General features: G+C 63.5%; 62 protein-coding genes and 1 pseudogene (1 of these 63 cut by a window edge). 31 read left to right on the forward strand and 32 right to left on the reverse strand.

Features of this window, described 5'->3' with window-relative positions; genetic code table 11:
• The 3 genes and pseudogenes from HZR81_RS14390 to HZR81_RS14400 form a co-directional block, all read right to left on the reverse strand.
• Positions 1-340, reverse strand: a pseudogene (locus tag HZR81_RS14390) (baeRF3 domain-containing protein); the annotation flags it as partial.
• A 75-nt stretch (positions 341-415) separates the two neighbouring features.
• Positions 416-730 (reverse strand): HPF/RaiA family ribosome-associated protein, encoded by a 315-nt coding sequence (locus HZR81_RS14395; protein ID WP_500128524.1) that lies wholly within the window; start codon positions 728-730, stop codon positions 416-418.
• Between the two features lie 136 nt (positions 731-866).
• On the reverse strand, positions 867-1766 hold the full coding sequence (locus tag HZR81_RS14400) for a LysR substrate-binding domain-containing protein (protein ID WP_102840863.1): 900 nt from the start codon (positions 1764-1766) through the stop codon (positions 867-869).
• A gap of 164 nt (positions 1767-1930) precedes the next feature.
• On the opposite strand from HZR81_RS14400, the gene HZR81_RS14405 reads away from it, so the two are divergent.
• Together HZR81_RS14405 and fghA are read left to right on the forward strand one after the other, a co-directional pair.
• The gene (locus tag HZR81_RS14405; protein WP_500128525.1) at positions 1931-3046 is read left to right on the forward strand and encodes an S-(hydroxymethyl)glutathione dehydrogenase/class III alcohol dehydrogenase; all 1116 of its coding nucleotides are present in this window, start codon (positions 1931-1933) and stop codon (positions 3044-3046) included.
• Between the two features lie 88 nt (positions 3047-3134).
• A complete protein-coding gene (gene fghA / locus HZR81_RS14410; RefSeq protein WP_500128526.1) occupies positions 3135-3980 on the forward strand; it encodes an S-formylglutathione hydrolase in 846 nt (281 codons plus the stop codon).
• A gap of 239 nt (positions 3981-4219) precedes the next feature.
• Here the strand turns inward: fghA and HZR81_RS14415 are convergent, their stop codons facing one another.
• Both HZR81_RS14415 and HZR81_RS14420 read right to left on the reverse strand, forming a co-directional pair.
• Entirely contained in the window at positions 4220-5269 is a 1050-nt protein-coding gene (locus HZR81_RS14415; RefSeq protein ID WP_500128527.1) for an alkene reductase, read from the reverse strand.
• A gap of 37 nt (positions 5270-5306) precedes the next feature.
• Entirely contained in the window at positions 5307-5609 is a 303-nt protein-coding gene (locus HZR81_RS14420) for an ArsR/SmtB family transcription factor (protein ID WP_063543830.1), read from the reverse strand.
• 181 nt (positions 5610-5790) lie between these two features.
• Between HZR81_RS14420 and ispF the strand changes: the two genes are divergently transcribed.
• The 8 genes from ispF (at position 5791) to HZR81_RS14460 (ending at position 12312) form a co-directional block, all read left to right on the forward strand.
• A complete protein-coding gene (ispF, locus tag HZR81_RS14425; protein ID WP_500128528.1) occupies positions 5791-6264 on the forward strand; it encodes a 2-C-methyl-D-erythritol 2,4-cyclodiphosphate synthase in 474 nt (157 codons plus the stop codon).
• Positions 6261-7301 (forward strand): tRNA pseudouridine(13) synthase TruD, encoded by a 1041-nt coding sequence (truD, locus tag HZR81_RS14430; RefSeq protein WP_102840867.1) that lies wholly within the window; start codon positions 6261-6263, stop codon positions 7299-7301. Before ispF ends, truD begins: the two co-directional genes overlap by 4 nt.
• Positions 7301-8050 (forward strand): 5'/3'-nucleotidase SurE, encoded by a 750-nt coding sequence (gene surE / locus HZR81_RS14435; RefSeq protein ID WP_500128529.1) that lies wholly within the window; start codon positions 7301-7303, stop codon positions 8048-8050. The genes truD and surE overlap by 1 nt, the downstream gene beginning before the upstream one ends.
• Positions 8051-8088: 38 nt before the next feature.
• The gene (locus HZR81_RS14440; RefSeq protein ID WP_063544007.1) at positions 8089-8724 is read left to right on the forward strand and encodes a protein-L-isoaspartate(D-aspartate) O-methyltransferase; all 636 of its coding nucleotides are present in this window, start codon (positions 8089-8091) and stop codon (positions 8722-8724) included.
• A gap of 19 nt (positions 8725-8743) precedes the next feature.
• Complete coding sequence (locus HZR81_RS14445; RefSeq protein WP_500128530.1) at positions 8744-9679, forward strand: polyprenyl-phosphate transporter; 936 nt, start codon at positions 8744-8746, stop codon at positions 9677-9679.
• A gap of 67 nt (positions 9680-9746) precedes the next feature.
• A complete protein-coding gene (locus HZR81_RS14450) occupies positions 9747-10553 on the forward strand; it encodes a peptidoglycan DD-metalloendopeptidase family protein (RefSeq protein WP_073865974.1) in 807 nt (268 codons plus the stop codon).
• A 98-nt stretch (positions 10554-10651) separates the two neighbouring features.
• A complete protein-coding gene (gene rpoS / locus HZR81_RS14455) occupies positions 10652-11647 on the forward strand; it encodes an RNA polymerase sigma factor RpoS (protein ID WP_063543840.1) in 996 nt (331 codons plus the stop codon).
• Between the two features lie 527 nt (positions 11648-12174).
• On the forward strand, positions 12175-12312 hold the full coding sequence (locus HZR81_RS14460; RefSeq protein WP_166082484.1) for a hypothetical protein: 138 nt from the start codon (positions 12175-12177) through the stop codon (positions 12310-12312).
• Positions 12313-12328: 16 nt separating this feature from the next.
• Here HZR81_RS14460 and HZR81_RS14465 read toward each other — a convergent pair whose 3' ends face one another.
• Complete coding sequence (locus HZR81_RS14465; protein WP_500128531.1) at positions 12329-13165, reverse strand: GNAT family N-acetyltransferase; 837 nt, start codon at positions 13163-13165, stop codon at positions 12329-12331.
• Between the two features lie 154 nt (positions 13166-13319).
• On the opposite strand from HZR81_RS14465, the gene HZR81_RS14470 reads away from it, so the two are divergent.
• Together HZR81_RS14470 and HZR81_RS14475 are read left to right on the forward strand one after the other, a co-directional pair.
• A complete protein-coding gene (locus tag HZR81_RS14470) occupies positions 13320-15257 on the forward strand; it encodes a sodium:solute symporter family protein (protein ID WP_500128532.1) in 1938 nt (645 codons plus the stop codon).
• A 266-nt stretch (positions 15258-15523) separates the two neighbouring features.
• Positions 15524-16039, forward strand: a complete 516-nt coding sequence (locus HZR81_RS14475; protein ID WP_026012584.1) for a hypothetical protein — start codon at positions 15524-15526, stop codon at positions 16037-16039.
• A gap of 66 nt (positions 16040-16105) precedes the next feature.
• On the opposite strand, the gene HZR81_RS14480 is transcribed toward HZR81_RS14475, so the two are convergent.
• The 3 genes from HZR81_RS14480 to HZR81_RS14490 all read right to left on the reverse strand — a co-directional run bounded on the left by HZR81_RS14480 (position 16106) and on the right by HZR81_RS14490 (position 18068).
• Positions 16106-16897: an SIR2 family protein gene (locus tag HZR81_RS14480; protein WP_125876518.1), complete on the reverse strand. Its 792-nt coding sequence runs from the start codon at positions 16895-16897 to the stop codon at positions 16106-16108.
• A 5-nt stretch (positions 16898-16902) separates the two neighbouring features.
• Entirely contained in the window at positions 16903-17451 is a 549-nt protein-coding gene (locus HZR81_RS14485) for a non-canonical purine NTP pyrophosphatase (protein WP_500128533.1), read from the reverse strand.
• A 176-nt stretch (positions 17452-17627) separates the two neighbouring features.
• Positions 17628-18068 (reverse strand): group II truncated hemoglobin, encoded by a 441-nt coding sequence (locus HZR81_RS14490; protein ID WP_125868520.1) that lies wholly within the window; start codon positions 18066-18068, stop codon positions 17628-17630.
• 133 nt (positions 18069-18201) lie between these two features.
• On the opposite strand from HZR81_RS14490, the gene HZR81_RS14495 reads away from it, so the two are divergent.
• On the forward strand, positions 18202-18633 hold the full coding sequence (locus tag HZR81_RS14495; RefSeq protein ID WP_063543852.1) for a universal stress protein: 432 nt from the start codon (positions 18202-18204) through the stop codon (positions 18631-18633).
• Positions 18634-18655: 22 nt separating this feature from the next.
• Here HZR81_RS14495 and HZR81_RS14500 read toward each other — a convergent pair whose 3' ends face one another.
• Positions 18656-19000, reverse strand: coding sequence for a YajD family HNH nuclease (locus HZR81_RS14500; protein WP_102840873.1), 345 nt, complete (start codon positions 18998-19000; stop codon positions 18656-18658).
• A 96-nt stretch (positions 19001-19096) separates the two neighbouring features.
• On the reverse strand, positions 19097-19795 hold the full coding sequence (locus tag HZR81_RS14505) for a YebC/PmpR family DNA-binding transcriptional regulator (protein ID WP_500128534.1): 699 nt from the start codon (positions 19793-19795) through the stop codon (positions 19097-19099).
• 201 nt (positions 19796-19996) lie between these two features.
• Here HZR81_RS14505 and HZR81_RS14510 point away from each other — a divergent pair, with 201 nt between their 5' ends.
• Complete coding sequence (locus HZR81_RS14510; protein WP_500128535.1) at positions 19997-20881, forward strand: EamA family transporter; 885 nt, start codon at positions 19997-19999, stop codon at positions 20879-20881.
• A 38-nt stretch (positions 20882-20919) separates the two neighbouring features.
• Here HZR81_RS14510 and HZR81_RS14515 read toward each other — a convergent pair whose 3' ends face one another.
• From HZR81_RS14515 to HZR81_RS14525, 3 genes are all read right to left on the reverse strand, one after another.
• Positions 20920-21057, reverse strand: coding sequence for a hypothetical protein (locus HZR81_RS14515; RefSeq protein ID WP_156924007.1), 138 nt, complete (start codon positions 21055-21057; stop codon positions 20920-20922).
• A 314-nt stretch (positions 21058-21371) separates the two neighbouring features.
• The gene (locus HZR81_RS14520) at positions 21372-22085 is read right to left on the reverse strand and encodes an MOSC domain-containing protein (protein ID WP_500128536.1); all 714 of its coding nucleotides are present in this window, start codon (positions 22083-22085) and stop codon (positions 21372-21374) included.
• Positions 22082-22279, reverse strand: coding sequence for a hypothetical protein (locus HZR81_RS14525; RefSeq protein ID WP_500128537.1), 198 nt, complete (start codon positions 22277-22279; stop codon positions 22082-22084). The genes HZR81_RS14520 and HZR81_RS14525 overlap by 4 nt, the downstream gene beginning before the upstream one ends.
• A gap of 107 nt (positions 22280-22386) precedes the next feature.
• On the opposite strand from HZR81_RS14525, the gene dgt reads away from it, so the two are divergent.
• Entirely contained in the window at positions 22387-23883 is a 1497-nt protein-coding gene (gene dgt, locus HZR81_RS14530; protein WP_500128538.1) for a dGTPase, read from the forward strand.
• Between the two features lie 303 nt (positions 23884-24186).
• Positions 24187-25395, forward strand: a complete 1209-nt coding sequence (locus tag HZR81_RS14535) for an ammonium transporter (protein ID WP_019407109.1) — start codon at positions 24187-24189, stop codon at positions 25393-25395.
• A gap of 26 nt (positions 25396-25421) precedes the next feature.
• Here HZR81_RS14535 and HZR81_RS14540 read toward each other — a convergent pair whose 3' ends face one another.
• Entirely contained in the window at positions 25422-26354 is a 933-nt protein-coding gene (locus HZR81_RS14540) for a 2-hydroxyacid dehydrogenase (RefSeq protein WP_500128539.1), read from the reverse strand.
• Between the two features lie 116 nt (positions 26355-26470).
• On the opposite strand from HZR81_RS14540, the gene HZR81_RS14545 reads away from it, so the two are divergent.
• The gene (locus tag HZR81_RS14545) at positions 26471-26707 is read left to right on the forward strand and encodes a DUF2789 domain-containing protein (protein ID WP_011912753.1); all 237 of its coding nucleotides are present in this window, start codon (positions 26471-26473) and stop codon (positions 26705-26707) included.
• Between the two features lie 46 nt (positions 26708-26753).
• On the opposite strand, the gene HZR81_RS14550 is transcribed toward HZR81_RS14545, so the two are convergent.
• The gene (locus HZR81_RS14550; RefSeq protein WP_500128540.1) at positions 26754-27149 is read right to left on the reverse strand and encodes a DUF3597 domain-containing protein; all 396 of its coding nucleotides are present in this window, start codon (positions 27147-27149) and stop codon (positions 26754-26756) included.
• 189 nt (positions 27150-27338) lie between these two features.
• Here HZR81_RS14550 and HZR81_RS14555 point away from each other — a divergent pair, with 189 nt between their 5' ends.
• The 3 genes from HZR81_RS14555 (at position 27339) to HZR81_RS14565 (ending at position 29299) form a co-directional block, all read left to right on the forward strand.
• Complete coding sequence (locus tag HZR81_RS14555; protein ID WP_110777589.1) at positions 27339-28142, forward strand: inositol monophosphatase family protein; 804 nt, start codon at positions 27339-27341, stop codon at positions 28140-28142.
• A 177-nt stretch (positions 28143-28319) separates the two neighbouring features.
• Entirely contained in the window at positions 28320-28580 is a 261-nt protein-coding gene (locus HZR81_RS14560; protein ID WP_500128541.1) for a hypothetical protein, read from the forward strand.
• A 305-nt stretch (positions 28581-28885) separates the two neighbouring features.
• Positions 28886-29299, forward strand: a complete 414-nt coding sequence (locus HZR81_RS14565; RefSeq protein ID WP_063543876.1) for an HPF/RaiA family ribosome-associated protein — start codon at positions 28886-28888, stop codon at positions 29297-29299.
• 42 nt (positions 29300-29341) lie between these two features.
• On the opposite strand, the gene HZR81_RS14570 is transcribed toward HZR81_RS14565, so the two are convergent.
• From HZR81_RS14570 to HZR81_RS14580, 3 genes are all read right to left on the reverse strand, one after another.
• Positions 29342-29806 (reverse strand): DUF3597 domain-containing protein, encoded by a 465-nt coding sequence (locus tag HZR81_RS14570; protein WP_500128542.1) that lies wholly within the window; start codon positions 29804-29806, stop codon positions 29342-29344.
• 94 nt (positions 29807-29900) lie between these two features.
• A complete protein-coding gene (locus tag HZR81_RS14575) occupies positions 29901-30269 on the reverse strand; it encodes a SpoIIAA family protein (protein ID WP_063543880.1) in 369 nt (122 codons plus the stop codon).
• Between the two features lie 119 nt (positions 30270-30388).
• A complete protein-coding gene (locus HZR81_RS14580) occupies positions 30389-30670 on the reverse strand; it encodes a peptidylprolyl isomerase (protein ID WP_003299288.1) in 282 nt (93 codons plus the stop codon).
• Between the two features lie 154 nt (positions 30671-30824).
• Here HZR81_RS14580 and HZR81_RS14585 point away from each other — a divergent pair, with 154 nt between their 5' ends.
• Together HZR81_RS14585 and HZR81_RS14590 are read left to right on the forward strand one after the other, a co-directional pair.
• Positions 30825-31052 carry a hypothetical protein gene (locus HZR81_RS14585; RefSeq protein WP_014819952.1) on the forward strand — a complete coding sequence of 76 codons (228 nt, stop codon included), beginning with the start codon at positions 30825-30827 and terminating at the stop codon, positions 31050-31052.
• Positions 31049-31336: a cell division protein ZapA gene (locus tag HZR81_RS14590; protein WP_500128543.1), complete on the forward strand. Its 288-nt coding sequence runs from the start codon at positions 31049-31051 to the stop codon at positions 31334-31336. Before HZR81_RS14585 ends, HZR81_RS14590 begins: the two co-directional genes overlap by 4 nt.
• Before the next feature lie 9 nt (positions 31337-31345).
• On the opposite strand, the gene glpD is transcribed toward HZR81_RS14590, so the two are convergent.
• From glpD to HZR81_RS14625, 7 genes are all read right to left on the reverse strand, one after another.
• Positions 31346-32881, reverse strand: a complete 1536-nt coding sequence (gene glpD / locus HZR81_RS14595) for a glycerol-3-phosphate dehydrogenase (protein ID WP_500128544.1) — start codon at positions 32879-32881, stop codon at positions 31346-31348.
• Positions 32882-33151: 270 nt separating this feature from the next.
• Entirely contained in the window at positions 33152-33910 is a 759-nt protein-coding gene (locus HZR81_RS14600) for a DeoR family transcriptional regulator (protein WP_133455875.1), read from the reverse strand.
• A 133-nt stretch (positions 33911-34043) separates the two neighbouring features.
• Complete coding sequence (gene glpK / locus HZR81_RS14605; protein ID WP_500128545.1) at positions 34044-35552, reverse strand: glycerol kinase GlpK; 1509 nt, start codon at positions 35550-35552, stop codon at positions 34044-34046.
• A 12-nt stretch (positions 35553-35564) separates the two neighbouring features.
• Positions 35565-36446: an MIP/aquaporin family protein gene (locus tag HZR81_RS14610; RefSeq protein WP_500128546.1), complete on the reverse strand. Its 882-nt coding sequence runs from the start codon at positions 36444-36446 to the stop codon at positions 35565-35567.
• A 226-nt stretch (positions 36447-36672) separates the two neighbouring features.
• Positions 36673-37437 (reverse strand): YoaK family protein, encoded by a 765-nt coding sequence (locus tag HZR81_RS14615; RefSeq protein ID WP_014819958.1) that lies wholly within the window; start codon positions 37435-37437, stop codon positions 36673-36675.
• Positions 37438-37512: 75 nt separating this feature from the next.
• Positions 37513-39870, reverse strand: a complete 2358-nt coding sequence (locus HZR81_RS14620) for a helicase-related protein (RefSeq protein ID WP_500128547.1) — start codon at positions 39868-39870, stop codon at positions 37513-37515.
• A 98-nt stretch (positions 39871-39968) separates the two neighbouring features.
• Positions 39969-40757 (reverse strand): ion transporter, encoded by a 789-nt coding sequence (locus HZR81_RS14625; RefSeq protein ID WP_500128548.1) that lies wholly within the window; start codon positions 40755-40757, stop codon positions 39969-39971.
• 87 nt (positions 40758-40844) lie between these two features.
• Here HZR81_RS14625 and HZR81_RS14630 point away from each other — a divergent pair, with 87 nt between their 5' ends.
• Positions 40845-41588: a DUF72 domain-containing protein gene (locus HZR81_RS14630; protein WP_500128549.1), complete on the forward strand. Its 744-nt coding sequence runs from the start codon at positions 40845-40847 to the stop codon at positions 41586-41588.
• On the opposite strand, the gene HZR81_RS14635 is transcribed toward HZR81_RS14630, so the two are convergent.
• The 4 genes from HZR81_RS14635 to HZR81_RS14650 form a co-directional block, all read right to left on the reverse strand.
• Complete coding sequence (locus tag HZR81_RS14635; RefSeq protein ID WP_253747968.1) at positions 41575-42168, reverse strand: hypothetical protein; 594 nt, start codon at positions 42166-42168, stop codon at positions 41575-41577. The two genes, HZR81_RS14630 and HZR81_RS14635, sit on opposite strands and share 14 nt — an antisense overlap.
• Before the next feature lie 152 nt (positions 42169-42320).
• Positions 42321-44321, reverse strand: a complete 2001-nt coding sequence (locus HZR81_RS14640; protein WP_500128550.1) for a peptidase U32 family protein — start codon at positions 44319-44321, stop codon at positions 42321-42323.
• A 147-nt stretch (positions 44322-44468) separates the two neighbouring features.
• Positions 44469-45503: a MerR family transcriptional regulator gene (locus tag HZR81_RS14645; protein WP_500128551.1), complete on the reverse strand. Its 1035-nt coding sequence runs from the start codon at positions 45501-45503 to the stop codon at positions 44469-44471.
• A 167-nt stretch (positions 45504-45670) separates the two neighbouring features.
• Positions 45671-46072, reverse strand: a complete 402-nt coding sequence (locus tag HZR81_RS14650) for a hypothetical protein (RefSeq protein ID WP_095461156.1) — start codon at positions 46070-46072, stop codon at positions 45671-45673.
• A 150-nt stretch (positions 46073-46222) separates the two neighbouring features.
• Between HZR81_RS14650 and HZR81_RS14655 the strand changes: the two genes are divergently transcribed.
• Both HZR81_RS14655 and HZR81_RS14660 read left to right on the forward strand, forming a co-directional pair.
• Positions 46223-47059, forward strand: a complete 837-nt coding sequence (locus HZR81_RS14655) for a CAP domain-containing protein (RefSeq protein ID WP_500128552.1) — start codon at positions 46223-46225, stop codon at positions 47057-47059.
• Positions 47060-47182: 123 nt separating this feature from the next.
• A complete protein-coding gene (locus HZR81_RS14660; RefSeq protein ID WP_500128565.1) occupies positions 47183-49081 on the forward strand; it encodes a metallophosphoesterase family protein in 1899 nt (632 codons plus the stop codon).
• 31 nt (positions 49082-49112) lie between these two features.
• Here the strand turns inward: HZR81_RS14660 and HZR81_RS14665 are convergent, their stop codons facing one another.
• On the reverse strand, positions 49113-49760 hold the full coding sequence (locus HZR81_RS14665) for a cation efflux transmembrane domain-containing protein (RefSeq protein WP_500128553.1): 648 nt from the start codon (positions 49758-49760) through the stop codon (positions 49113-49115).
• A gap of 63 nt (positions 49761-49823) precedes the next feature.
• Between HZR81_RS14665 and HZR81_RS14670 the strand changes: the two genes are divergently transcribed.
• The 5 genes from HZR81_RS14670 (at position 49824) to HZR81_RS14690 (ending at position 51481) form a co-directional block, all read left to right on the forward strand.
• Positions 49824-50219, forward strand: a complete 396-nt coding sequence (locus tag HZR81_RS14670; protein ID WP_102840899.1) for a MerR family transcriptional regulator — start codon at positions 49824-49826, stop codon at positions 50217-50219.
• A gap of 88 nt (positions 50220-50307) precedes the next feature.
• Positions 50308-50457 carry a hypothetical protein gene (locus HZR81_RS14675; RefSeq protein WP_172974163.1) on the forward strand — a complete coding sequence of 50 codons (150 nt, stop codon included), beginning with the start codon at positions 50308-50310 and terminating at the stop codon, positions 50455-50457.
• A gap of 108 nt (positions 50458-50565) precedes the next feature.
• Positions 50566-50688, forward strand: coding sequence for a cytochrome c biogenesis protein ResB (locus tag HZR81_RS14680; protein WP_218276905.1), 123 nt, complete (start codon positions 50566-50568; stop codon positions 50686-50688).
• Positions 50689-50897: 209 nt separating this feature from the next.
• Positions 50898-51140 carry a hypothetical protein gene (locus HZR81_RS14685; protein ID WP_500128554.1) on the forward strand — a complete coding sequence of 81 codons (243 nt, stop codon included), beginning with the start codon at positions 50898-50900 and terminating at the stop codon, positions 51138-51140.
• A gap of 92 nt (positions 51141-51232) precedes the next feature.
• The gene (locus HZR81_RS14690; protein WP_063543918.1) at positions 51233-51481 is read left to right on the forward strand and encodes an FmdB family zinc ribbon protein; all 249 of its coding nucleotides are present in this window, start codon (positions 51233-51235) and stop codon (positions 51479-51481) included.
• A 59-nt stretch (positions 51482-51540) separates the two neighbouring features.
• Here HZR81_RS14690 and HZR81_RS14695 read toward each other — a convergent pair whose 3' ends face one another.
• Positions 51541-51963, reverse strand: coding sequence for a DUF2141 domain-containing protein (locus tag HZR81_RS14695; protein WP_500128555.1), 423 nt, complete (start codon positions 51961-51963; stop codon positions 51541-51543).
• Positions 51964-52333: 370 nt separating this feature from the next.
• On the opposite strand from HZR81_RS14695, the gene katG reads away from it, so the two are divergent.
• Positions 52334-53362 carry the 5' portion of a catalase/peroxidase HPI gene (katG, locus tag HZR81_RS14700; RefSeq protein WP_500128556.1) on the forward strand. 1206 nt of this gene lie beyond the right edge of the window, so 1029 of the gene's 2235 nt are visible here — the first part of the coding sequence; the start codon lies at positions 52334-52336; the stop codon falls past the right edge of the window.

Raw genomic sequence — 53362 nt, forward strand, 5'->3', positions numbered from 1 at the left:
TGCGGTCGTTGGCGACAGCCATCTCTGGCACGCTGCGCTGCAGCCGATAGACCTGGAAATAGTCCTTTGCGCCGAACGCCGCTAGGCCATCGAGGCTGTGGTTCCAGAAATCGTTGTCATCGATCAGCGCGTAGAAGGGCTTGAGCAGGCTTTGCACCTGGTCGGCATGGCCCTGCTGCCTGAGCGAATCCTCCAGTTGCTTGACCAGCTGCTTGAAGCGGATCGGGTCCTGCTGGCGCTCCGGAAAACTGCGATGTGTTTGCTGGTACAGCGAAAGGCAGGGGCCGTCCCGGTGTTTCAGCAGTTGGGTCAGGGTGTCACGATCGAGCAGTCGATTCATGCGTGGCCTCCAGTGGTGTGGTTCGGTCCCTCGCAGAAGTGACGATGGCGCGTTCAATGGCCATCGGTGGCCAGGTCAGTGGCGGTTGAAATTGTCCAGGGCGTGGCTGAGGGCGTGATTGAGCTTTTCCGCTGCCCCGTTGATAGCCAATTCCAATGTCTCGGCCTTGTGGGTCGCGGAGAGGGGTTCATGGCCCTTGACCCGCGCCTCCATCTGGCAGCGCTTGTCGTGCGGCCCACTCTTGTTGCTGTTCTCGTCGTTCAGATGCACTTCGATTCGGGTCAGATGGTCATCGAAGCGTTCCAGTTCGGTCTCGACCGTCGCCTTGACCCGTTCTTCGAGGTCGGCGGTAACGCTGATGCTGTGGTTACTGTTCACCAGAACCTGCATGGTCTCCTCCTGATTTGCAGCGCTGCGCGCGTTAGGCGCTGGCGGCGCCAAGCGTCGCAGCTACACAACGTACGACGTGGCGGGCAGGGGCGGGTTCCACCTCGATGCCGACCTCGGACGCGCGGTCCAACGGCGCTCAGCTCGCGCTGTCGGCGTATTCGGAACGCCGGGCGAGACCGTCCCTGAGTGCTTCGATCAACAGGCGCACCTTCGGCAACAGGTAACGTCGCTGCGGGTAGACTGCCCAGACCGCCGTGTCTGGCGGCTGGTTGTGTTCCAGCAGCGAGACCAGCTCACCGCGGCGCAGCGGCTCCTGCACGTAGTAGTCCGGCAGCTGGCAAAGACCGAAGCCGCGCAGGGCGGCGTCGAGCACCGCTTCGCCACTGTTGCAGCGCCAGTTGCCGCTGGGCTTGAAATGCTGCTCGCGCCCATCGACCTGAAATACCCAGGTGTCGCTCGTGCCGATCAAGCAGTTGTGCCGGGCCAACTCGGAGAGCGTGTGCGGGCGGCCATAGCGCTCCAGGTAGCCCGGCGCGGCGCACAGGTACATGGCGCGTGGCGCGATGCGCGTCGCGACCAGGCGTGACTCGCCGAGTCTGCCCAAGCGAATGGCCAGGTCGTAGCCTTCCTGGACCAGATCCAGGGTGCGGTTGGATAGCTCGATATCGACACGCAGCTGTGGATGACGCGCCATGAACTCGTTCACCAGCGGCACGATGAAGCGCTCGCCGTAGGCCACTGCGGCGGTCATGCGCAGCAGGCCGGTCGGCGCGCTGTGCAGGTCGCTGATGGCGAGGAAGGCATCGTCACGCTCCTCGATCAATCGCTGGCAGCGTGCAAAAAATGTATGGCCGGCCTCGGTCAGCGACACGCGGCGAGTGGTGCGGTAGAGCAGGCGAGCCTGCAGGCGCTCTTCCAGACGAGCAATCTGGCGGCTGACGTGCGAGGTAGAAACACGCAGTCGTTCAGCGGCGCGCATGAAACTGCCGCACTCGACCACGGCGACGAACTCATCGAGGCCTTCCCAGCGATTCATGTTGGCTCCGCAAAATGGGTACAGCAGTGAAACAGATACGAATCCTAGCCTGATGTTTGCCGATTGTCCCTGTACCGCAACAATGTTTCCTTGTAGGCCGATCAATCCCCACGGAGTCGTGAATTACACTCTTTGTTTTCCTGCATCAGTCGAGAGTGATGTTCATGACCATCAAATCGCGCGCCGCCGTTGCCTTCGGCCCCAACCAGCCCCTGCAGATCGTCGAAGTGGATGTCGCCCCGCCCAAGGCTGGCGAGGTCCTGATCCGTATCGTCGCCACCGGTGTTTGCCATACCGACGCCTACACCCTCTCCGGAGAGGATTCGGAAGGCGTATTCCCCTGCATCCTCGGTCATGAGGGTGGCGGCATCGTCGAGGCGGTGGGCGAGGGCGTCACCTCGGTGGCGGTCGGCGATCACGTGATTCCGCTCTATACCGCCGAATGCCGCGAGTGCAAGTTCTGTAAGTCGGGCAAGACCAACCTGTGCAGCTCCGTGCGCGCCACCCAGGGCAAGGGCCTGATGCCCGATGGCACTACGCGCTTCAGCTACAACGGCGAGCCGATCTACCACTACATGGGCTGCTCGACCTTCGCCGAGTACACCGTGCTGCCGGAAGTCTCGGTGGCCAAGATTCCCAAGGAAGCTCCGCTGGAAAAGGTCTGCCTGCTCGGTTGCGGCGTGACCACTGGTATTGGTGCCGTGCTGAACACCGCCAAGGTGGAAGAGGGCGCCACCGTGGCGATCTTCGGCCTGGGCGGCATCGGTCTGGCGGCGATCATCGGTGCGAAGATGGCCAAGGCCAGTCGGATCATCGCCATCGACATCAATCCGGGCAAGTTCGCCATTGCCGAAGAGCTGGGCGCCACTGACTTCGTCAATCCGAAGGACCACGATAAGCCGATTCAGGAGGTAATCGTCGAGATGACCGATGGCGGCGTCGACTATTCCTTCGAGTGCGTCGGCAACGTGCAGCTGATGCGTGCAGCGCTGGAGTGCTGCCACAAGGGCTGGGGCGAGTCGACCATCATCGGTGTCGCCGGCGCCGGCCAGGAAATCAGCACGCGTCCGTTCCAGCTGGTCACCGGACGCGTATGGCGCGGTTCGGCGTTCGGCGGCGTGAAGGGTCGTACCGAGCTGCCGAGCTATGTGGAAAAGGCGCAGAGCGGCGAGATTCCGCTGGACACCTTCATCACCCACAACCTGCCGCTGGAGCAGATCAACGAAGCGTTCGACCTGATGCACGAAGGCAAGAGCATCCGTACCGTCATCCACTTCTGACCCCACGGTGGGCAATGCCGTCGTTCGGCGGTTTGTCCACCTCGACCGGTGGAGGCCTGCGCGGTTTCCACCTTGCGCGAGGCCGCTCATGACCCTTGAAATCGTTTCCAGCAACAAGAGCTTCGGTGGCTGGCACAAGCGCTACCGCCACCGCTCCAACGCCCTGAACTGCGACATGGTATTTGCCGTGTATCTGCCGCCACAGGCAGAACAGGGCGAGAAGCTGCCGGTGCTGTACTGGCTGTCCGGCCTGACCTGCACCGATGAGAACTTCATGCAGAAGGCCGGGGCGCTACGGCTTGCTGCCGAGCTCGGCCTGATCATTGTCGCGCCGGACACCAGCCCGCGCGGCCCAGGCGTGCCGGATGACGCCGATGGCGCCTGGGATTTCGGCCTGGGCGCGGGCTTCTATCTCAATGCGACGCAAGAGCCCTGGGCCCAGCACTACCGGATGTACGACTACGTCGTCGAGGAACTGCCGGCACTGGTCGAGGCCAACTTCCCGGTCTCCGACCGCCGCGGCATCAGCGGGCACTCCATGGGCGGACACGGGGCGCTCATCTGCGCGCTGAAAAATCCTGGCCGCTATCGCTCGGTATCGGCCTTTGCGCCGATCAGCAACCCGATCAACTGTCCCTGGGGTGAAAAGGCCTTCGGCCGCTATCTCGGCGAGGATCGTTCGCGCTGGCGGGAGTGGGATGCCTGCGCGCTGATCGCCGAGGCCCGCGAGCGCTTGCCGCTTCTGGTCGACCAGGGTGATCGCGATGATTTCATGGACGGCCAGCTCAAGCCGCAGGCGCTGCGCGCCGCTGCGGATTCGGCCGGTCACCCGCTGACCCTGCGCATCCAGCCGGGCTACGACCACAGCTACTACTTCATCGCCAGCTTCATCGACGATCATCTGCGCCATCATGCCGAGGCACTGAGGGCGTAGGGTGAATGACGGCACAGCCTCATCCACGCGGCTGTTTCGGTCGGCACCGGGGTGTTTTGCATGACCCTGCTCGCGTGGAAAGCGCTTCGCGGTTTTCCACCCTACGAGGCCGCACAGCGCGCGCTGAAGGCGTAGGACGTTGGCCGCGCAGCCTCTTGCGCACGTCTACTGCCAGGGACGGCAGGACATAAAAAAGGCCCGAGCGGACATGCCGCTCGGGCCTTTCCATCGCCAGGAGCTTAGAGCGACGGATAATCGGTATAGCCAGCCGGGCCCTGGGCGTAGAACAGCTCGGGTTTCGGCTCGTTCAGCGGTGCATCCCGACGCAGACGCTCGACCAGATCCGGATTGGCGATGTACGGAATACCGAAGGCCACCGCATCGGCCTTGCCTTCCGCCAGCCAGGCGTTGGCCTGTTCCTTGGTGAAGCGTTCGTTGGCGATGTAGACGCCGCCGAAGAGCTGCTTGAGCTGCGGGCCGAGGCTGTCTTCACCGGCCTTCTCGCGGGTGCAGATGAAGGCGATGCCGCGCTTGCCCAGCTCGCGGGCTACGTAGCCGAAGGTCTCGGCACGGTTGGAATCGCCCATGTCGTGGGCGTCGGCGCGCGGTGCCAGGTGCACACCGACGCGCCCCGCGCCCCACACCGAGATCGCTGCGTCAGTCACTTCGAGCATCAACCGTGCACGATTCTCCAGCGAGCCACCGTAGGCATCGGTGCGCTTGTTGGTGCTGTCCTGCAGGAACTGGTCGAGCAGGTAACCATTGGCGCCATGGATTTCGACACCGTCGAAACCGGCTTCCTTCGCATTCTCGGCACCCTTGCGGTAGGCCTCGATGATGCCGGGGATCTCGTTGATCTCTAGGGCGCGAGGCGTTTCGTAATCCTTCATCGGGCGGACCAGACTGACGTGCCCGGCGGGCTTGATGGCGCTGGGCGCGACCGGCAGCTGGCCGTCGAGGTAGATCGGGTCGGAGATGCGGCCGACATGCCAGAGCTGCAGGATGATCTTGCCGCCCTTGGCATGCACGGCATCGGTGACCTTCTTCCAGCCCTGAACCTGCTCGGCCGACCAGATGCCCGGAGTGTCCGGATAGCCCACACCCATCGGCGTGACCGAGGTGGCTTCGCTGATGATCAGGCCGGCGTCGGCGCGCTGGGCGTAGTACTCGGCGATCAGGTCGCCTGGCACCCGGCCGGGCTCGGCGCGGCAGCGGGTCAGCGGCGCCATGATGATGCGATTGTTCAGTTCCAGGTCGCCGATCTTGATCGGGTCGAAGAGTGTGGGCATAGCGATACCGCTCCTGTTCAGGTGGTGGTTCGTAAGTTCAGAGTTCCTGGCCGATGCGCTCGATGAAGGTCTGGATCAGGGCATCGTTGCGCTTGAAAAAATGCCACTGGCCGACCTTCTGGCTGGTCACCAATCCGGCTTTCTGCAGGGTCGCCAGGTGGGCCGATACGGTTGACTGCGACAGGCCGGCGCGCTGATCGATCTGACCGGCACACACGCCGTTCTCCAACGAATGGTGCTGCTCGGCGAAATAGCGTTGCGGCTCCTTGAGCCAGCGCAGGATGTCGCGGCGCAGCGGATGGGCGAGGGCCTTGATGATGTCGTCGAAGTCGTCCGGCATGGTCTTCAGCTGCCTATATCGGGTTGAGGCGAACTATATATCGGTGTTTGACGATACAAGATCGATTCGGCTGATGGTGGTTATCGGTGGCGTCGATGTACGGGCGCGCCGCGGCGATCCGCTCAGGGACATCCGCCTCCTGTAGAATCGCCGCCTCGAGTTATTCCAGGGTGTTTGATCTATGCGTATCGGCCACGGTTACGACGTGCACCGCTTCGGCGAAGGCGACCACATCACGCTTGGCGGCGTGCGGATTCCACACCGGTTCGGGCTGCTCGCCCATTCCGACGGCGACGTTCTGTTGCACGCCCTGAGCGACGCGCTGCTCGGTGCCGCAGCGCTGGGTGATATCGGCAAGCATTTCCCGGACACCGACCCGCAGTTCAAGGGCGCCGACAGCCGCCTGCTGCTCCGCCATGTGCTGGCGCAGGTGCGGGCCAAGGGCTACGTGGTCGGCAATGTCGACGCGACGATCGTCGCCCAGGGCCCGAAGATGGCGCCGCACATCGAAAGCATGCGTGCGCTGATCGCCGCAGACCTGCAGGTGGAGCTGGATCAGGTCAACGTCAAGGCCACCACCACCGAGAAGCTCGGCTTCACCGGTCGTGAGGAGGGGATCGCCGTTCACGCGGTTGCCTTGCTGGTCCGCGCATGACCGAAGATCAGCTGCTCGGGCCGCGTGCCCATGGCGAGCCTTGCGGCAGTGCGGTGCTGAAAGCGGTCGCCGAGGATTTTCAGGTCGATGAGGTGCTCGATATCCCGCTGTCCGGCGAGGGTGAACACCTCTGGTTGTGGGTTGAAAAGCGCAATCTGAACACCGAGGAAGCCGCCAAACGTATCGCCCGCGCCGCTGGCGTGCCGCTGAAGATGATCAGCTATGCGGGCCTGAAGGACCGCCAGGCGCTGACCCGGCAGTGGTTCAGCCTGCATCTGCCGGGCAAGGCCGACCCCGATCTGAGCGCCGCCGAAGACGGCAGCCTGCGGCTGCTCCAGTGCGTTCGTCATCAGCGCAAGTTGCAGCGCGGCGCGCATTCGGCCAATGGGTTTCGTCTGCGTCTGACCGAGCTGCATGCCGATCATACGCAGCTCGACGCGCGGCTGGAGCGGATCAAGCTGCAGGGGGTGCCGAACTACTTCGGCCTGCAGCGTTTCGGCTATGAAGGTGGCAACCTCCACGGGGCGCGCCACTTCGCGGCGAAAGGAGAGCTGCCGGAGCAGCGCAACATGCGTTCGCGCCTGCTTTCGGCTGGCCGCAGTTACCTGTTCAACCGTGTGCTCGCCGAACGGGTTGCTGATGGCAGCTGGGATCAGGCACGAGTGGGCGATCTGCTGGCATTCACCGACAGTCGCAGCTTTTTCCCCGCCGGGCCGGACGAGTGCGCAGACCCGCGCCTGAGGATTCTGGATCTGCATCCGACCGGCCCTTTATGGGGCGTTGGGGGCTCGCCAGCAGGTGACGAAATACAGGCACTGGAAGACGCCGTCGCTACAAATGAATCGGCTGTCGCCAATTGGTTGGCGCAGGCAGGGATGAAGCACGAACGGCGCATTCTCCGCCTCCCCATCAGCGGTTTGTCGTGGCATTATCCCGGGCCTGACATTCTGCAACTGGAATTCGTCCTGCCGACCGGATGCTTCGCCACCGCCGTGGTGCGTGAGCTGGTCAGCCTGGCAGGGCAGACGGACATCTGATGCGTATTCTGATCGCCAACGACGACGGGGTGTATGCACCTGGGCTCGCCGCGCTTTATGACGCGCTGGGCGGCTATGCCGAGTGCAAGGTGGTTGCCCCGATCCAGGACATGAGCGGCGCCAGCAGCGCGCTTACCCTGGACCGCCCGCTTCATCCCGTGACCATGCCCAACGGCTTTATCGGCCTGAATGGCTCGCCCACCGATTGCGTTCACCTTGGCCTCAACGGATTGCTCGAGGAAACGCCGGACATGGTGGTCTCGGGTATCAATCTCGGTGCCAATCTGGGCGATGACGTGCTTTATTCAGGAACGGTTGCCGCGGCCATCGAAGGGCGCTTCACCGGTCGGCCGGCTTTTGCCTTCTCGCTGGTCTCCCGCTTGCCGGACAACCTGCCAACCGCTGCCTACATCGCTCGGACTCTGGTGGAAAAGCACGACCAGCTGGAGCTTCCGCCGCGCACCGTCCTCAGTGTCAACGTGCCCAATCTGCCGCTGGATCATATCCGCGGCATCCAGCTGACGCGTCTGGGCCATCGCAGCAGGGCCAAACCGCCGGTCAAGCAGGCCAATCCGCGTGGCAAGGAAGGCTACTGGATTTCCGTGGCCGGTGATGTCGAAGATGGCGGTCCGGGCACCGATTTCCATGCAGTCATGCAGGGTTATGTCTCCATAACCCCGCTGCAGCTTGATCGAACCTTCCGTGAGGCCTTTCACGGTCTCGAGAGCTGGCTGGAGAACGTGCTGTGATACACCGCGGACAAGACAGCCTGCTGCACGGCTCGGGGATGACCTCACAGCGCACACGTGACCGTCTGATTCAGCGGCTCTACGAAGAAGGGCTGTCCAACGCCCATGTGCTCGAAGTGATCCGCCGTACCCCTCGTCATCTGTTCGTCGACGAGGCGCTGGCGCACCGTGCCTACGAAGACACCGCGTTGCCGATAGGCCATAACCAGACGATTTCCCAGCCGTTCATGGTCGCCCGGATGAGCGAACTCCTGCTGGCCGACGGTCCGCTGGACAAGGTACTGGAGATCGGCACCGGCTCCGGCTACCAGACCGCGGTGTTGGCTCAGCTGGTCGAGCGCGTGTTTTCGGTGGAGCGCATCCAGGCGCTGCAGGACCGGGCCAAGGAACGCCTGGTCGAACTCAAGCTGCGCAATGTGGTCTTTCGCTGGGGCGATGGTTGGGAGGGCTGGCCTGCACTGGCGCCTTACAACGGCATCATCGTCACCGCGGCGGCAACCGATGTGCCGCAGGCCTTGCTCGATCAGCTGGCGCCCGGTGGGCGTCTGGTGATTCCGGTGGGTGCCGGCGAGGTCCAGCAACTCATGCTGATCATTCGAGAGGAAAACGGCTTTTCGCGCCATCTTCTGGATACCGTACGTTTCGTGCCGCTGCTCAATGGACCCGTGATTTGATCATTCAGCGGAAGGAAGCATGAAAAACGCTTTTTTGTTGTACGCCAAAGGCATGGCGATGGGGGCTGCGGACGTGGTGCCCGGTGTCTCGGGCGGTACCGTGGCGTTCATCACCGGTATCTATGATGAGTTGCTGCGCTCCATCAGCGCCGTGCCTTATGCGGTCGGCCCGTTGTTGCGGGGGCGTTTCGCAGAGGCCTGGAAAACCGCCAATGCAAGCTTCCTGCTGGTGCTGTTCGCCGGCATCCTGACCAGCATTCTCAGCCTGGCCAGGCTGATTACCTATCTTCTGGAAGAGCATCCGATTCCCGTCTGGTCCTTCTTCTTCGGCCTCATCCTGGTTTCGGTCCATCTGGTGGGCAAGGAAATTCAGCGCCGCAACCTGTCGCGTCTGGTGAGCTTCTGCCTGGGTATCGGTTTTGCCTACTGGATTACCGTGGCTGCGCCGGTGCAGTGGGGCAGCAGCAGCCTGAGCCTTTTCTTTGCTGGCGCGATTGCCATCTGCGCGATGATCCTGCCGGGCATTTCCGGCAGTTTCATCCTGGTGCTGCTGGGGCTGTACCCGGTGGTTCTGGGCGCGGTGAAGGGGTTCGATCTCGGTGTGATGGCGGTCTTCGCCGCGGGGTGCCTGGTAGGCTTGCTGAGCTTCGCCAAGTTCCTCAGCTGGCTGCTCAAGCGTTGGCGCGACCTGACCCTGGCGTTTCTGACCGGGCTGATGCTCGGCTCGCTGAACAAGGTCTGGCCATGGAAGGAAACGCTGACCTGGCGCACCAATTCCAGTGGCGAGATCGTTCCGGTCCTGCAGCACAATCTGCTGCCTGGCGCCTATGGCGACCTGACCGGGCAGGACCCTCAGCTGCTGCTGGCCGTACTGTTGGCCGTGGGTGGTATCGTTCTGGTCCTGGGGCTCGAGTGGTTTGCCGGCCGGCGCCAGCCGATGACTGAAGGCGTCTGACGCACTTGTCTATGAAAGGGAGCGGGCATTGAGGCTCACAGCAGTACCGCGGTGGATGCGCGACCCCATGGTCCGTTCGATGCTCGGTGTTCTGGTGATTGCCGGAACGCTGGTCGGTTGTGCGTCGTCGCCCCAAGGTGGAGGCGTGCAGGTCGTCGACCGTAACCAGCGTGACAAGGTCACCAGCGGCCAGTACATCGTGCGGCGCGGCGATACGCTCTGGTCCATCGCGTTCCGCTTCGGCTGGGACTGGCGTGAGCTGGCACGTGTGAACGGCATCCAGCCACCGCATGTTATCTATCCTGGGCAAAAGATCCGCTTCAGTGGCAGCAGCGCTCGAGTAGCGGCCGCCGCGCCACGGCCCCAGCCAGCGCCCAAGCCGGCGCCATCTACCCCGGTCGTGGTCGCCAACCCGGTTCCCCGTCAGCCGGCGATCAGCACCCAGCCAAGCCCGCCGTCCAGTCCGCAGGCACGTACGCCAGTTACCCCTGTAGCCCGCTCGGCGAGCGGTTGGGCATGGCCGGCGAACGGCACGATCATCGGTCGTTTTTCCTCAAACGGTAGTTTGAATAAAGGAATTGATATCGCTGGGGAATTAGGACAGCCTGTTCTAGCTGCTTCTGATGGGACTGTTGTGTACGCCGGCAGTGGATTACGGGGTTACGGCGAACTTGTGATCATCAAGCACAGCGATACCTATGTAAGCGCCTACGGACACAACCGCAGGCTGCTGGTGCGGGAGGGCCAACAAGTCAAGGCTGGGCAAGGTATTGCCGAGATGGGATCGACGGGAACCGACCGGGTGAAGCTGCATTTCGAAATTCGTCGCCAGGGTAAACCCGTAGACCCGCTGCAATATCTGCCAAGACGTTGACCTGTCGCCTGCCTGTTCCAGCACTAGGTTAGGCTTGAGCGTAGCCAAGGACCCGCGTCGCTTGGGCCTGTTGTCGAACTCGGAACAGGACAAGAATAATGGCACTTAAAGACCAAGCGCTGGAGTTTGACGTCGACGATGCGGTTCTGCTCATGGAAACGCCCATCCACTTCGACCAGAAAGACAAAGTGACCAAGGCTGCCGGTGCAGGCAGACCCAAGGCCGCATCCAGCAAACAACACAAGTTCATCGATTACAACCGTGCGCTAGATGCGACCCAGTTGTACCTCAACGAAATCGGTTTCTCCCCCCTCCTGACGCCCGAAGAAGAAGTGCATTTCGCGCGTCTTGCGCAAAAAGGCGATCCGGCGGGGCGCAAGCGGATGATCGAGAGCAACCTGCGCCTGGTGGTCAAGATCGCCCGGCGCTACGTTAACCGCGGCCTTTCCCTGCTTGATCTGGTCGAGGAGGGCAATCTCGGGCTGATCCGTGCGGTGGAGAAATTCGATCCGGAGCGCGGCTTCCGTTTCTCGACCTACGCGACCTGGTGGATCCGGCAGACTATCGAGCGGGCCATCATGAACCAGACCCGGACGATTCGCCTGCCGATCCATGTGGTCAAGGAGCTGAACGTCTATCTGCGCGCGGCTCGCGAACTGACGCAGAAACTCGATCACGAACCCAGCCCCGAAGAGATCGCCAACCTGCTCGAGAAGCCGGTCGGCGAGGTCAAGCGCATGCTTGGCCTCAATGAGCGGGTCACCTCGGTGGACGTCTCGCTCGGACCGGATACCGACAAGACATTGCTCGATACGCTTACCGACGATCGACCAACCGACCCATGCGAACTGCTGCTGGATGACGACCTGTCGGCCAGTATCGATCAGTGGCTGTCGGATTTGTCCGAGAAGCAGCGCGAGGTCGTCATCCGTCGCTTCGGGTTGCGTGGGCACGAGGCTTCGACGCTGGAGGAAGTCGGCCAGGAGATCGGTCTTACGCGCGAGCGCGTGCGCCAGATCCAGGTCGAGGCGTTGCGCCGCCTGCGCGAGATTCTCGAGCGCAACGGGTTGTCCAGCGACGCGCTTTTCCAGTGAGCGCAACGCTGCGTCGGCCGGAGGCCCCGGTCGGCGCAGCGGCTTGTTCGTATGCCTGCCCAGACGGTAATGGCTTCGTGCGATCGACTTAAGCCAATCGTTCTGGGTTTCCACTTCTTCGATATCGTTTGTAAGCATTCACTTACAGGCGATGTAAGCAAAGCCAACGTAGCAGCCCCCGCTGAACCGCTACTCACTTGTGAGTATCGTGGTAAGCCTTTGAATTTTAATGGTTTTTAATCGGTCATTCGGCGCGGGCTGCGGGCAATGTGGCGACCTGACGCAGTTGTCCTTGGCCCTGCGATCATTAATATCGCCCACGTGCTCAGGGATTAGCACGGCCTTCAGGATGAAGGTCAGGGATCATCGCAGGATGCGGTGCCATCAGGACGATGAGAAGGGATTAAGGGAACAGGGAAGGAGGCGGGCGGGATCGTATCCCGCCCCTTTTTTTGCCTTGAGAAAAGTGGACTGAACCGAGTTGTCCTCGCATGGCCTAAGGCTCAACAGCCATCACGGAGGTCAACATGAACGGTGATCAGCAGCATGACCAGTCGCCTGAGGACCGGGACGATGCAGCCCGGCGCCCCGACGAGGCGGACGAAGAGCAGCTCGACGAGGCCATCGAGGAAACCTTCCCGGCCAGCGATCCGATCTCTCCTTGAGCTGGCGCTCGGCAGATCATGCGCGCGCGGCTGCGCGCTCGAGCAAGGCCGGCAGAACCTGCGTCCGTAAGAGTGGCGCAACGTCATCACGGTGGCAGGGTTCCAGATCGAGCCAGCCCATCTCTTCGATTTCTGCCTGAACGCTGACGGGGTGCGGAAGGCGTCCAACGAACACTTGCGCCTGGACCTGATGGTTCGGTTCGTTGGCTGCCAGCGCCCGGAATTGTCCTAGCGACTCAAGATCTCGATCTTCCAGGGAGAGCGCCAGCTCTTCGGCCAGCTCTCGCCTGAGCGTCTGCAAGGCGGTTTCGCCTGGCTCGGCCTTGCCGCCGGGCAACATGAAGAAGCGCGTACCGCGCTTGCGTACCACCAGCAACCGTCCGTGTTCGTCGAACAGGCAGGCAATTGCGATATTCAGGGTGGCGTCGGGCATGGCGTCTTCCTTCTGGCGATGAGTCAGAGCGATCAAGGTCTTGCTGCGGCGATAACGGGCAAGACGATCTTCCAGCATTTGCGGTAGCTGTACTGCCTCGCTGAAACCGAGCCGGGCATAAAACTCTTGCAGCTCCGGTTTACAGAACAGCCAGACCGGCCCCGAAACGCAACGCAGCGCCCGGCGCACCAGCCCCTGACCGATCCCGCGGCCGCGCTCGGCAGGGCTGACCAGTAGTCCGGTCAGAAAATGGCCATCGGCAACCGGCGTCAGGCAAAGGCCTGCGATGATCTCGCCACATCTGGCAACCCAGCAACTGGCTTCGGGGCGCACCCGGTTGCGGTTGTGGTGGGTTCGATAGAACCTGACCAGCAGAGGCTTCTGCGGCTGGGGTAAGCGCTGGTACTCGAGTACAGGCATGGACGTCCGGGGCGTTTTCGATCACGCCAGTCTAGCGCCTGCCACTTGTTCGCCAAAGCCTGTCCCGCTGGCATGCCGTTCATCCGCTCACTGCATCTTTTCCCAGGTCGCCAGGCTCTCACCCTTTAGGTACGCCAACGACAGGAATAACAAGATGTTGGACTTAGTGATCGTGCTCGCGTTTGTCTTCTATGGCCTGTCGGCGGGCATGCGCGCCCGCAGCAAGGCATCGCAGAGTCTGCATGAGTACTTTTTGGCCGGCCGAACCATCAAAGGCTGGCGCGCGGGTGTGTCGATGTCCGCGACGCAATTCGCAGCCGACACGCCGTTGCTGGTCAGCGGCCTAGTCGCCACCGCCGGTGTGTTTGCGCTTTGGCGGCTATGGATCTACGGTCTGGCCTTTCTGCTGCTGGCCTGGGTGTTTGCCTCTGGCTGGCGCCGTGCTGGCGTGTTGACCGATGCGGAGCTGACACGTGTGCGCTACAGCGGTCCAGCCGTGGTGCCGCTGCGGTTGTTCAAGGCGATCTACTACGGCACGGTAATCAACTGCGTGGTGCTGGCGATGGTACTGGTCGCCGCTATCCGTATCGCCGAGGTATTCCTGCCGTGGCACGAATGGCTGCCGGGCGGCACCTACGGGATGATTCAGAGCGCGGTTCAGGCAAGCGGCATCGAACTGGGCGAGAGCATCACGGACCTCGATCAGCTGACCACCAGTACCAACAACCTCATCTCGATTCTGCTCATTCTGGCATTCACCGCCATGTACTCGATCACTGGCGGCCTGCGCGCTGTGGTGCAGACCGACGTCATGCAGTTCAGTGTGGCGATGCTGGGCACGTTGGCCTACGCCTGGTTCGTGGTCGATGCCGCCGGCGGGCTAGGCGGCCTTACCGACCGTGTCGTCGAGCTGTACGGTAGCGAGCAGGCCAGCAAGATGCTGTCGTTCGCACCGCCCAGCAATGCTGGCGAGGCGCTCTTGCCGTTTCTGATGATCGTCGGTTTGCAGTGGCTGTTTCAGATGAACTCCGATGGCACCGGCTATCTGGCACAGCGCAGCATGGCCTGTCCGACCGACCGCGAAGCGCGCATCGCCGGGCTGGTGTTCACCTGGTTGCAGATCTTCCTGCGCAGCCTGTTCTGGCTGGCGATCGCCATCGGCCTGCTGGTGCTCTATCCGTTCAGCCCCGAGGAAATGAATGGTGACGGCTTTACGGCCGCCCGCGAGGCGCTGTTCGTCACCGGCATCGACGAGCTGCTGCCGCCGGGCTTCCGCGGCCTGATGTTGGTAGGGCTGCTGGCAGCCCTGGCCTCGACGGTGGATACGCATCTGAACTGGGGCGCCTCGTACTGGAGCAACGACGTCTACGGTGGTGTGGTGGCGCCGAAGCTGCTCAAGCGCAAGCCGAAGGACAAGGAGCTGGTACTGGTGGCGCGACTGTCCAACGTGCTGATTCTGCTGATCGCCATGGTCATCATGGCCAATCTGGGCTCGATCCAGACCGCCTGGTTCATCTCGCTGCTGTTCGGGGCCGGCATGGGGTCGGTGCTGGTGCTGCGCTGGTTGTGGGAGCGGATCAACCTGTATTCCGAACTGACGGCCATGGTGGTGTCGCTGATCACGGCGCCGCTGCTGCTGTATTTCCTTGGGACTGACCCTGAGCGCGAGTGGATACGCCTGGGCATCATGTCATTGGTGACTTGCAGCGCGGCAATTCTGGTGAGCTTCGTCACCCCTGCGACCGATACGCAGACGCTGGATCGCTTCTACCGCAAGGTGCGCCCGTTCGGGTTCTGGGGGCGGACCGCGTCGCGTTGTGGCGTTACCCGCCGTGAATCGCTCAAGGCGCTGGGTGCTCGGTTGTTCGCCGTGGCGGTAACGGCTCTGTCGGTGTACACGCTGTTGATCGGTGTAGGTCGCCTGCTCTTCCCGAAACCCGACGGCAGCCCGATGTTGGCCTGGATATGTGTGGTGATCGGCCTGGTCTTGATGCCGGTCTGGATGTATCTCGCCTTCAGCCGTTATTTCGATGATCAGCATGAAGAAGAGACACCCGAACTTCAGGCCGAGCGGCCGGACATGGCAGGTTAAATAGCGGGGCTTTCGTTACATATATAACGCCCCGTTTTTGAGTTGTGTCATTTTAATAGCACTTGGCGGTAGCGGGTACTGGCGAAACAATATCGTATGTATACATAAAATGATAAGAATCATCGTATTAACGCATTTTTCTCTAGTTTTTGATGAAAAGTAGGTCATTCGTCGATTCTTTGGGCAACCATTGGAATTAGCTGCTTGTCTCACCACTACGCAGTGCTTATTGCGTATTTCAAACAAGCATAAACAGAGGTGCCGTCATGAATCGACTTTTCAAAACTTCCTTAATGGTTGCCGCAATGCTCCCGGCTATTGCCGGTGCGGCGCCGATGGCCGGTGACAAGGAAATCACACTCGGTGGTGCAGGAAGCAGCGACAAGGACTTTGACGATACTGTGTTTTCCGTACAGGGAAGTTGGGGGCAGTATTTGAGCGAATCGTCCTTGTGGGGCGTCCGGCAGACTGTCAATGCGCGGGATACCGAGGGTGAGAGCGTCAAGTTCGATGGCTCGACTCGCGTGTTCTATGACTACCACTTCGGTAACGGCAAGGCGCGGCCTTTCATCGGTGCCAGCATCGGCGGTGTCTACGGTGATCGCGTCGATGAGACCTTCATGGCCGGCCCGGAGATCGGATTCAAATACTGGGTTCAGGACAAGACGTTCATTACTGCAATGGCGGAATATCAATTCCTGTTCAAGAGCGGCAGTGATGCGCAGGACCGATATGATGACGGCGTATTCCTCTACAGCATCGGTATTGGCTTCAATTACTGATCGAAGCATGCGCGGCGCCTCGTTGGCGTCGCGCAACTTTTTTACTTCCTGTCGCGTATTTTTCTATCAGGCTTCCACCAGTTGCTGCAGGAAATTCCAGAGTGCAATGCCGGGCTCATCGTCCTCGGATGCAATCATGCGAATTCCCCATTGGCGCAACACCTCTTCTTGAACCGGATTCGGCTTGTGCGAGAACACATATGAAATAGGGCGCACGCCCAGTGTTTCGTGTTCCTTCCATATCTTCGACAGCTTGTGGAAAAGCAATCGGATATTGGTGTCCGACAGGCTGTAGCCGATAAACAGGACGGCCTTGCTCAACGTGTCGGCGCGTAATTTGATATCCAATGGCGTCTCGAATTGCAGCCGTTGGTAATAGCTGGTCTCGTCGAGCACAATCGAGGCATCGTCATCGAAATCGCCATGGAACTTGACGATCTGTCGGACGCCATCGCGAGCCTTGGTGAGGTCGCTGGCATTGGCGATCTTGATGTAATCCACCGCATAAGCGTCGTGGGCGTATTCCAGCCAGCGGTCGTAGTTGGTGGTGTAGATCGCCGGGAACCGGCCGTGCACGATCAGCCGGTGAATTTCGGAGTCACGGATCTCGATGTTGCGGTGCCACTCACGGTCCATCCAGCTGCGAAGCGGGCCGATGCTGCCTTTCTTGATCCGGTAGTACTCAGCCAGGGCGAGGAAATTGCCGTAGGTGTTGAAGACCTCCGGGTCGTAGTCGAGCTGCACGGCGATCTCGTCGATCAGCTCTTTCCATGGCGGCAGACCGATGTTGGCCGAGACGCCGGAGCCGACGAAGAGAATCAGCCGGTTGTTGCGGTAGGCATCACGCAGTTGGTCCATGTGCTTCAGGACTCCCGCAGAAAGGCGACGAAGGCATCCAGCGCGCGGCGGCGCATGGAAAGGCCGTTCTTCTGCGTGCCCAGCTGTGCGAACGTCTGGTTCTGACCTTCGGGGATGAATACGTCGTCCCACTCGAAGCCGCCATGACCGGCGGGCGACGGCGAGATGCGACCCGGAACCACGCCTTCGAAGAAGTGCCGCTTGCGTCCGTCGCAGTAGCCGATCAGGGTTCGCGCTTCGGCGGCCGGGTCCTCGAGCCTTCCGATCAGCTCGGAGAAGCGCTCGGCCTGTAGGCGGTCCCAGAATATCTGGGTCAGGCCGCCGGGAAAGCCGTTGAGACTGTTGATGAACAGCCCGGTATGTTCGACGAACACCGGCTTGCCGATCATCTTGAACGCCACCAGCAGCTTGTCGCTGACCAGCTGGTTAAGGTCCTCGGTGCGCAACTCCTCAATGCGGATTGGGAAGGGCTTCACCTCGATTCCACTGGGCTCGAGGATCTCGCGAACCTCGCGGATCTTCTGCTGATTGATGGACGCGAAGCGGATTTTCATCGAACGAGCCAGCTCCGGTTACGCGGCGAACGGGTGTCGCGTTGGTCTACCTATGCTTGTATGACGCAAGGGGGAGGGCTCGGTTCTCCGCTGCGGCGGTTTTCAGCGTAGAAGGTGCGCTCGGTTTGCGGCTCTTTGGCTTCGTTGCCGCCGCGCGGCAGGCGTCGCCGATGTACTCAACCGTGGCCCGGTTGGGCAGGGCAGGCGACCTGCACCTGGCGGATACGCTCGGCCGGCACTCGCAGTTGACGTAGCAGGTACTCGGAAAACTCAGGACTGTAGGGCTGCCTGGCGATCGCCTGCTCCATGCAGAACAGCCAGGCGTCGCGTTCGGCTTCGCCGACCGGCCAGCGGGTATGAAACTGCGGAATGCTGATGGCGCCATATTTTTCGGCGTAGCGTTTCGGCCCACCCAACCAGCCGCACAGAAAGCTGGCCAGTCGATCGGCGGCTTCGCTGACATCCGCCGGGTACATCGCGCGAACGCTCGCGGCCTCGGGCGCTTCGTCCATCACCCGGTAGAAGTCTGCGACCAGTCGCTGCAGGCCCGCTTCGCCGCCGGCAGCCTGGAACGAGGCGTCAGCGACGCCGAAAACGGGACGTTGATCGGGGTTCATAGTGCGCCTCTGGCTCGGAAACGGGGCGCGGGATGATGCGCGCTTGTGCCAGATCAAGACAAGTGCAAGCAGTGGCCACGACGCAGCGGCAGCTGGTCTAAGCTGAAAATCTACACAACAGCGGAGACAGGAAATGCGCAGGCTTCTGGTTGCATACGATGGTTCGGACAACTCCAAGCGCGCCCTGCAGTATGTCGTCGATCTGGCCCGGGACACCGGAATGGCGCTGCAGGTGCACGTGGTCAACGTTCAGCACGAGCCGATCATCTATGGCGAGTACGTCACCTCGGCCATGATCGACGAGCTCAACAACAGCCTGATGGCCAAGTCCCGCAGCGTGCTCGACGAGGCGGCGGCAATGCTGCAGGCCGGTGGGCTGACCTGCGAGACCCACACCCAGCTGGGCAACGTCGCCGAGCAGATCAACGATGCGGTCAAGCGGCTGGGCTGTGACACGGTGGTGATGGGCACCCGCGGCCTGGGCAGCTTCACCGGCCTGGTGTTGGGCTCGGTGGCGAACCGGGTGATCCACGAGGTTTCGGTCCCGGTACTGCTGGTCAAATAGAAAGGCGCGTCGCCCAGGCCGATCAGCTCTGCTTGCCCTTGAGCAGGTCGGCCAGGTTGGCGAAGGCCTTGAAGGTTTCCTTCGGGCCCAGGTCACTGCCGGGCCGGGCTTCGGCCTGGTACTGGTTGTCGGTGTAGCGGGAATGCTCGTTGTCGTGACAGTAGAGGCAGAGCAGCTCCCAGTTGGAGCCGTCCTCGGGGTTGTTGTCGTGATTGTGGTCCTTGTGATGGACCGTCAGCTCGCTCAGGCGCTTGCCGGAAAACTCCCGCGCGCACCGCCCGCAGACCCAGGGATACATCTTCAGGGCCTTTTCCCGGTAGCCCTGCTCGCGCTGGCTGTAGGGCGTGGTGGGTTTGCTACTGCTCATGGTGAATACTCGCCGGCTGCTTGGATTGTCGATGACATCCGGTGACGGCGGGGCCGCAAACCGAATGTCAACAGAACCTAGTAAAGACGATGGGTATCAGCCCGCCAAGCCGACGTAGACGTTCTGCACGTCGTCATGGGCATCGATGGCCTCGAGGAAGGCCTCGACCTCTTCCAGCTCGGCACCGGAAAGGCTGACCGGATTCTTCGGTCGATAGCCCAGCTGCGCCGCTTGCACGGTAAAGCCGTGTTCCGGCAGGGCCTTGCACACGGCGTCGAGGTCGGTCGGCTCGGTAATGAACAGCGTGGCGCCATCGTCGGCAGCCTCGAAATCCTGAGCACCAGCCTCGATTGCGGCCATTTCCTGGTCGGCGTCACCTGCGGGCACGGCTTCGATCATGCCGACATGGTCGAAATCCCAGCTCACTGAACCGGAAGAGCCCAGCTGGCCCTTGCGAAACAGCACGCGGATCTCGGCGACGGTGCGGTTCACGTTGTCGGTCAGGCATTCGACGATCAGCGGCACCTGATGCGGGGCGAAGCCTTCGTAGAGGGTGCGCTCGTAATGCACCACCTCGCCGGTCAGGCCGGCGCCTTTCTTGATGGCGCGCTCCAGGGTGTCCTTGGGCATAGAAGCCTTCTTGGCCTGCTCGACCACCAGACGCAGGCGCGGGTTCATGTCCGGGTCGGCACCGCTGCGGGCCGCGATCATGATTTCCTTCGACAGCTTGCCGAAGATCCTGCCCTTGGCGTTCGCCGCCGCTTCCTTATGCTTCGCTTTCCACTGTGCGCCCATGCTCGTACTCGTCTGATGTGAGGGAACCAGGCGCGAATTCTATAGCGTCACCGCGGGTTTCGTCGCCGGTACTGGGCGAGGATGAGCTTGGGCCGCTCGGCGGCCAAGCCGGACTGTGCCGGCCAATTCGCTGCTCACTGTATGGAGCGGTGCAGCCATCGCGCCGCTCTAATGGATGTTTTCGTAACAGGGTGCGTCGTCATGTCGCCTCGGGACCTGCTGCTCGCACTGGTAGTCATCGTCGTCTGGGGAATGAACTTCGTGGTCATCATGGTCGGCCTGCACGACGTGCCGCCCATGTTGCTCGGTGCCCTGCGATTCATGCTGGCGGCGGTGCCGGCGGTGTTCTTCATCAGACGGCCGCAGGTGCCGCTGCGCTGGATGCTGGCCTACGGGCTGACCATCTCGCTGGGCCAGTTCGCCTTTCTCTTCACCGCCATGAAGCACGGCATGCCCGCAGGCCTGGCGTCGCTGGTGCTGCAGTCCCAGGCGTTCTTCACGCTGTTCTTCGCTGCGCTGTTTCTCGGCGAGCGCTTGCGGGCGGCCAATCTGCTGGGCCTGTTGATCGCGGCCTGCGGCCTCGCACTGATCGGCGCGCAGAGTGGGCTGGGCATGACCCTTGGCGGATTTCTCCTGACGATCTGTGCCGCCTCGATGTGGGCGCTGGGCAACATCGTCACGCGCAAGGTCGGCAAGGTGAATCTGGTCGGGCTGGTGGTGTGGGGCAGCCTGGTGCCGCCGTTGCCGTTTCTCGCGCTGTCTTTATGGCTGGAGGGACCGGTCATGATCGAGGCGGCGCTGCGTGGCATCGGCTGGCAGACGATTCTGGTCCTGGTATATCTGGCTTTTGGCGCGACCATTCTCGGCTATGGCCTATGGAGCCGGCTGCTGTCGCGCTATCCGGCGAGCCAGGTGGCGCCGTTCTCGCTATTGGTGCCGGTGGTGGGGCTGACCTCGGCCAGCATTCTGCTGGGCGAGCGGCTGGCCTCGTTGCAACTGGCCGGTGCCCTGCTGGTGATGATCGGGCTGGCAGTCAATGTCTGGGGAGGCTGGCTGTTCGGCCGGCTGCGCCTGGCCAGGGTCTGAAACGCCCGGTATCAGACCGGGCGTCGCAGCGATCAGGCTCAATGGGTGGCAGCGTGGGCGCCGAGCAGCGTAGTGCCGGAGCCACTCTTCTTGTCGCGCTTGGCCATCCGTTTTTCTTGCGCCGTTTTCATCGGCTTTTTCTTGCCGTTCTTCTTTGCGTCCATTCCCTTGCTCATGGTGTTCACCTCTGATTGCTGGCTGGACATGTCCTGATGTGCAAAGGCCTGACTGTCGCTGCTGGAGCGAAGCCTGCTTCCGGCCTGTGTCTTCCATGACCGCTGCAGTATGGCACTGCTGGGCTGCATTGCACGCATTGCTTTGCTTAGGGTCTGTTCCCGTTTCGTCGCAAGCCGCGTTGCTGCGCCAAATAGCGCCATGGCCGGGCGGCGTTCCGCAGGCGCGGGACGCAGATAATGGTGGTTCCCTTGCCAAGTCCCGCAACGCCGCATGGCGCCATTTGCCGCGCACGAAACGGAGCGGACCCTTGGTATCAGTCGAACAGGCTGTGCTGGTCGCGTCGGCCACGAAGGGCGTCGTAGCGCTGGCGGAAGATCGCCCGATAATGCAAGGCCAGAGGAGGTAGCTTCGCCAGTTGCTGCAGGCTGTCTTCAGCCAGATTCTGATCGAGAAAGCAGCGCCACAGGTGCGCGACGCTGATCTGCGGGTGCGGGCGATCGAGCAACTGCAACCTGTCGTCAGAACGCACGCTGCCTGGCTCGATGGTCCGGTAGAGCCAGCCGGTGCGGCCGCTCGTCGACAGCTCCCGTGCCAGGCCACGCACGCCATGACGGTTGTCCAGCTTGATGCAGGGCGAGCGCGGCTGGCTGATCTGGATCAGCGCTCTACCCCAGCGAAGAAGATCGCCGATGCATACCTGCTCTTCTCCCAGCGCCTGGCTACCGAGGTTCTCACCGAAGGCGCCGAGACCAAGCCGCGAACGCAGCTGCGGGAAGCGCTGCGACCAGTACTGATAATGCTGGCTCGGGTAGTGACAAAGGCTGCGATCCGGCCCGCCATGAAAGCGTTGATCGGCGATCCGATCCCCTTGCAGCCCATCCGGGCCCAGCCACAATGGGCCGTCGCTGAATTGCTTATCCATGGCGGTGGCCTTGCGGCTGTCCGGCAGCGGCGAGAACTGACGGCACAGCAGCGGGCCATCAACGGCCCAGGCTCCGAGCACGGTGCGTGACGTCTGCTGGGTCACGGCTGCTGCGCTCGGTTGAGCTGCTCCAGTTCGCGCCGGACCATGGCGGTGTATTCCGGCGGGCTGAGCTGATACAGCTCGGTTGCGACCCAGGCCAGCCAGCGCGAGCCAAGGCCAGCTTGCTGACCCAGCAGGCGCTGGGCTTCGGCGCGGGCGCGCTCGGCGTTGTTCTGATGGATATCTGCTCGACTCACGAATCGTCTCCGTCGCCGTAATTGGCGATGAAAGGGGCAGCGATGGTAAACCCGGAAGGCTCGCGTTAGGCTCGATGGCTATTCTTTTTACGCCGCGAGAACGATGCATGCCGGCTTCCGTGAACTTCAAGCAAAAAATCTCCCGCCAGCGCCCCTATGGCAAGGCCGAGGCGGGCCTGCGGGCCTGCGATGGCAATCTCGATGCCGTGCTGGATCAGCTGGAGAGTGATCGCGGGCGCATCATCAATTCGGCAGCGGTGCGCCGCCTGCAGCAGAAGACGCAGGTCTTTCCGCTGGAGCGCAATGCCGCAGTGCGCAGCCGCCTGACCCACTCGTTGGAGGTGCAGCAGACCGGCCGCTTCATCGTCCGTACGCTCTACAAGCAGCTTGGCAGCCGTGCCGCGGCGTTCGGCCTGGATGGGCTGGAGACGGCACTGGAGAGCCTGGTGGAGATGACCTGCCTGATGCATGACATTGGCAATCCGCCATTCGGCCATTTCGGTGAATACGCCATCGGCGAATGGTTCGAGCGTCACCTGGATGAACTGTTCGCCGCTGCCGTGCCGCCAGGGCAGGGCGACACCGGGCTACGCCAGCGCATGCTCGATGACCTGAACCTCTTCGAGGGCAACGCTCAGGCGATTCGTCTGGTGGTCTCGCTGCAGCGCCTGAACCTGACCTACACCCAGACCGCCGGCCTGCTCAAATACGTCCGCCCGGCCTACATGCCGCGACCGGACAAAGGCACGCCGGGCGCCTATCTGCAGAAGAAGCCCGGCTTCTACCTCTCCGAAGAACCCTTCGTGCGTGCCTTGCAGGCGGCCCTCCAGATGCAGCCCTGCACGCGCCACCCGCTGGCCTACGTGATGGAGGCGGCGGACGACATTGCCTACTGCCTGGCTGACATCGAGGATTCGGTGGAGAAGGGCATCTTCAGCATCGAGCAGCTGGCACAGCTGCTGCTGGACAAGTTCGCCCTGCATGGCGACGTCGATGCGCCCGTGCCCGGTCCGGAGCGCAGTTTCCGCAGCATGGTCAGCTACGCCCTGGAGCGGGCGCAGAAGGAGCCGATCAACAAGGCCGGCGAGTTCTTCATCTGGCTGCGGGTGAACATGATCCACCCGCTGGTGCAGCACGCTGCCCGTCAGTTCATCGACAACATCGAAGCGGTGTACCACGGCACGCTGGACCGCGCCCTGCTCGAGGACGACAGCCTGCCCAACGCCATCGTGCAGACCTTCAAGGATGTGGCGATGGACAAGGTGTTCTGCCACCGCGAGGTGGAAACGCTGCAGCTGCAGGGCTATCGCATCCTCCAGGGACTGCTGGACTTCTATGCGCCGTTGCTGCGCGTGCCGGCGCCCGTGTTCGACGCGCTAACCCTCGGCGGCTGTCGCAGCGAGCCGCATCTGCAGATGCTGGCGCGGCGGCTGCCCAATCAGCTGGTCAAGGCCTATCACGAGGCGCTCAAGCCCCATACCGAGACGTCGGACGATCGCCCGCTGTGGGAGTTCTACTACCGCAACCGCATGCTGCAGGACTTCATCAGCGGCATGACCGACCAGCTTGCCCAGGACGAGTACCGCGCGCTGTCGGCGCTCTGAGCCCAGGTCGATCGATGAGGCTGAAGCCGGTCTCGGCAGCGCTCAGCGCTGCGCTTGGTACAGGCATTGCTATGGCTTGGTGCAGCAGTCGTCGTGCAAGCCCCGCAATGGCGCACGATGAAATCCCGGCAGTTCCCATAACCCGTTGAAAACAAAGGTTTCATGGTGCCTCGGCAATTCTACCGAGGCAGGCTCCGGCTGCAGGTGGCGGTAGTCGTCGCGGGCGCGGTGATGCATCTCGGTGCATTCGCACCCTGGCGATTACCGTTTTGGTGCGTATTCCCGCTGAGGCTGTAGTAACCCATGGAAAACCTCAACAGCGCCGTGGAAACCCTGGTCCATGGCTCCAATACCCTGTTCCTCCTGATGGGCGCGGTGATGGTGCTGGCCATGCATGCCGGCTTCGCCTTTCTCGAAGTCGGGACCGTGCGCCTGAAGAACCAGGTCAATGCCCTGTCGAAGATCATCACCGACTTCGCCGTATCGACCCTGGCGTACTTCTTCATCGGCTACTGGATCGCCTATGGCGTGACGTTCATGCAGCCGGCCGATCAGCTGGTGGCCGACCACGGCTATGCCCTGGTGAAGTTCTTCTTCCTGCTGACCTTTGCTGCGGCGATTCCGGCAATCATCTCCGGCGGCATCGCCGAGCGTGCGCGCTTCGGTCCGCAGCTGTGCGCGACGCTGTTGATCGTGGCGTTCGTCTATCCGTTCTTCGAAGGGCTGATCTGGAACGGCAATTTCGGTTTCCAAGCCTGGCTGGAGCACCAGTTCGGTGCGCCCTTCCATGACTTCGCCGGCTCCGTGGTGGTGCACGCCATGGGCGGATGGCTGGCGTTTGGTGCGGTCATCCTGCTCGGACGTCGCAACGGCCGCTACCGCGACGGCCGGCTGGTGGCCTTCGCCCCGTCGAATATCCCGTTCCTGGCGCTGGGCTCGTGGATTCTCATCGTCGGCTGGTTCGGCTTCAACGTCATGAGTGCGCAGTCCATCGAGGGCATCAGTGGCCTGGTGGCAGTGAACTCGCTGATGGCGATGGTGGGCGGCACCGCCGCGGCCTGGCTGGCCGGCCGCAACGACCCGGGCTTCCTGCACAACGGCCCGCTGGCCGGGCTGGTGGCGGTTTGCGCCGGCTCAGATCTGATGCATCCGGTCGGTGCGCTGGCCACCGGCGCGATTGCCGGGGCACTGTTCGTCTGGGCGTTCACCGCCACGCAGAACCGCTGGAAAATCGACGACGTGCTGGGTGTATGGCCGCTGCACGGTCTGTGCGGGATCTGGGGCGGCATCGCCTGCGGCATCTTCGGCCAGGCGGCGTTGGGCGGGCTCGGCGGCGTCAGCCTGATCAGCCAGGTGATCGGCAGCGGTCTGGGCATGCTGGTGGCACTGGTTGGTGGCTTCGGCGTCTACGGCCTGCTCAAGCACTCCATGGGCATTCGCCTCAGCCAGGAGGAAGAATTCAACGGGGCGGACCTCTCGATCCATCGAATCGGCGCGCTCAGCCACGACTGAGGCGCTGCGCTGGCGCAAGCCGCGGCTCAATAACCGCGCTTGCGCTGCACCAGATGGCTGATCGGCCGGCCGTCGCGCAGGGCCTGCAGGTTCTGCGCGACGATCGACGCGGCGCTGCGCATGTCCGTCGCGGCGGCGCTATGCGGCAGGACCGTCACGCGCGGATGGCACCAGAACGGATGGTCCGTCACCAGCGGCTCCTGGCGAAACACATCCAGCACCGCACGATCGAGCTGTCCGCTGTCCAGCGCCTGCAGCAGGTCGGCTTCCACCAGGTGCCCGCCACGGGCGAGGTTGACCAGGGCAGCGCCGCGGCGCATGGCGGCGAAGAACTGTCGGTCCAGCAGATCGGCGGTCTGTGCGGTGAGAGGCAGCAGGTTGATCACGATGTCACTGCGTGCCAGCAGCGGCCACAGCGCTTCCAGGCCGTGCTCCAGCGCCATGCCGGCGATGGCGCCACCGTGCAGATTCCAGCCGGTCACCCGGTAACCCGTTTCCAGCAGCCGCCGCGCGCAGGTCCGGCCCATCTGCCCAATGCCCAGCACGGCTACCTCGATCTCGTCGGCGCGCCGCTGCGGCAGAGGGTACCAGTGGCGATCGCGCTGCTGTTGCGCATAGTCGAAGAAGCGGCGATGCAGCGAAAGCGTCGCCCACAAGGCGGTTTCCGCCATGGCCGCGCTCATCGCCGGGTCGACCATGCGCGCCAGGGGTACGTCCGGCAGGCTGGGATCGTCCAGCAGGCGATCGACGCCGGCCCAGAGCGACTGGATCAGGCGCAGCCGGGGCAGGCCTTGCAGGGAGCCTGGCGGCGGGTTGGCAACCACGGCGGCGACGATGCGCCCGGCGTTCTGCGTCGGGACGTGCAGGTGCCAGCGGGCATCGGGCATGGCGCGTTGCAGCTCGACGAGCCAGGCGTCGCGTTCTTCGCTGTCGAAGCTGCCGCAAAGCAGTAGGTCCATGGAATGGCTCCAGGTGGGCGAAGCGGAACTGTAGTCAGCCGCGGAGTCTCTGAATAGGCAAGTCACGGACGGCGCTAGCGCCGTCCGGCCCATTGTCCAAGCCCAAGGAGAATCTCATGGAACTGCCCAACAAAGACCTCGGCACCCTGTTCGAACAGCTCGGCCTGGAATCTGATCCTGCCAGCATCGATGCCTTCATCGCCAAGCACGGCCGGTTGCCGGAGGATGTCCGTCTGGCTGATGCGCCGTTCTGGAACGAGTCGCAGCGCGCGTTCCTGCGTGACGAATGGGTCGAGGACGCCGAATGGGCGCCCATCGTCGACGAGCTGAACGTGCGCCTGCACGAGCACTGATCGCCTCGCAGGCTGCGGCAGCGACCGCAGCTTGCGTTCCTCCCGCTCAGTCCAGCAGATCGGCCGGCACGTTGCCGCCGTTCTCGGCCAGCCGCTTGAGCACCGCCTTGTGCAGCCACATGTTCATCTGCGCCGAGTCGCCCATCTTGTCCGCCGGGCAGCCGAGTTCTGTGGCCAGCTCCTTGCGCACCGTCAGGCTGCTGTCGAGGCCCAGCAGCTTGAGCAGATCGACGATGGAGGTGCGCCAGTTGAGCTTTTCCGGGTGGTTGTTGGCCATGCCGTCGAGCTTGGCCGCCACGTCAACCTGATCCACGGCAGGCGTCGTGGGCGCCCCAGCGCCGCCGGTGGAGGCTTCCGGCGGGGTCGTGGGTGCGCTGCTGTCAGGCGTGGCGTGCGCCCGGCCGATGCCGATCTTTTCCAGAATCGAATTGAACAAGCCCATGGATATTCTCCTGTCTGCGTGGATACGTGAGCCGTGGCTCGCAATTAGGACCGCCGGCGCTTCGATTAGTCGCGCCTGAAGCGAGCGGTGCGTCCGCCAAGCTCGTGGTTGACTGGCTCGCCGCGCCCGCCGCCCTCGTGCTGTGCTCCACGCCTGTCTAGAATGCCGCTTTTGCCCGGGAAACCCGCCATGAGCAACCTCGACATCGACGCCCGCTACGCCTGCGCCAAGAGCCTTGCACTGGAAGCTGCGCAGCTCGGCATGACCTATTACCGTCAGCGCGAGACACTGGATGTGGAGCACAAGGGCAGCGATCGCCAGGACGTGGTCAGCATCGCCGACAAGCGCATCGAGGACTTCATTCGCGGGCGGCTCGCCGAACGTTTTCCCGAAGACGGCTTTCTCGGTGAGGAGAGCGGCTCGGCCGATCTCAAGGCACGTTGCGTCTGGGTCATCGACCCCATCGACGGCACCGCCTGCTTCGTCAACGGCCTGCACAACTGGTGCGTCTCCATCGGCCTGCTGGTCGACGGCGAACCGCACGTCGGCGCGATCGCCGATCCGAACCACGACGAACTCTTCCATGGCTGCCTCGGCCGCGGTGCCTACGTCAACGAGACGCCGCTCAGAGCCAGCACCGCGACCCACGTGTGCGAGGGGCTGACCGGCGCTGGCACCTTCCATCCGCGCGGCAAGGAACATTTCATTCCGTTTCTAGAGAAACTGCTGGCCGAAGGCGGCATGTTCATCCGCAACGGCTCCGGCGCGCTGATGACCGCCTACGTCGCTGCGGGTCGCCTGATCGGTTACTACGAGACCGAGCTCAAGAGCTGGGACTGCCTGGCCGGGCTGGTGCTGGTGGCCGAAGCGGGTGGCCTGCGCAACGACTTCTTCCGTAACGACGGTCTGCTGCGAGGCAATCCATATCTGGTGGCGGCGCCCGGGGTATACAGCCAGCTGGCCAAACTGATCGGCCCTTCGCTGGATGCATGAGCGGCACGTTCGTCGATCCGCGCAGGCGCGGTCGGCGGACTGTGCTATACCGATGTGACGCACCGAGGGCCAGCCTATCCGCCTGGCCCGCTCTGAAAAGGGGGGAGTTCCGGCAGCCATCAGGCCCGAGTCAACCTGCATGATCGATGGCTGCCCGCACATAGCGAGGTAACGATCATGACCATGATGCAATGCACCTACCGCGATCACATCATCACCGCCGAAGTGATGGAATATCCTGGCACCTCGACGCCCTGGGCCGGCGGTTGCCGGATTACCGCTCCCGATGGGCACGTCACTCGACGCATGCCGCTGCCACTCGAACATGCGTTCATGGACGAACTGGAAAAGGCCCAGCGGCTGTCCATTGCCCACGGCAAGTGGCTGGTGGATCAGCACCTCGACCATGGGCGTGAGCTGTTTCAGAAGGCTGCCTGACGCTTGCGCAACCGCGCACCGGACGGTTTCGTCCGGTGCGTCTTTTGTTGCCCTGGATCACGCCAATAGCACTTTGCTCTGCCTCCGTTGCACCCTCCGGGCGAGGCAGCCCTGTCGGCATTGTTCAAACTAATGCCGAGAACGGCAGCGATCCCACGACCTTATGGAGTGCAACGCCGTGACGCGCCATGGCCCAGGAAAGGTTCGGCGACATTTGGCGCATTGCTTAATGATCCAAACGGTGGCATAGCTATCAGCAAGCCACCGGCAACGGTGGTGCTCATAAGCGGAAGTAAGGACGACTTATGCAAATCCAGGTTCACAGCGATAACCACATCGAAGGCAGTGCCCGTCTCGCCGACTGGGTCAGCGCCAGTGTCGCCAGCCGGCTGGATCGCTTCGATGACGAGCTGACGCGAGTCGTTGTTCATCTCAATGACGAAAACGGAGACAAGGCAGGCGCGCACGACAAGCGCTGCCAGATCGAAGCACGACCGAAGGGGTTGCAGCCGATTTCCGTGACGCACAAGGCCGAGTCCCTAGAGCTGGCACTCGATGGTGCCGTCGACAAGCTGAACAACGCCCTCGGTCACCAGTTTGGCAAGCTGCGCAGCAAGCGCTCCGGTGCGCAACCGCAAATGATCGACGGCGCCGCATCGGGCCGTGACGCACTGCTCGAGGAAGATTTCCTCGCGGACGAGCAAGTCCGCAACGCATAACCCTCCCGATCAGGGCCTTCCATGCGGAAGGCCCTTCGCTAATCAACCCAGTAGTTCAGGCGGTATGCTGCCGTCATGCTCGGCGAGGCGCTTCATCACCTCGCGATGAAGCCACATGTTCATCTGGGCCGAATCGGCCATCTGCTCCGGTGGGCAGCCCAGCTCGGTCGCCAGCTGCCGACGGGCCTCCAGGCTACTGTCGAGGCCAAGCAGCTTGAGCAGGTCGACGATCGAGGTACGCCAGTTCAGAGCTTCCGGGTGCTGAGCAGCCTTGCCTTCCAGCTGTGCAACGACATTCACCCCCTTTTGTGTGGCCGACGGGCTGTTCAGGTCCATGTTTGGCGCGGTTGTGGCATTGCTCGTCGTGGAGGGCCTGTCGTTGTCCAGCGTGATGCCCTCCGCGTTCGACCGTCCGGCATTAGCCGGCGGAACGTCCGCCTTGCGCTGCGCCTCGTTGGAGACGTCGCCGAGGCCAAGCTTTGCTTTGATCGTGTCGAAAAGTCCCATGGGGCGGTTCCTCCGTGCTGTCGAGTGTGAGCGTTCGACAGCGAACCGGGGCAACCCATTCGTAGCCACAGGTCGGATGAACCCCTGCGGGCGTTCAGCCGTGTTCGAGCCAGGTCAGGGCGTCGCTTTCCTGATGTAGGTCGAACGCCTTGATGGTCAGCCCGGGAATCAGCAGCCCCTCGACTTCGCTGATCCGGCGCAACCAGTCCTTGCCGGCGATCACGGCACAGCGATCGAAGCGGCGGATGAAGCGAAACAGTTGCGGCAGCCGTGACAGTTCGACCGCCACCGCACCGAGGGTCGGTAGGTCGAATTCGTCGATGCGATACAGCATCCGCCCGTGATTGATGCCCTCGGACTTGAACAACAGGTCGTCCAGCGCTGCGCGCATGGCGTCACTGTCAAGCCTGCCGGACAGGATGACATCGATACGGTCGGGGGCGACGCGTGTCACTCGGAACATGAGCCTTTCCTCGCAGTTGGGTCTGCTCTAGAGGATAGGCCGGAAATGACGAGCCGCGAGAGGAAGGGAGGGCGCAGCCTGTCGTCTCCCCACGCAGCAGGCGCGGGGAGACGCTTCAATCAGTCCTGGCGGCTGGTCACTTCCAGCAGGTGATAGCCGAACTGGGTCTTCACCGGGCCTTGCACCTGATTCAGCGGGGCGCTGAACACGACGGTGTCGAATTCCTTGACCATCTGGCCGGGGCCGAACGAACCCAGGTCGCCGCCCTGACGGCTGGATGGGCAGGTGGAGTTTTCCTTGGCGACTTCGGCGAAGTCGGCACCGCCTTCGATGGCGGCTTTCAGTTCGTTGCACTTGGCTTCGGTGGAAACCAGGATGTGGCGGGCGGTAGCGCGTGCCATGGGGACTCTCCTCTTCAGATAGGCTGCCGAGGCTACCGCAAACCCGTGGCATTGGCGACCGGGCCGCGTGGCATTGAAGGCTTAATGAAGGCCCCCGGCGGCCTTCCTTTCGGGTACTCTCGCGCGCTTTTTCATCGGACCCGGAAAACGCTCCATGCTTGATAGCACCCTCGCGCAACTTGAAAACGTCATCAACGATCTGCTGCAACGCAACCAGAGCCTCAGCGAGCACTGTGTCTTGCTCGAGCAGCAGCTGCAGCAGGCACGTGAGGAAAACGACAATCTGCAACTGGCTGCGCTGGAGCAGGAAGACAGGCAGGGCGCTACCCTGGCCCGGCTGCAGGCGCTGGTGGAGCGTGCCGCTGGCAGTAGCGCCGCATGACGGTGGATGGGGTTCAGGTGCTCAAGGTATTCGGCCGCGAATATTCGTTCCGCGCGCCGCCCAGCCAGGATGCTCTGCTGCAGGAGGCGGCGGCCTTGCTGCAGCAGCATCTGGCCGACAGCCAGCGGCAGTTCCCCCACGCCACGGGTGACAAGCTGCTGGTGCTGACCGCACTGAATCTCTGCGTGCCGCTGCTGCAACAGAACGAGCAGATGCAGAATGTCGAGCAACGCATCGCCGCCAGCGTCGCCCGTATCAATCAGCAGCTCGCGGCGCAGGGCTGAGCGGCTGTCTCAGGCGGCGTCGCTGCTGCGCGTGTTTTCGCTGTCCGGCCGCTCTGTCAGGTAACGCTGCAGGCGAGCCTTTTCCGGCTCGCTGAAGGCCAGCCCGAGTTTGGTGCGGCGCCAGAGGATGTCATCCACCTGGGTTGCCCACTCCTCGCGCCGCAGGTAGTCGACTTCCTGCGCATACAGCTGCTGGCCGAGATCCTCGCCCAGCGCATCGAGCGAGCGCGCTTCGCCGAGCATGCGCCATACCCGATTGCCGTATAGGGTTGCCCAGCGCCTGGCCAGCGGCAGGTTCAGCCCCTGTACCTTGGCCACCAGCTCTTCGGTGAGTGCATCGGCCGTGCTCATGCCTTCACCGCCAGGCAGTGCCGCCAGCGCCGTCCAGCTTTCACCCATGGCCGGGAAGAACGGCTTGAGCTGCGCCATCGCCGACTCGGCGAGCTTGCGGTAGGTGGTCAGCTTGCCGCCGAACACCGAAAGCAGCGGCGCTTGCTTTTCTTCCGCCGCCAGCGACAGGGTGTAATCGCGGGTAACCGCGGACGGGTTATCCGATTCGTCGTCGCACAGCGGCCGGACGCCGGCGAAGGTATGCACGATGTCCCTGGGCTCGAGCTGCTTGCGAAAGTGAGTGTTGGCCACGCCCAGTACGTAGGCGATCTCCTCCTCGCTGATGCTCACCTTGGCCGGGTCGCCACGATATTCGCGATCCGTGGTGCCGATCATGGTGTAACGATCCAGGTAGGGGATGGCGAAGACGATGCGCCGATCCTCGTTCTGCATGATGTAGGCCTGCTCACCTTCATACAGCTTGGGCACGATGATGTGGCTGCCCTGAATGAGGCGGATGCCATAAGGTGAGCGCTGTTGCAGGTTTTCGCCGATGAACTGTGCGACCCAGGGACCGGCCGCATTGACCAGTGCCTTGGCCTTTAGCGAGAAGCGGCTGCCGTCCTCGCGCTGCAGCTCGACATGCCAGATGCCGCCAGCACGCTTGGCGCTCAGGCACTGGGTGCGGGTATGGATGTGCGCGCCTTTCTCCCGTGCCGCCATGGCGTTGAGCACCACCAGCCGCGCGTCGTCAACCCAGCAGTCCGAGTATTCGAAACCACGGGTGATCGCCGGCTTGAGCGGGCTATCGCTTCCGAAACGCAAACCCCGCGATGCCGGCAGCTTCTTGCGCATGCCCAGGTTGTCGTAAAGAAAAAGACCGGCACGGATCATCCACGCCGGGCGCAGGTGCGGACGGTGGGGCAACACGAAGCGCATCGGCTTGACGATATGCGGTGCCTTGGCCAGCAGCACTTCACGCTCGGCCAGTGCCTCGCGGACGAGGCGGAACTCATAGTGCTCCAGATAGCGCAGACCACCGTGGATGAGCTTGCTGCTGGCCGATGACGTATGGCTGGCCAGGTCGTCGCGTTCGCAAAGGAACACAGAAAGCCCGCGACCAGCTGCATCGGCAGCAATACCGACGCCATTGATACCGCCGCCGATCACGGCGACGTCATAGAGCTCGGAGACGGGCTGGGCGGAATGGGGCACGGGCTTCTCCTCGGAAACGAAAGATCATGTTCGGTTTTGAACATGCTATTCGCAAAAGAATCCGCTTGAAAGCAAAAATGTTCGAAAATATATAAAAAAGAAAATATTCGAACCTTGTGCTTCTGGTTGGTTGTCGCTGTTCGGCAGTCGTGAGGGCTCGCATAGCGTTGCCCGGCCAGATTCAGCCTGCCCGTAAGCGCTTGAATTCGCTACTAGCGTTCTGTCATCGCTGCGCGAGCGGACTTGTCCGCGCACGAGCTGCTGCCAAACCTAGTCGGCGATCTCCACTTGCACCTTGTGGCGGGCCAGCAGCTCGGCGAATACCTCGGAAGGTGCCGAGTCGGTGAACAGGCAGTCGATCTGCTCCAGCGAGCCCAGGCGCGTCATGGCGCTACGGCCGAACTTGCTGGAGTCCGCTGCCAGAAACACCTTGCGTGCGTTATGGATGATCGCCTGGGAGACGCGGACTTCCTGGTAGTCGAAGTCGAGCAGGGTGCCGTCCTCGTCGATGCCGCTGATGCCGATCAGGGCGAAATCGACCTTGAACTGGCTGATGAAGTCGGCGGTGGCCTGGCCCACCACGCCGCCATCGCTGCGCACGTTGCCGCCGGCGATCAGCACATCGAAATCTTCCTTGGTGCTGAGAATGCTCGCCACGTGCAGGTCGTTGGTGATGATCTTCAGGTCGCGATGGTTGAGCAGGGCGCGGGCGATGGCCTCGGTAGTGGTGCCGATATTGATGAACAGCGAAGCCTGATCGGGGATGCGCGCGGCCATGGCGGCGGCGATGCGCAACTTCTCGTCGCGCATCTGATGCGCGCGCTGGCTGTAGGCGGTGTTCTGTACGCTGGAATCGTAGGCCGCGCCACCGTGGTAGCGCCGCAGCAGGCCGGCATCGCCGAGCTGATTGATGTCGCGTCGGATGGTCTGCGGGGTGACGGCGAAATGCCGTGCCAGCTCGTCGATGCTCACGTAGCCGCGCTCGCGCACGAGTTCCAGAATGTTCTGCTGTCGGGGCGCCAGGCTCATGAGGCTTCCTTGTTCGCTGTTGTGCGGGAAGCATGCCGTAGTCTGGCGTTCGTTTAAAGCGCTGCCTGTTCGAATTCGCACATGCCAGGCCTGCCTCGGAAACCCTTCAGAGGCAGGCCTGCTGTCCGTCAGATCAGTCTTCGGCCCAGTTGCGCGTACGGTCGACCGCCTTCTGCCAGCCGCGATAGAGCGCTTCGCGCTGTTCACTTCCGCACGCCGGTTCGAACACCCGCTCGATGCTGCTCTTGCTGCGCAACTCGTCGAGATCGCTCCAGAAACCGGTCGCCAGTCCGGCCAGGTAGGCCGCGCCGAGGGCGGTGGTTTCCTTCATCTGCGGGCGTTCGACCTGGGTGCCGAGCAGGTCGGCCTGGAACTGCATGAGGAAGTTGTTGGCCACTGCGCCGCCGTCGACGCGCAAGGCGCGCAGGCGCTCGCCGGCGTCCTGCTGCATGGCGTCGAGCACGTCGCGGGTCTGGTAGGCGATGGACTCCAGCGCTGCACGGATCAGATGGTCGACCTTGACCCCGCGTGTCAGGCCGAACAGTGCGCCGCGCGCGCGCGGATCCCAGTAGGGCGCGCCAAGGCCGGTGAACGCCGGCACCAGGTAGATACCGTTGCTGTCCGGCACCTTGGTGGCGAAGTACTCCGAGTCCAGCGATTCGTTGAGCACCTTCAGCTCGTCACGCAGCCACTGCACGGTGGAGCCGCCGTTGAAGATGGCGCCTTCCAGCGCGTAATTCACTTCGCCCCGCGGCCCGCAGGCGATGGTGGTCAGCAGGCCATGTTCGGACTGCACTGCCTTGGTCCCGGTATTCATCAGCAGGAAGCAGCCTGTGCCGTAGGTGTTCTTGGCCTGCCCGGGCTCGACGCACATCTGGCCGAACAGCGCGGCCTGCTGATCCCCGGCGATGCCTGCGATGGGAATGCCGGTGCTCTGGCCCGAGCCGATGTAGGCGTGCCCGTAAATTTCCGACGAGGAACGCACGTCCGGCAGCATTTCGCGCGGGATATCCAGCGCCTCGAGCATCACCGGATCCCAGTCCAGCTTGTGGATGTCGAACAGCATGGTGCGCGAGGCGTTGGTGTAGTCGGTAACGTGGGCCTTGCCCTGGGTCATCTTCCAGATCAGCCAGCAGTCGACGGTGCCGAACAGCAGTTCGCCGCGGCGAGCGCGCTCACGGCTGCCCTCGACGTGGTCGAGAATCCACTTGATCTTGGTGCCGGAGAAGTAGGGGTCGATCACCAGGCCGGTGGTCTTGCGGATGTGCGCCTCCATGCCGTCGCGCTTGAGCTGGTCGCAGATCGGCGTGCTCTGGCGGCTCTGCCAGACGATGGCGTTGTAGATCGGCCGGCCGGTGATCTTGTCCCAGACGATGGCGGTTTCGCGCTGGTTGGTGATGCCGATCGCCGCCACCTGCTCGTTGGTGATGCTGGCCTGGGCCAGGGCTTCGACGAACACGCCGCTCTGGGTCGCCCAGATTTCCATGGGGTCGTGCTCGACCCAGCTCGGTTGCGGGTAGATCTGCGCGAACTCGCGCTGGGCGATGGTCACCACGTTGGCGTTGCGGTCCAGCACAATGGCGCGGGAGCTGGTGGTGCCCTGGTCGAGGGCGACGACGAATTGCTTGTTTTGATTGCTCATGGCGACGTTTCCTTAGCGAACTTTGCTGATATCGGGCTGGGCGGAGCCCATTTCGGCAGAGGCCTTTTCCTTGGGTTTCGGTGCATCGCAGGCGGCAGAGCCAACGCCCGGCAGGTGCCGGCAGATGAGTGCCTTGTAACCTGCAGCGCCGAGGCAGGCACCGAGAATCGGGGCGAAGATCGGGACCAGGAAATACGGGATGTCTCGCCCGCCGGTAAAGGCCACATCACCCCAGCCGGCAAAGAAGGTCATCAGTTTAGGCCCGAAATCCCGCGCGGGATTCATCGCGAAGCCGGTCAGCGGTCCCATGGCGCCGCCGATCACGGCGATCAGCAGGCCGATCAGCAAAGGTGCGAGCGGGCCGCTGGGCAGGCCATTGCCGTCATCGGTGATGGCCATGATCATCGCCAGCAGAATGGCCGTAATGACCACTTCGACAAGGAACGACTGACCGAACGACAACGAGGCGTGCGGATAGGTGGAGAAGATCGACGCGAGCTCGAGACTCTCGACGCTGCCGCGAACCATCTGCTGGGCCTGTTCGAAATCGAAAAACAGGCTGCTGTACAACCCGTAGACCAATGCCGCGGAGCAGAAGGCGCCGGCCACCTGCGCCAGGATGTAGGCCGGCACCCGGTGCCGCTCGAAGGTGCCGAACAGCCACAGTGCGATGGTGACGGCCGGGTTCAGGTGGGCACCGGAGACGCCGGCGGCAAGGTACACCGCCATCGAAACGCCGATGCCCCAGATGATGCTGATTTCCCACAATCCCAGGTCGGCACCGCCGAGCTTGAGCGCTGCGACGCAGCCGGTACCGAAGAAGATAAGCAGGGCAGTGCCGAGAAATTCGGCGATGCATTGTCCCTTGAGCGTCGGGACGATGGGCGTACTCATGCGCGGAGCCTCGTTCGTTTGTTTTTGTTTTATTCCGAGCACTGCGTTGGTTCGGAATTGTTCGGAAACGAAAACTTAGAGGCAATAAAAGCTGCTGTCAAAGTAAAAATTCGAACATTTTACGGGCGCGCTGCGGGAACAAATGAGCGTGCCTGCTGTCGCTGCGCGTCTTAGCCGTGACCGATGCAGCCTTTCCAACCTGTAGGCGTTGGAAACCGTCGGTGTCTTAGCGCCGACGCCGCCAGAGGCGCCAGCCGAGCAGCAGATCGTCAGCCATCGGCACCAGCGCCAGTGCCAACAGCAAGGCGGCCAGCGGGACCGTGGCGATGAAGCCGAAATGCTTGAAGCCGATGGCGCCGCTCAAGCCGCCGACGAAGAAGCTCATCACCATCAGCAGGTTGATACGCAGGCGCTGTCGATTGGCCCGGACCGGTGGCATGTCGTCATGACGATTGCGGTTGAAGTAGATCAGCCGGCCCAGCTCGATGCCGATATCGGTCACCATCCCGGTGATATGGGTGGTGCGCACCTCGGCGTTGGAAAGCTTGGTGATGATCGCGTTCTGCAGGCCCATGATGAAGCACAGCAGCACCACGGTCAGCGGCACGAAAAACCCGGGAACCAACATCAGCCGCGCGCCGAGGATGCCGAACAGCAGCAATAGTGCGGCTTCCAGCGCCAGCGGTAGCGCGTACTGGCTATGCAGCCGGCGCCGCCGCGAGAAGTTGATCATCAGCGTCGAGCACATCGCGCCGAGGATGAACGAGAGCAGTGCGCCGAAGCCGGCCAGCGCCAGGTCGGTGGCGCCGAGCGCGAGGTTATCGGCCATTGCCGAAACGATACCGGTCATGTGCGAGGTGTACTGCTGGACGGCGATGAATCCGCCGGCATTGGCGGCCCCCGCTACGAAGGCGAGGCACAGGCCAAGCTGGCGATTGCTATGGACGGTCCGTCTACGATCGGTCAGACGACGGGCGTACTTGATCGGCATGGCAGGCTCGCGTTCGGCAGCAAAGCGGCGATTATAGAGCGGCCGACCTGGCTGGATCGTGGTTGGCGAAAATTCTCAGCGTCGCCGTCCGGCCTTGCGACCGCCGCGTCGTGCTGCCCGTGGCTTGCGCTGGCGTGACAGTTCACGGGTGATGGCATCGTTCAGCAGCTTGCCCGCGTCTTCACCGTCGTCGTGCTCGGGAAAATGCTCGGGCAAGCTGCGGGCCAGATGCAGGTAGGTTTCCACCACGTGCAAGGTACTTTCCAGGCTGGACAAGTCGCTGCCGAGCAGCAGCTTGGGCATCGGAATGGCGTGCCCTTCGGCGACGCGCTTGATCCAGCGCTGTGCATGCTGGCTGGCCGGGCTGTCGAAGCCGCCGCGGATCGGCGTGCAGGCGAACGTCCAGCGCAGCCAGAGCGGAATCTTCGGGTCGTCGATCAGTTCGATCCATTCGGCCAGTTCGTCCGGCAGCACCGAGATGAACGCCTCGCCGTAATTGATGTTGCGGTTGAAGGTCAGCCAGGCGCGCAGCAGGCTCGGCTCGCCCATCAGTTCGGAAATGGCGGACAGGTGATCGATGGACGGGCGCACCTGAAACTGGCTCAGGTCCACCGGCGCATCCGGGCTGTTGAACAGGCGGCGGATGGACTTGAGCGTCTGCGGGTCCAGCGCGGTGATCTCGCCGCTGTCGTGGTGACCGAAACGCCCGGCGCGGCCACCGATCTGCTTGACCTCCTGGACCTTGAGCTGGCGGTTCTGGATGCCGTCGAACTTCTCGTCGGTATAGAAGCACAGCGTGTGCGCCGGCAGGTTGAGGCCCATGCCCACCGCGTCGGTGGCGACCATGATGTCCGCCTCGCCTTCGCGGAAGCGGCGGGCCTGCTCGCGACGCACCTCCGGCGAAAGCGCGCCGTAGACCACCGAGACGCTCTTGCCGACGCTCTCGAGCATGCCCTTGAGTTCCAGCACCAGCTTGCGGCTGAACGCCACCAGCAGCGAGCCGGGTTCCAGGCGCTCCAGCGTGGTGGAGCGCTTGGATACTTCCACTGGCGACAGACGCTTGGTGCGCTGCACCTGCAGCTGGTCTTCGCAGAGGTCGCAGAGCGTGCGTAGCGATGGCTCGATCAGCGCCGGCCCGGTCATCATCAGCTTCGGCGTATGCGCGCTGACCAACGCATCGACCCAGGCCCAGCCACGTTGCGGGTCGGCCATCATCTGCACCTCGTCGACCACCACCACGTCCCAGTGCTGATGGCGGAAACGCGCGAACTCCTCCACGGTACAGCAGAAGTGCGTGGCGCCTTCGCGAATGATTTCCTCCTCGCCGGTGACCAGCGAGCAGGGCACGCCCATCGACTCGATGCGCTCCTGATTCTCCAGCGCCATCAGGCGCAGCGGCGAGAGGTAGATGGCGTGTTCGGCGGCCGCCATCGCCTCGATCGAACGGTGCGTCTTGCCGCTGTTGGTGGGGCCGAGCAGGGCGATCCAGCGCCGCGTCAGACGGCGCGCCGGATAGAGCTTGTGGTAGTGAACAAAGCGCGGATTGTTCTCCAGCAGCACGGCAAACGCCATGCGTTCCTCATGCTCGCGGCGGGCGGCGCGAACAGCCTTGCGCATGCGGCCGGGTTCGAGCATCAGCAGTTCGGTGAGCCGCTTGTGGCCGAGCTGCTGCAGGTCGAAGCCGTCGCCGAGTTCGAGCATGCGTTCGAAGCTGGCCTGCAGGTCGGCCCGGTCCTGGCGTTGCCAGGCCTCGACTTCGGCAGCGCTGAGCAAGTGGTCCTGCTCGGCGGGAATGCGCCGCTGCAGTTCCAGCTCGAGCGGGCCATGGTGCAGCGTCACCAGATAGCGCAGGTCATGGCGGATCTCGTTGACCGTGGCGACCGCGTGCTGCAGGAACTCGTCGAGTCGCGACAGCTCCGGCCGGATCCGCGCCAGGCAGCGCTGGCGTTCCTCTTCGTCCATCTCGGCGAAGGGACGCTCGAGCAACTGCAGACGGCCGCGCACGTACTGCTGCACGGCCGCCTGGAGATTGCCTGGGAAGTCGTCGCGCTGTGGGCTGTCGGCCAGGCGCAGCGCCCACTCCGGCTCCAGCAGATGAGCGGGCGAGCCCAGGGTGAAGATCTTCTCGCTGCCGAACACATCGACGTGGCAGGGGATCTCGCCAAGGTCGCGGCTGACGATCCGCTCGATCAGCTCATCCGCCGCGGGCTCGGCCATCAACTGATCGACTGCCGATGCATGTAAGCCCAGCCAGAAGGCTTTCGCCGCCCGACCAAGGCCCTGCATCGGGTAGCCGATATAGGGCGCGAACCACTTTTCCTGATGGTGTTTTTTCGGCACGAAATCCGGATAACGCGCCGTTGCCCACTCGATGAACCGCGCCAGGCGCGCGAGCCTGACGGATTTGAACTGCTTGCCCCCGGCCTTGGCCATGATCGACACCTTTGCTGATCAGTCTTCTTTTTACGACTCGCTCTGCGCTCGTTTGCTCGCCAGACTGTGCCCCTTGGTCGACGATGCGTGCGAACGAATCAAACCCCTCGCTCCACCGCATCGCCATCGTTGCGGCGATCATCCCCCAGTTGCAGTTTCAGGCTGCGCACTTCTTCAGTCAGACATTCCACCTGTACCAGCAGTCGCTGCAGGGTTTCGCGGTCGGCCAGCTGGTCGCGGTTGTCTTCCTCGTTGCGGTCGGCGACGAACAGAGAACCGATGTAGGCCGCGAAGCTGCCGAACAGACCGACCCCGGACACCATCAGCAGCACCGCGACGATGCGGCCCAGAGTGGTGACCGGATAGAAGTCGCCGTAGCCCACCGTGGTCACGGTGACGAACGCCCACCACAGCGCCTCTTCCGGCGTATTGATCGAACTCTGTGGATTGGGCGCGTCGACCAGCAGCATGGTCAGCGCGCCGAACGCCACCAGCAGCATGGTCGCGGTGGCAGCGGAGGCGACGATGCCCTCAGCGCGATTGCGAAACAGGATTCGCCAGATCAGTCGCACCGACTTGATCGCGCGCAGCACCCGCAAAAGCTGGAACACGCGGAACAGCTTCGCCGCCTGGAAGCCGCCGGCTGGAATGCTGGCCAACAGATCGATCCAGCCCCAGCGCATGAACTGCCGCTTGCTCTCGGCCTGCTGCAGACGCATCCAGAAATCGAGAAAGAAAAAGAAGCAGACGATGTTGTCCAGATAGCCAAGCAGTGTCGAGATGTCGTCGGGAAGATCGAGCAGCAGATCGGCCATCAGCGCACCGACCACATAGATCGACAGCACCAGAATCAGGATCTGGAAGGGCGTGACGAGGCGATGTTTCATGAGTGAACCATGTGGATATGGCGGAGAAGCGCCGAAGTTTAAAGCACAGCGCCGACTTCGCGCCGGACCGGAAGGCGTGAAGTGTCGATGAACCCGAGCGAAGCCATTCGTCTCGGCTGCGCCGGCTGGAGTCTGCCGCGTGCCGTCTGGCCGGAGTTCACTGGAGACGGCACGCATCTGGAGCGCTATGCCCGGCGGCTGCCGGCGGTGGAAATCAATTCATCCTTCTACCGCCCGCATCGCCCGGCGACCTACCGCAAATGGGCCGCCAGCGTGCCGGCCGGGTTCAGTTTCTGCGTCAAGCTGCCGCGACAGATCAGTCATGACAAACGCCTGCACGGGGGCATGGAAGAACTCGAGCGCTTTCTAGTTGAAGTCAGCGAGCTGGGTGCCAGCCTTGGCTGCCTGTTGCTGCAGCTGCCGCCGTCGCTGGTCTACGAGCGTCCGATGGCCGAGGGTTTCCTTGCAGGCTTGCGTAAGCGCTACGGCGGTGCCCTGGCGCTGGAGCCGCGGCATGCCAGCTGGCTCGACGCCGATGCGCAGCTGGCCCACTGGCGTATCGCGCGGGTCGCCGCGGACCCTTCGCCAATCCTGGGTGGCGACCAGCCGGGTGGTTGGCTGGGTATGCGCTACTACCGATTGCACGGCTCGCCACGCGTCTACCACTCGTCCTACGCCGACCAGTGGCTGCAAAGCCTGGCCGAACAGCTGGAAGACTGCGCGAGGTCGGGTGTGCCTTGCTGGTGCATCTTCGACAACACCGCCAGCGGCGCCGCGCCGGAAAATGCGCTGACGCTCCAGGTGATGTTGCGCCGGCTCAGCGCGGAATGATCCGCACGCGCCCGGCGGTGTTGTCGCGCCGCGCGGCCTTCTCGTTCTCGGTGCGACCGGGGATGCTGGCGAACTCCTGGCCGCGCTCAGGCGTCGCCGTGCCGTCCAGCTCGCGTTCGTCGACGCTGATGGAGGTGGCGTCCGGGTAGCCGGTGGTCAGCGTCTCGGTGCTGGCGGTGACCGGCGTGGCGTCGTCGCCCCAGGTTGCGCTGCGCTCGTCGATATCGATGGCGCCGTTGTGCTCCATGATCCGCTCCACCGCCGGCACCCGCGCTTCATCCTCAAGCGATACCGTCACGATCGTCGATCCGCGGCGCGCCGCCTCGGGGTAACGACCAGCGTGGGCGGCGGCACCATCGCCGAAGACCTTGCGGAAGAAATTGCCGATATGTTCGGCCGCGGTGGCATCCGGGGCGGGCTCCTCGCCAACCACCTCCACGCGGCTGCTATTGACCTGCTCAGGGTTCATGGACGCCGACAGCTGGATGTCTTCGACGGCGATGCCCTGCTGCACGAGCGTCTGCTTGACCTGTTGGGCTTGCTCGTAGCGATCGAATGCTGCGATCAGAATCTGTTTCATGGATCACCTCGTGTCGGGCAGCGGAGCTGCGATTCATGGATGGTTCGGTAAAGGCCATGAATCTTTGGCGCGAGGTGGCCGGGGATGGTTCCGGCGCAAATGTGTGTGGACATGAGCCGGGGCAGCCGTGCTCGTGGCTGCCCGGCCGGCTGTCAGGCCTGCGGTGCCCGGCGAATGGTCTTGAGCAGGTCATCCGGGGTGATCTGGCCGACCACGCTGGAGGCGCTGCCCGGCTGTGGCAGGTCGAGGATGTGGCCCTTCATCTTGCCGATCACGTGCATCTCGCAGGGCTTGCAGTCGAACTTCAGGGTCAGCACTTCATCACCGTGCACCAGCTGCATCGGCGCAACCTTCGTACGCACCCCGGTGACGCCCTTGGCCTGTTTCGGGCACAGATTGAAGGAGAAGCGCAGGCAGTGCTTGGTGATCATCACCGGGACTTCGCCGGGCTCCTCGTGGGCTTCGTAGGCGGCGTCGATCAGCTGCACGCCGTAACGGTGATAGAAGGCGCGGGCTTTCTCGTTGTAGACGTTGTAGAGAAACGACAGGTGCGACTCGGGGTAGACCGGCGGCGGCACGCTGACCGGCTTGCGCCCACCGCGCGGGCGGATGGCTTCGCGCGCTTCGGTCAGTGCCTCGATGGCTTCGCGGCGCAGCGCCTTGAGTTGCGAGTTGGGGATGAAGAACGCCTGCGGCGCATCCACCTCGACCTCTTCGGCGTGGTAGATGGTGGTGCCCAGTTGGCTCAGCAGGTCGGCGATCTGGCGGGGCACCTGCTCGGGCTTCTTCGCTTCGCCAAAGGGGCCGGGCAGGGTGGCCGTGGCATAGGCGCCTTCCTCGCTGGTGACATGCAGCTCCAGCTCATCGGCGCGCAATTTTGCCAGCCACCGCACACCGATGCGGCGCTCGGCGGAGGTCTTGAGCAGTGCGTTCTGCCAGTTGTGGTCCAGGTTGCGGTTGAGCGGGTGGTTCGGACGCACCTGGCGCATCGCGGCGGGCATTTCGTTGGGTTCGACGCGGTACTGCCAGAACGGCTGACCGTCCTCCTCGAACTGCTTCAGCGGCTCGACCACGCTGGCACGGAAACCCACCACCTCGCGCTTGATCAGCACGTTGAGGCCGTCGCCGTTTGAGAGCGGCTCGCGGGTCTGCACGGTCAGGTCATGCTTGCCGACCTTGAGCACTTCACCCACGGCGAGGCCGGTGAAGGTCGGCGAGTCGAAGGCGCCGATGTCGATCTTGCGGTCGGTGACGAAGTAGTCGGTGCTACCGCGGTGGAACGTCTTGTCCGGGTCCGGGACGAAAAAGTGATCAGTGCGGCCGCTGGAGGCGCGGGCCAGGTCAGGGCGTTCGGCAAGAATGCCGTCCAGGCGCTGGCGGTAGTAAGCGGTGATGTTCTTCACGTAGCTCACATCCTTGTAGCGCCCCTCGATCTTGAACGAGCGCACGCCGGCGTCGACCAGGGCGCTCAGGTTGGCGCTCTGGTTATTGTCCTTCATCGACAGCAGGTGCTTCTCGAAGGCCACCACGCGGCCCTGATCGTCCTTTAGCGTGTAGGGCAGGCGGCAGGCCTGCGAGCAGTCGCCGCGGTTGGCGCTGCGCCCGGTCTGCGCGTGGCTGATATTGCACTGCCCGGAAAATGCCACGCACAGCGCACCATGGATGAAGAACTCCAGGGTCGAATCCACTTCTTCGTAGATCGCGCGGATCTCCTGCAGGTTCAGCTCGCGGGCGAGAACCAGCTGCGAGAAACCGGCCTTGTCGAGGAACTTGGCCCGTTCCAGCGTGCGGATATCGGTCTGGGTGCTGGCATGGATCTCGATGGGCGGGATATCCAGCTCCATGATGCCCATGTCCTGCACGATCAGCGCATCGACACCGATCTCGTACAGCTGCTGGATCAGCGCGCGCGCGGCTTCCAGCTCGTCGTCATGCAGGATGGTGTTGATGGTGACGAACACCCGCGCATGAAACAGGTGGGCGAATTTCACCAGTTCGGCAATGTCCGCCACGCTGTTCTCGGCGTTGTGCCGGGCACCAAAGCTGGGGCCGCCGATGTACACCGCATCGGCGCCATGCAGGATGGCCTCGCGGGCGATGCTGGCGTCACGGGCAGGGGCGAGCAGTTCGAGATGGTGCTTGGGAAGGGACATGGGCACGGACCGGCTGTGTTTCGAGGTCGTGCATTGTAAAGACTTGCTGCGCAGCGTCCATGCGCAACACCGCCGTTGGCGACGATCTGTTGCCGGCCGAGGCGGGAATCTGCGTGGCTGGCACGCAGGCTCGCGCCGGCGGTCTGTCTAGTTGCGGGCGTGCTGCATCAGCGCCGCCATGGCCTGCCGCAGGTAGTCGATCAGCTCGGGCGCTACCCAGGTGCCGGCCTGCAACTCCGGTTCCTGCTGCTCGGCCTGCTGAATTCGGCGCTGGGTGTCGGCGTTCGGGCCGGCGTAAGCGCTGAACAACTCACCCCAGCGGCGGGCTAGTGCGGTCACCTGCTCGTGCTCCGGCGGCAGACGCTCGCTACGGCAGCGCTGAAGCTGCGCGAGCAGTTCCGGCCATTGGCGCAGGCTTGCGGCGTAATGCTTGCGCATGCGGGCGAACTCGTCGTCCGTCAGGTGGCGACGGTAGATCGCCAGGCGGTATTCGGCGAACGCCGCCAGCACATAGTCGCGCATGGCCTGGCTGACGCCGGTTCGCTGCTGCAGCCCGGGCTCGGCTGCGTGCATGGTGTCGAGCCGGGTCAGCAGGGTTGGGTCCTGCGCGGTGTCGCGCTCGAGCTGGATCATCCAGTCCCGCGCCAGCCGCTGTGCTTGCTCAGCCTGCGTCGGTACGCCGGCCTCCATCAGTGCCTTGACCTGCTCAGCCAGGGCGGGCCAGGCACTGGTGCCTTGGTCGAGGCGTTCGGTGAAGGCCAGCCTGGCCAGTTCGTCGGCGGAAAAGTGCTTCTCGTACATGATCATCGATCCCAGGGTATCCAGTAGGTCGGTCAGCGCGGGTTCCTCGCCCAGGACGTAGCGCTCGCGCAGCCTTTGCAATCGGCTGCGTAGGCGCTGGAGGCTCTGCAACTGGCGATCGAGCTGCAGCAATTGCTGGTCGATCAGTCCGGGCAGGGAAACCGCGCGCTGGTTCAACAGGGCTCCGATGCCGGTCAGCGACAGGCCAAGGCCACGCAGTGCCTGGATGTGATGCAGGCGCTCGACGTCCTTGCGGTCGTAGAGCCGATAACCGGCATCGGAGCGTGCGGACGGTTTGAGCAGATCAAGGTTGTCGTAGTGATGCAGCGTTCGGACGGTCACGCCGGAGCGCCTGGCCAGTTCGCCTACCTTGAGCAACATTGATGTCTCCTTTTCGTTTCGCACGGCAGGGATCGTCGGGGCTGACGCTGCGTGAGGGTCAAGCGGCAGCAACGGATTTTTTTTCGACGCGGGGTCAGGCGGTGGCAGGCTCGGCTATGAAACAGTGCATGGCAGCGAGCGCAGGGTGATCGTGATGGGACGCACGCTCATAGCCCACCCAGCAAGTCATGCGCATCGAGCAGGCGCCAGGCGACTTCCGGATGCGTTTCCAGACCCCGGCGAATGGCGGCCGCGATGGCCGGGCGAGTCTTGCGACAAAGGCCTGGTTGCTCGGCGAACTCGATGGCGATGCCGCGCATGCTGCGCACTTCGTTGTGCCCAGGGCTCACGCTGACGCGAATGCCCAACTGATCGAACATGCGCTGCTGCAGTCGTTCGAGGTCCTCCAGGCTCTGCAGGTTCTCGAGTCGCTCCAGCAGGCGGCGTTCCTCGTGACGGGTCAGTCGCAGGATGCGCACGTCCGCTCCGGGCGTTTCCAGCAGTTCGTCGCGCCGGCAGGTGCAGGTGCCGGGCGGGCAGGATTGGCGAAGCGGTGGATGATCGTTCATGGCGTTCGATCATAGCCAAGGCCGGGCAAGGCGCCCAGCCGCTGGCGTTGTGCCGGCTAGTGATGACAAGCTCGGCCGCGTCGCGCACCATGGCGCCTGTTCCGCGCCGGGTGCGCGCCGTCCCGTCAGGGCCATCGCTGGAGAACTGTCATGCGTGTTCTGTCATCCGTCCTGCTGCTGGCGACCCTTTGCGTTGCCGGCACCGCTGCGGCCGAGGAGGCCCGGCTGGTCGAGTCGATCAATGCCTACCGTGGCGAGGTGCAGCGCTGCGGCAGCAAGGCCAGCGAGGAATTGCCGCCACTCACGGCCGATTCGCGGCTGAACCTGCCGGTCGGTGCCGCCGGTGACCTGCAGGATGCCTTGTCCCGTGCGGGCTATCCGATGGTCACGGTGCAGGCGATCACGCTGTCCGGGCCGCGGGATGCCCAGGCGGCGATGCAGGCGCTGCGCGAAAGCTTCTGCCGGGTGATCCTCGACCCTCAGTTCACCGATATCGGCGTCAGCCGCGAAGGTCGCGACTGGCGCATCGTGGTGGCGCGGCCGCTGCTCGATGGTCGCCTCGGCGACTGGCAGGCCGAAGGGCAGAAACTGCTGGAACAGATCAATACGGCGCGGGCATCGGCCCGGCGCTGCGGTACGCAGGATTTCGCCGCCACCGGGCCGCTGAGCTGGAACGAGACGCTCGGTAGCACGGCCGAAGCGCACAGCCGCGCGATGGCCAATCGCAATTTCTTCAGCCATCTGGGCGAGGACGGGCGTACCCCTGGCGATCGTGCTGAACTGGCCGGCTACACGGGCAGGCAGGTGGGCGAGAATATCGCCGCCGCGCTGCCGACCGCCCGCAAGGTGCTGGAGGGTTGGCTGGCCAGCCCAGGGCATTGCGCGAACCTGATGAACCCGCAGTTCACCGAGCTTGGTGCCGCTTATGCGGTCGATCCGCAGAGCGATGCGGCCATCTACTGGACGGCGATGTTCGGTGCGCCCTGATCGACGACGCTGGCGGCCGTTCCACCGCGGAGCGTTCGGCAGCGGCCCGCTGTCAGAGAGTCCTCGTTCCAGTAATCAGGTCTACCCTTGAGCGATATACCCCCAACCCATGACCTCCCGCCCGTGCTTGCCGGTCCGCTGCTGCGTCGGGTCGAGCCTGGCCGGATCGTGTTGTGGCTGGTCGCTTCGCGATCGCTGACGCTCTCGCTGCTGCTCGAAAGCCCGGCCGGGGGGCTGCAGTGCCACATAGCGCCGCAAGAACTGGATTGCCAGCGCCTGGCGATCGGCGAGCATGCAGTGCTGCACCTGATCCAGGCCGTGCCACCGGCGCCGTTGCCCAGCGACTGCCTGATCGCTTACGACCTGCTCATCCACACCGGCTCAACGCAGCAGGGCATCGCCGACTGGGCGCCGCATCTGCTCTACGGCGATGCGACAGCGCCGAGTTTCGTCATCAAGTCGCGGCTCGACCGCCTGCTGCACGGCTCCTGCCGCAAACCGCACCACGCCGCCGCGGATGGCCTGCTGTGCGTGGATGAGTTGCTGCACGATGCGTTGGACGATCCGGCGGCGCGCCCGGCCGTGCTGCTGATGACTGGCGATCAGGTCTATGCCGACGACGTCGCCGGACCGATGCTGGTAGCCATCCATGCGCTGGTGCGCCGTCTCGGCCTCTACGGCGAGCGTCTCGAAGGTGCCGTGGTGGATGACAGCGACGAGCTGATGGCGCATCCGGCGACCTACTACCACCGCGAGCAGCTGCTGCCGGCGTTCAAATCCAACGAGGCGCTGCGCGAGCGCTTCTTCGGTGGCGTCGACAAGCCGGTGTTCACCACTGCCAACGGGCAGAACCACCTCATCAGCCTGGCCGAAGTCATGGCGCTGTACCTGCTGGTCTGGTCGCCGACGCCCTGGTCGCTGATCGCGCCGGTCATGCCTGCGCTGGAGTCAGAGCACGCCGAGCGCTATCGATGCGAAGAGCGCTGCCTGCTTAAGTTCCGCGAGGGCCTGCCGCGGGTGGCGCGGGCGTTGGCGCACGTGCCGTCGCTGATGATCTTCGACGACCATGACATCACCGACGACTGGAACCTCTCGGCCCGCTGGGAGCAAACCGCCTATGAGCACCCGTTCTCGCGGCGCATCATCGGTAACGCGCTGATCGCCTACCTGCTGTGCCAGGCCTGGGGCAACCAGCCGGAGCGATTCGTCGCGCTGCTGGAACAGATGCAGCGCTTGTTGGCCAGTGTGCATGACGGCTGGCTCGATTGCGTCGAGCAGAACCGCTTCATCGACACCCTGCTGCATCTCGACGGCTGGGGCTATGAACTTCCGACCGAGCCGCCGCTGGTGGTGCTCGACACCCGCACCCGGCGCTGGCGCAGCGAGCGCAACCTCAGTCGACCGTCCGGCCTGATGGATTGGGAGGCGCTGAGCGAATTCCAGCAGAACATCCTCGACAAGCCGGCGGTGCTGATCGTGTCGCCGGCGCCGATGTTCGGCGTCAAGCTGATCGAGGCGGTGCAGCGGGTGTTCAGCTGGGCCGGCCAGCCGTTGCTGGTCGATGCGGAGAACTGGATGGCGCACCGCGGCGCGGCCCACGTGATGATGAACATCTTCCGCCATTCACGTACGCCCGGTAACTACGTGGTCCTCTCCGGCGACGTGCATTACTCGTTCGTCTACGAAGTGCATATTCGCGGTCGCGATACCGCACCTCAGCTGTGGCAGATCACCAGCAGCGGCGTGAAGAACGAGTTTCCGCGGCGCCTGCTGGACTGGTTCGATCGCCTCAACCGCTGGCTCTACGCGCCCTGGTCGCCACTGAACTGGCTGACCAAGCGCCGTCGGCTGGAAGTCGTGCCGCGCGTACCGGACCGCAGTCAGGCCGGCGAACGGCTATGGAACGGCTCGGGCATCGGCCTGTTGGTGCTGGACGAGCAGGGCAGGCCGCGCGAGATCCTCCAGCTGAACGCCGACGGCTCGGCGCCGGTGGCGTTCCTTCGCGAGCGCAACCGGCCGTAGAGCGATCTATAGAGGGTCGTGACGCCAGCGATCAGGCACCTCGCTCCAGTTCGCTGGCGGCCAATCGTTCGGTGCGCAGTTCGTCGAGGGCGTGGCGGGTGATCTGCACGGCGGCGCTGATCGATAGCAGCGCCATGATGCTGGCCACGATCAGGTCCGGCCAGCCCGCGCCGGTGCCGAACACACCCAGCGCCGCGAGCATCACGGCGATATTGCCCAGCGCATCGTTGCGGCTGCACAGCCAGACGCTGCGCATGTTGCTGTCGCCTTCACGGTAGGCATAGAGCATGAGCGCCACGGCGACGTTGGCCAGCAGCGCGATCGTGCCGACGATGCCCATGGTCGTGGCCTGCGGCACGCTGGCATCGATGAAGTTGTCGATCGCGACCACCAGGATGAACACGCCGAACAGACCCATGGTCAGCGCCTTGGCCAGCGACGCTCGCGCGCGCATCACCACGCCAAGGCCCAACACGAACAGGCTGACACCGTAGTTGGCCGCATCGCCGAAGAAATCCAGCGAATCGGCCAGCAGCGATACCGATCCCGAGCGCACGCCTGCGCCGATCTCGACAGCGAACATCGCCAGGTTGATCAGCAGCGCGATCCAGAGAACCCGCCGATAACGCCCGCGCACCGCTGCGCTGGCGCAACCACTGTTGCAGCAATTTCCTGCCATGAACGTCGCCTCGAAATGTCGATGGCGATACGCTAAACCCTGTAGCAGCTACAGGGTCAAGTCATGCCTCTAACCATCGGCAAGCTCAGTCAGGCCACCGCGGTGAACGTGGAAACCATCCGCTACTACGAGCGCATCGGGCTGCTCGCGGCGCCGGCGCGGACGTCGTCCGGCTACCGCACCTACAGTGAGCAGGACGCGGCCCGATTGCGCTTCATCAAGCGCGGGCGGGAGCTCGGGTTTTCCCTCGACGAAATCCGCACCCTGGTCGAGCTGGCCGACCAGCCGGGACATGCCTGCACCGACGTCGATCGCCTGGTACAGACGCATCTGGTGCAGGTACGTCAGCGCATCGCCGACCTGCAGCGGCTCGAAGCGGAGCTGCAGCGCCTGGCGGGCTGCAGCGAGTCGTCGGTCCGCGAGTGCCGGATCATCGAAGCGCTGTCGGCGGCCGATTGATGGATGAGTGTTGCCGGTTCTGGCGAACCTCTGGCGCGATCGGCGGCTCCAAGGGCTATGTACACGCCACCAGCAAAGGCCCATTGCCATGATCGACCCAGACGACCCGCTCAAGGACGGCCTGACGCCGCCGGACTATGACGAATACGGCGATGTTCCGGATTCGGGCGAGAACGATACCGAGCCGGATGACGACTCCGGCGAAGAAGCGAATCCGGGTCAAAGCCCGCTCGGATAATCCTCGGCCAGGCTGCTCGACGCATGGCACCCCGACTGGACAATTGGCGCTGCCCAGCCTAAAAAGGCGCGCTGCGCAGCAGCAGTGTTCAACGGAGGCAGCCCCATCGTGAGAAAGAAGAAGCCCGTCGACCCCGTCCGGCAAGCAGAAAAGAATCGCGCCCACCGGATCGGCTGGCTGATAGCCCTGGCGGGCATCCTGGTGGGCTTTGCCCTGGTGATGAGCAAGTAAGCGCTGTTCGCGTTTCTTGGAAGGACGGCGCTCCCTGTCGAATCACCCGCAGCCCCGCTACGGCGGGGCTGTTTCCATTGCCGCGTGCTGATGGGTAACCGCGCCGAGACGAGCAAGTCGTCTGCAACTTTTGTCTGATAAGCGTTCGCATATACGAATGGTTCCGCACGCTCCTATAATCCGCCACCTTTTTTCCGAGGCGGCCGGGCGTGGGCGTTTCCGAATCGTTCCAGCACTATGTTCTTGACCCCATCCTGCTGCAGTTCAGCAGCCTGTTCGACCTCAACGGTCGGCTGGGCCTGCTTTTCCTCGGGGTGTCCTATGCCGTTGCCTACTTGCTGTTCCGCTATCTGACGCTCTACAGCCTGATCGTGTTGCCATTTGTGGATACCGTCCGCAAGTTTTTGCCGGCGAGGGCGCCGACCGGCGCGGCGCAGCGCGGCAGGAGCTGAGCGCGGGACGGATTTGCTCGTACAATCGTGCGCCATCCGCGGCCGGGCAACGGAGCCCTGAGCCGATCTGCGCAACAAACGAGGGGAAAACCATGCCGACCTACGACTATCGCTGCGAAGCCAACGGTCAGGTTTATGAAGTCCGCCATCCCATGGCCCTGCGTCCGAAGACCTGGGGCGAGCTGCGCGCCGCCTGTGCGCTGGCCGAGGATGTGTCGATTCCAGACGATGCGCCGGTGACCCGGCTGATGACCGCCGCCGGGGTGGTGAACAGCCGAGTGCTGAAGAATCCGGAAGCCCCAGCCTGTGCGCGCGGCGGTTGTGCCGGTAATTGTCGCTGAGCCATCGCCGCGTTTGACCGCGAGCCGTTGGCGGCGAGTCGGGGCCGAGTCGACGGTCGCTAGTAGCGCATCTTCAGCTCAATCTGTGCGGGACCGTCGGCGGTCACCGCGAAGGCGCTGTCCTCGTAGGACGGTGGACCCATCACCTTTGGGTTGTTCGATAGTCCGTAGCCTTCGGTGGGGAACATGCCGAAGCGCAGGTCCAGCCGACCGTTGTCGTTCTCGTCGTGATAGGCCAGTACGGCGTAGCGGCCGGGCGGCACATCGTCGAATGTAACGGTCACGGTACCGGCTTCGGCCTTGGCCTTCCGTGCGGTGAAGGCCAGGTTGTCCTTGCGGAAGCTCTTGGCATCGGAATACACCGCCACGGCCACCTGGCCCCGATCATGCTGCAGCCCGTTGAGCGTGACCTGCAATTGCTGCGCATGTGCCGCAGGTGCGGCAAGGGCGAGGGCAATGCCCAGAGTCGAAAGTGTCTTCATGCTGTGCTCGTTCAATTCACGGTGGCTGAAGTCGCCGCCCTTCATGCAAGGGCCTGGCTGGCGGCGGCTGGCTCGATCGGCGGACATATTCCAGCAACAAGCGAAGCGTTGTCCACGCATGCGGCCCTGCTCAGGGTGAAAGACCTTCTATCACCTCGATAGGGAAGTTTCATGGTCGTCGCTACAGGGACGTTGTCGGCCTAGGTAACGCGTCTAAATCGGGGCTTTGCCGCACGTGCGTCGGCATCCGGCCGTACCGGAACAGGGTAAGCCGGCGTTCCGCTCGCATCCGCCCTTCGATCCCGGTGCTACGTTTTCCTGAGCGGTGCCTGGGCGCACCTGGACCATAACCAGCCGTGAGGAACAGAAGATGAACGCCGAGTCTGGAGAAAACAGTGCGAGTGGTGGTTGCCCCTTCGGTCATGGTGCCGGCACGCCACGCAAGCGCATCACCAACCGGGACTGGTGGCCCGAGGCGCTCAGCCTGACGTCGCTCAACCAGCATTCCCCACGCTCCAATCCTTACGGCGGCGATTTCGACTACGCCGCCGCCTTCAATTCGCTCGATCTCGACGCGGTGATCGCCGACCTGCACAAGGTGATGACCGATTCGCAGGACTGGTGGCCAGCCGATTTCGGCCACTATGGCGGCCTGTTCATCCGCATGGCCTGGCACAGCGCCGGGACCTACCGGATCACCGACGGCCGCGGCGGCGCCGGCGGCGGCCAGCAACGCTTCGCCCCGCTCAACAGCTGGCCGGACAATGCCTCGCTCGACAAGGCACGGCGCCTGCTCTGGCCGATCAAGCAGAAATACGGCCGCAAGCTGTCCTGGGCCGACCTGTTCGTGCTCACCGGCAACGTCGCGCTGGAATCCATGGGCTTCAAGACCTTTGGCTTCGGCGGCGGGCGTGCCGATACCTGGGAGCCGGAAGAGCTCTACTGGGGGCCGGAAGGCACCTGGCTAGGCGACGAGCGCTACAGCGGCGAACGCCAGCTACACCCCGGCCTTGGCGCCGTGCAGATGGGGCTGATCTACGTGAATCCGGAAGGCCCCAACGGCAACCCGGACCCGAAGGCCGCGGCCATCGACATCCGTGAAACCTTCGCGCGCATGGCCATGAACGATTACGAGACCGTGGCCCTGATCGCTGGCGGCCATACCTTCGGCAAGACTCATGGCGCCGGCGATCCCTCGCTGATGGGGCCGGAACCGGAAGGCGCGGTGATCGAGGACCAGGGCCTGGGCTGGCGCAGCCGCTTCAAGACCGGCATCGGCGCCGATGCGATCACCTCCGGCCTGGAAGTGATCTGGAGCCAGACCCCGACGCGCTGGTCCAACTACTTCTTCGAGAACCTGTTCAACTTCGAGTGGGAGCTGACCAAAAGCCCGGCCGGC

This window comes from Pseudomonas sp. LM13 (assembly GCF_041381355.1).
Taxonomy (GTDB): domain Bacteria; phylum Pseudomonadota; class Gammaproteobacteria; order Pseudomonadales; family Pseudomonadaceae; genus Stutzerimonas; species Stutzerimonas frequens.

Coding starts and splice junctions, on each gene's coding strand:
- HZR81_RS14445 (WP_500128530.1), top strand. CDS start 8,744: ATGAAAAACGCTTTTTTGTTGTACGCCAAAGGCATGGCGATGGGGGCT.
- truD (WP_102840867.1), top strand. CDS start 6,261: ATGACCGAAGATCAGCTGCTCGGGCCGCGTGCCCATGGCGAGCCTTGC.
- HZR81_RS14610 (WP_500128546.1), bottom strand. CDS start 36,446: ATGAGTACGCCCATCGTCCCGACGCTCAAGGGACAATGCATCGCCGAA.
- glpK (WP_500128545.1), bottom strand. CDS start 35,552: ATGAGCAATCAAAACAAGCAATTCGTCGTCGCCCTCGACCAGGGCACC.
- HZR81_RS14500 (WP_102840873.1), bottom strand. CDS start 19,000: ATGAGCAGTAGCAAACCCACCACGCCCTACAGCCAGCGCGAGCAGGGC.
- HZR81_RS14655 (WP_500128552.1), top strand. CDS start 46,223: ATGCGTGTTCTGTCATCCGTCCTGCTGCTGGCGACCCTTTGCGTTGCC.
- HZR81_RS14440 (WP_063544007.1), top strand. CDS start 8,089: ATGACCTCACAGCGCACACGTGACCGTCTGATTCAGCGGCTCTACGAA.
- HZR81_RS14670 (WP_102840899.1), top strand. CDS start 49,824: ATGCCTCTAACCATCGGCAAGCTCAGTCAGGCCACCGCGGTGAACGTG.
- HZR81_RS14645 (WP_500128551.1), bottom strand. CDS start 45,503: ATGTTGCTCAAGGTAGGCGAACTGGCCAGGCGCTCCGGCGTGACCGTC.
- HZR81_RS14495 (WP_063543852.1), top strand. CDS start 18,202: ATGCGCAGGCTTCTGGTTGCATACGATGGTTCGGACAACTCCAAGCGC.
- HZR81_RS14620 (WP_500128547.1), bottom strand. CDS start 39,870: ATGGCCAAGGCCGGGGGCAAGCAGTTCAAATCCGTCAGGCTCGCGCGC.
- HZR81_RS14535 (WP_019407109.1), top strand. CDS start 24,187: ATGGAAAACCTCAACAGCGCCGTGGAAACCCTGGTCCATGGCTCCAAT.
- HZR81_RS14630 (WP_500128549.1), top strand. CDS start 40,845: ATGAACCCGAGCGAAGCCATTCGTCTCGGCTGCGCCGGCTGGAGTCTG.
- HZR81_RS14470 (WP_500128532.1), top strand. CDS start 13,320: ATGTTGGACTTAGTGATCGTGCTCGCGTTTGTCTTCTATGGCCTGTCG.
- HZR81_RS14695 (WP_500128555.1), bottom strand. CDS start 51,963: ATGAAGACACTTTCGACTCTGGGCATTGCCCTCGCCCTTGCCGCACCT.
- HZR81_RS14635 (WP_253747968.1), bottom strand. CDS start 42,168: ATGAAACAGATTCTGATCGCAGCATTCGATCGCTACGAGCAAGCCCAA.
- HZR81_RS14415 (WP_500128527.1), bottom strand. CDS start 5,269: ATGCCCACACTCTTCGACCCGATCAAGATCGGCGACCTGGAACTGAAC.
- HZR81_RS14450 (WP_073865974.1), top strand. CDS start 9,747: ATGGTCCGTTCGATGCTCGGTGTTCTGGTGATTGCCGGAACGCTGGTC.
- HZR81_RS14405 (WP_500128525.1), top strand. CDS start 1,931: ATGACCATCAAATCGCGCGCCGCCGTTGCCTTCGGCCCCAACCAGCCC.
- HZR81_RS14515 (WP_156924007.1), bottom strand. CDS start 21,057: ATGAGCAAGGGAATGGACGCAAAGAAGAACGGCAAGAAAAAGCCGATG.
- HZR81_RS14690 (WP_063543918.1), top strand. CDS start 51,233: ATGCCGACCTACGACTATCGCTGCGAAGCCAACGGTCAGGTTTATGAA.
- HZR81_RS14565 (WP_063543876.1), top strand. CDS start 28,886: ATGCAAATCCAGGTTCACAGCGATAACCACATCGAAGGCAGTGCCCGT.
- HZR81_RS14550 (WP_500128540.1), bottom strand. CDS start 27,149: ATGGGCTTGTTCAATTCGATTCTGGAAAAGATCGGCATCGGCCGGGCG.
- HZR81_RS14510 (WP_500128535.1), top strand. CDS start 19,997: ATGTCGCCTCGGGACCTGCTGCTCGCACTGGTAGTCATCGTCGTCTGG.
- HZR81_RS14555 (WP_110777589.1), top strand. CDS start 27,339: ATGAGCAACCTCGACATCGACGCCCGCTACGCCTGCGCCAAGAGCCTT.
- dgt (WP_500128538.1), top strand. CDS start 22,387: ATGCCGGCTTCCGTGAACTTCAAGCAAAAAATCTCCCGCCAGCGCCCC.
- HZR81_RS14640 (WP_500128550.1), bottom strand. CDS start 44,321: ATGTCCCTTCCCAAGCACCATCTCGAACTGCTCGCCCCTGCCCGTGAC.
- HZR81_RS14615 (WP_014819958.1), bottom strand. CDS start 37,437: ATGCCGATCAAGTACGCCCGTCGTCTGACCGATCGTAGACGGACCGTC.
- HZR81_RS14585 (WP_014819952.1), top strand. CDS start 30,825: ATGCTTGATAGCACCCTCGCGCAACTTGAAAACGTCATCAACGATCTG.
- HZR81_RS14475 (WP_026012584.1), top strand. CDS start 15,524: ATGAATCGACTTTTCAAAACTTCCTTAATGGTTGCCGCAATGCTCCCG.
- HZR81_RS14590 (WP_500128543.1), top strand. CDS start 31,049: ATGACGGTGGATGGGGTTCAGGTGCTCAAGGTATTCGGCCGCGAATAT.
- HZR81_RS14625 (WP_500128548.1), bottom strand. CDS start 40,757: ATGAAACATCGCCTCGTCACGCCCTTCCAGATCCTGATTCTGGTGCTG.
- HZR81_RS14480 (WP_125876518.1), bottom strand. CDS start 16,897: ATGGACCAACTGCGTGATGCCTACCGCAACAACCGGCTGATTCTCTTC.
- HZR81_RS14545 (WP_011912753.1), top strand. CDS start 26,471: ATGGAACTGCCCAACAAAGACCTCGGCACCCTGTTCGAACAGCTCGGC.
- HZR81_RS14465 (WP_500128531.1), bottom strand. CDS start 13,165: ATGCCTGTACTCGAGTACCAGCGCTTACCCCAGCCGCAGAAGCCTCTG.
- HZR81_RS14580 (WP_003299288.1), bottom strand. CDS start 30,670: ATGGCACGCGCTACCGCCCGCCACATCCTGGTTTCCACCGAAGCCAAG.
- HZR81_RS14540 (WP_500128539.1), bottom strand. CDS start 26,354: ATGGACCTACTGCTTTGCGGCAGCTTCGACAGCGAAGAACGCGACGCC.
- HZR81_RS14665 (WP_500128553.1), bottom strand. CDS start 49,760: ATGGCAGGAAATTGCTGCAACAGTGGTTGCGCCAGCGCAGCGGTGCGC.
- HZR81_RS14395 (WP_500128524.1), bottom strand. CDS start 730: ATGCAGGTTCTGGTGAACAGTAACCACAGCATCAGCGTTACCGCCGAC.
- HZR81_RS14575 (WP_063543880.1), bottom strand. CDS start 30,269: ATGTTCCGAGTGACACGCGTCGCCCCCGACCGTATCGATGTCATCCTG.
- HZR81_RS14400 (WP_102840863.1), bottom strand. CDS start 1,766: ATGAATCGCTGGGAAGGCCTCGATGAGTTCGTCGCCGTGGTCGAGTGC.
- HZR81_RS14675 (WP_172974163.1), top strand. CDS start 50,308: ATGATCGACCCAGACGACCCGCTCAAGGACGGCCTGACGCCGCCGGAC.
- HZR81_RS14650 (WP_095461156.1), bottom strand. CDS start 46,072: ATGAACGATCATCCACCGCTTCGCCAATCCTGCCCGCCCGGCACCTGC.
- HZR81_RS14505 (WP_500128534.1), bottom strand. CDS start 19,795: ATGGGCGCACAGTGGAAAGCGAAGCATAAGGAAGCGGCGGCGAACGCC.
- HZR81_RS14420 (WP_063543830.1), bottom strand. CDS start 5,609: ATGCCGGACGACTTCGACGACATCATCAAGGCCCTCGCCCATCCGCTG.
- HZR81_RS14560 (WP_500128541.1), top strand. CDS start 28,320: ATGACCATGATGCAATGCACCTACCGCGATCACATCATCACCGCCGAA.
- rpoS (WP_063543840.1), top strand. CDS start 10,652: ATGGCACTTAAAGACCAAGCGCTGGAGTTTGACGTCGACGATGCGGTT.
- surE (WP_500128529.1), top strand. CDS start 7,301: ATGCGTATTCTGATCGCCAACGACGACGGGGTGTATGCACCTGGGCTC.
- HZR81_RS14460 (WP_166082484.1), top strand. CDS start 12,175: ATGAACGGTGATCAGCAGCATGACCAGTCGCCTGAGGACCGGGACGAT.
- HZR81_RS14600 (WP_133455875.1), bottom strand. CDS start 33,910: ATGAGCCTGGCGCCCCGACAGCAGAACATTCTGGAACTCGTGCGCGAG.
- HZR81_RS14490 (WP_125868520.1), bottom strand. CDS start 18,068: ATGAACCCCGATCAACGTCCCGTTTTCGGCGTCGCTGACGCCTCGTTC.
- fghA (WP_500128526.1), top strand. CDS start 3,135: ATGACCCTTGAAATCGTTTCCAGCAACAAGAGCTTCGGTGGCTGGCAC.
- HZR81_RS14485 (WP_500128533.1), bottom strand. CDS start 17,451: ATGAAAATCCGCTTCGCGTCCATCAATCAGCAGAAGATCCGCGAGGTT.
- ispF (WP_500128528.1), top strand. CDS start 5,791: ATGCGTATCGGCCACGGTTACGACGTGCACCGCTTCGGCGAAGGCGAC.
- HZR81_RS14570 (WP_500128542.1), bottom strand. CDS start 29,806: ATGGGACTTTTCGACACGATCAAAGCAAAGCTTGGCCTCGGCGACGTC.